This is a genomic window from Kitasatospora sp. NPDC056446 (assembly GCF_042796115.1).
Lineage (GTDB): Bacteria > Actinomycetota > Actinomycetes > Streptomycetales > Streptomycetaceae > Kitasatospora.
On record NZ_JBHTRF010000045.1, the window covers coordinates 1 to 57,106 of the forward strand.

The 57,106-nt window shown below is 74.7% G+C and carries 47 protein-coding genes, 1 pseudogene and 1 riboswitch (1 of these 49 cut by a window edge); of the genes and pseudogenes, 30 read left to right on the forward strand and 18 right to left on the reverse strand.

Going from position 1 to position 57,106, the window contains the following annotated elements; genetic code table 11:
• Nucleotides 1-140: 140 nt before the first annotated feature.
• Nucleotides 141-632, reverse strand: a complete 492-nt coding sequence (locus ACFQ6N_RS25485; protein ID WP_380653323.1) for an HPP family protein — start codon at nt 630-632, stop codon at nt 141-143.
• Nucleotides 633-733: 101 nt separating this feature from the next.
• On the opposite strand from ACFQ6N_RS25485, the gene ACFQ6N_RS25490 reads away from it, so the two are divergent.
• On the forward strand, nt 734-1,972 hold the full coding sequence (locus tag ACFQ6N_RS25490; protein ID WP_380653326.1) for an amidohydrolase: 1,239 nt from the start codon (nt 734-736) through the stop codon (nt 1,970-1,972).
• A 46-nt stretch (nt 1,973-2,018) separates the two neighbouring features.
• Here the strand turns inward: ACFQ6N_RS25490 and ACFQ6N_RS25495 are convergent, their stop codons facing one another.
• The 4 genes from ACFQ6N_RS25495 to ACFQ6N_RS25510 all read right to left on the reverse strand — a co-directional run bounded on the left by ACFQ6N_RS25495 (nt 2,019) and on the right by ACFQ6N_RS25510 (nt 6,994).
• Nucleotides 2,019-2,933: an immunity 49 family protein gene (locus ACFQ6N_RS25495; protein WP_380653329.1), complete on the reverse strand. Its 915-nt coding sequence runs from the start codon at nt 2,931-2,933 to the stop codon at nt 2,019-2,021.
• 89 nt (nt 2,934-3,022) lie between these two features.
• Complete coding sequence (locus tag ACFQ6N_RS25500) at nt 3,023-4,384, reverse strand: erythromycin esterase family protein (protein WP_380653332.1); 1,362 nt, start codon at nt 4,382-4,384, stop codon at nt 3,023-3,025.
• 193 nt (nt 4,385-4,577) lie between these two features.
• On the reverse strand, nt 4,578-6,200 hold the full coding sequence (locus ACFQ6N_RS25505) for an amidohydrolase (protein WP_380653335.1): 1,623 nt from the start codon (nt 6,198-6,200) through the stop codon (nt 4,578-4,580).
• A gap of 47 nt (nt 6,201-6,247) precedes the next feature.
• Nucleotides 6,248-6,994 (reverse strand): TetR/AcrR family transcriptional regulator, encoded by a 747-nt coding sequence (locus tag ACFQ6N_RS25510; RefSeq protein ID WP_380653337.1) that lies wholly within the window; start codon nt 6,992-6,994, stop codon nt 6,248-6,250.
• A gap of 71 nt (nt 6,995-7,065) precedes the next feature.
• Here ACFQ6N_RS25510 and ACFQ6N_RS25515 point away from each other — a divergent pair, with 71 nt between their 5' ends.
• From ACFQ6N_RS25515 to ftsH, 6 genes are all read left to right on the forward strand, one after another.
• The gene (locus tag ACFQ6N_RS25515; RefSeq protein WP_380653340.1) at nt 7,066-8,580 is read left to right on the forward strand and encodes a purine-cytosine permease family protein; all 1,515 of its coding nucleotides are present in this window, start codon (nt 7,066-7,068) and stop codon (nt 8,578-8,580) included.
• Between the two features lie 261 nt (nt 8,581-8,841).
• Entirely contained in the window at nt 8,842-10,086 is a 1,245-nt protein-coding gene (locus tag ACFQ6N_RS25520; RefSeq protein WP_380653343.1) for a glycosyltransferase, read from the forward strand.
• A gap of 281 nt (nt 10,087-10,367) precedes the next feature.
• Entirely contained in the window at nt 10,368-11,078 is a 711-nt protein-coding gene (locus ACFQ6N_RS25525; RefSeq protein WP_380653346.1) for a DUF6461 domain-containing protein, read from the forward strand.
• Nucleotides 11,079-11,507: 429 nt separating this feature from the next.
• The gene (locus ACFQ6N_RS25530) at nt 11,508-13,118 is read left to right on the forward strand and encodes an alpha/beta hydrolase (RefSeq protein WP_380653348.1); all 1,611 of its coding nucleotides are present in this window, start codon (nt 11,508-11,510) and stop codon (nt 13,116-13,118) included.
• Between the two features lie 204 nt (nt 13,119-13,322).
• Nucleotides 13,323-13,976, forward strand: a complete 654-nt coding sequence (locus ACFQ6N_RS25535) for a disulfide bond formation protein DsbA (RefSeq protein WP_380653451.1) — start codon at nt 13,323-13,325, stop codon at nt 13,974-13,976.
• Nucleotides 13,977-14,137: 161 nt separating this feature from the next.
• A complete protein-coding gene (gene ftsH, locus ACFQ6N_RS25540; RefSeq protein WP_380653351.1) occupies nt 14,138-16,315 on the forward strand; it encodes an ATP-dependent zinc metalloprotease FtsH in 2,178 nt (725 codons plus the stop codon).
• A 33-nt stretch (nt 16,316-16,348) separates the two neighbouring features.
• Here the strand turns inward: ftsH and ACFQ6N_RS25545 are convergent, their stop codons facing one another.
• Nucleotides 16,349-16,798 (reverse strand): Lrp/AsnC family transcriptional regulator, encoded by a 450-nt coding sequence (locus ACFQ6N_RS25545; protein ID WP_380653353.1) that lies wholly within the window; start codon nt 16,796-16,798, stop codon nt 16,349-16,351.
• 76 nt (nt 16,799-16,874) lie between these two features.
• Here ACFQ6N_RS25545 and ACFQ6N_RS25550 point away from each other — a divergent pair, with 76 nt between their 5' ends.
• From ACFQ6N_RS25550 to ACFQ6N_RS25560, 3 genes and pseudogenes are all read left to right on the forward strand, one after another.
• Complete coding sequence (locus tag ACFQ6N_RS25550) at nt 16,875-17,837, forward strand: SMP-30/gluconolactonase/LRE family protein (protein ID WP_380653454.1); 963 nt, start codon at nt 16,875-16,877, stop codon at nt 17,835-17,837.
• A complete protein-coding gene (gene nadE / locus ACFQ6N_RS25555) occupies nt 17,834-18,673 on the forward strand; it encodes an ammonia-dependent NAD(+) synthetase (protein WP_380653356.1) in 840 nt (279 codons plus the stop codon). Before ACFQ6N_RS25550 ends, nadE begins: the two co-directional genes overlap by 4 nt.
• Before the next feature lie 131 nt (nt 18,674-18,804).
• A pseudogene (locus ACFQ6N_RS25560) lies at nt 18,805-19,278 on the forward strand (ADP-ribosylglycohydrolase family protein); the annotation flags it as partial.
• Nucleotides 19,279-19,282: 4 nt separating this feature from the next.
• Here ACFQ6N_RS25560 and ACFQ6N_RS25565 read toward each other — a convergent pair.
• Nucleotides 19,283-19,630, reverse strand: coding sequence for a hypothetical protein (locus ACFQ6N_RS25565; RefSeq protein WP_380653359.1), 348 nt, complete (start codon nt 19,628-19,630; stop codon nt 19,283-19,285).
• Nucleotides 19,631-19,800: 170 nt separating this feature from the next.
• On the opposite strand from ACFQ6N_RS25565, the gene ACFQ6N_RS25570 reads away from it, so the two are divergent.
• The gene (locus ACFQ6N_RS25570) at nt 19,801-20,583 is read left to right on the forward strand and encodes an SDR family NAD(P)-dependent oxidoreductase (RefSeq protein WP_380653362.1); all 783 of its coding nucleotides are present in this window, start codon (nt 19,801-19,803) and stop codon (nt 20,581-20,583) included.
• A 117-nt stretch (nt 20,584-20,700) separates the two neighbouring features.
• On the opposite strand, the gene ACFQ6N_RS25575 is transcribed toward ACFQ6N_RS25570, so the two are convergent.
• The 3 genes from ACFQ6N_RS25575 to ACFQ6N_RS25585 all read right to left on the reverse strand — a co-directional run bounded on the left by ACFQ6N_RS25575 (nt 20,701) and on the right by ACFQ6N_RS25585 (nt 24,112).
• Nucleotides 20,701-21,432, reverse strand: coding sequence for a hypothetical protein (locus tag ACFQ6N_RS25575; RefSeq protein WP_380653365.1), 732 nt, complete (start codon nt 21,430-21,432; stop codon nt 20,701-20,703).
• Nucleotides 21,433-21,660: 228 nt separating this feature from the next.
• Entirely contained in the window at nt 21,661-23,397 is a 1,737-nt protein-coding gene (locus ACFQ6N_RS25580) for a DUF885 domain-containing protein (protein WP_380653368.1), read from the reverse strand.
• Between the two features lie 289 nt (nt 23,398-23,686).
• Complete coding sequence (locus ACFQ6N_RS25585) at nt 23,687-24,112, reverse strand: DUF5997 family protein (protein WP_380653370.1); 426 nt, start codon at nt 24,110-24,112, stop codon at nt 23,687-23,689.
• A 58-nt stretch (nt 24,113-24,170) separates the two neighbouring features.
• On the opposite strand from ACFQ6N_RS25585, the gene ACFQ6N_RS25590 reads away from it, so the two are divergent.
• Nucleotides 24,171-24,995, forward strand: a complete 825-nt coding sequence (locus ACFQ6N_RS25590; RefSeq protein ID WP_380653372.1) for a LysR family substrate-binding domain-containing protein — start codon at nt 24,171-24,173, stop codon at nt 24,993-24,995.
• A gap of 80 nt (nt 24,996-25,075) precedes the next feature.
• On the forward strand, nt 25,076-25,657 hold the full coding sequence (locus ACFQ6N_RS25595; RefSeq protein ID WP_380653375.1) for a DUF421 domain-containing protein: 582 nt from the start codon (nt 25,076-25,078) through the stop codon (nt 25,655-25,657).
• 52 nt (nt 25,658-25,709) lie between these two features.
• Here ACFQ6N_RS25595 and ACFQ6N_RS25600 read toward each other — a convergent pair whose 3' ends face one another.
• A complete protein-coding gene (locus ACFQ6N_RS25600; protein WP_380653377.1) occupies nt 25,710-26,438 on the reverse strand; it encodes a rhomboid-like protein in 729 nt (242 codons plus the stop codon).
• A 151-nt stretch (nt 26,439-26,589) separates the two neighbouring features.
• The gene (locus ACFQ6N_RS25605) at nt 26,590-27,939 is read right to left on the reverse strand and encodes a cytochrome P450 (RefSeq protein ID WP_380653380.1); all 1,350 of its coding nucleotides are present in this window, start codon (nt 27,937-27,939) and stop codon (nt 26,590-26,592) included.
• 317 nt (nt 27,940-28,256) lie between these two features.
• On the opposite strand from ACFQ6N_RS25605, the gene ACFQ6N_RS25610 reads away from it, so the two are divergent.
• Complete coding sequence (locus tag ACFQ6N_RS25610) at nt 28,257-29,660, forward strand: amidase (RefSeq protein ID WP_380653383.1); 1,404 nt, start codon at nt 28,257-28,259, stop codon at nt 29,658-29,660.
• A 66-nt stretch (nt 29,661-29,726) separates the two neighbouring features.
• Here ACFQ6N_RS25610 and ACFQ6N_RS25615 read toward each other — a convergent pair whose 3' ends face one another.
• Nucleotides 29,727-31,679 (reverse strand): FUSC family protein, encoded by a 1,953-nt coding sequence (locus ACFQ6N_RS25615; RefSeq protein ID WP_380653386.1) that lies wholly within the window; start codon nt 31,677-31,679, stop codon nt 29,727-29,729.
• Between the two features lie 541 nt (nt 31,680-32,220).
• Here ACFQ6N_RS25615 and ACFQ6N_RS25620 point away from each other — a divergent pair.
• From ACFQ6N_RS25620 to ACFQ6N_RS25640, 5 genes are all read left to right on the forward strand, one after another.
• Nucleotides 32,221-33,408: a phytanoyl-CoA dioxygenase family protein gene (locus ACFQ6N_RS25620; protein WP_380653388.1), complete on the forward strand. Its 1,188-nt coding sequence runs from the start codon at nt 32,221-32,223 to the stop codon at nt 33,406-33,408.
• Nucleotides 33,390-34,703 carry a DUF6271 family protein gene (locus ACFQ6N_RS25625; RefSeq protein WP_380653390.1) on the forward strand — a complete coding sequence of 438 codons (1,314 nt, stop codon included), beginning with the start codon at nt 33,390-33,392 and terminating at the stop codon, nt 34,701-34,703. The genes ACFQ6N_RS25620 and ACFQ6N_RS25625 overlap by 19 nt, the downstream gene beginning before the upstream one ends.
• Before the next feature lie 177 nt (nt 34,704-34,880).
• The gene (locus ACFQ6N_RS25630; RefSeq protein WP_380653456.1) at nt 34,881-36,182 is read left to right on the forward strand and encodes a type III PLP-dependent enzyme; all 1,302 of its coding nucleotides are present in this window, start codon (nt 34,881-34,883) and stop codon (nt 36,180-36,182) included.
• Nucleotides 36,179-36,943 (forward strand): GNAT family N-acetyltransferase, encoded by a 765-nt coding sequence (locus ACFQ6N_RS25635; RefSeq protein ID WP_380653393.1) that lies wholly within the window; start codon nt 36,179-36,181, stop codon nt 36,941-36,943. The genes ACFQ6N_RS25630 and ACFQ6N_RS25635 overlap by 4 nt, the downstream gene beginning before the upstream one ends.
• Nucleotides 36,944-36,948: 5 nt before the next feature.
• Entirely contained in the window at nt 36,949-38,157 is a 1,209-nt protein-coding gene (locus ACFQ6N_RS25640; protein WP_380653396.1) for an MFS transporter, read from the forward strand.
• 131 nt (nt 38,158-38,288) lie between these two features.
• Here the strand turns inward: ACFQ6N_RS25640 and ACFQ6N_RS25645 are convergent, their stop codons facing one another.
• Nucleotides 38,289-38,681, reverse strand: coding sequence for a MerR family transcriptional regulator (locus ACFQ6N_RS25645; RefSeq protein WP_380653399.1), 393 nt, complete (start codon nt 38,679-38,681; stop codon nt 38,289-38,291).
• A gap of 53 nt (nt 38,682-38,734) precedes the next feature.
• Nucleotides 38,735-39,754, reverse strand: a complete 1,020-nt coding sequence (locus ACFQ6N_RS25650) for an MDR family NADP-dependent oxidoreductase (protein WP_380653402.1) — start codon at nt 39,752-39,754, stop codon at nt 38,735-38,737.
• Nucleotides 39,755-39,995: 241 nt separating this feature from the next.
• Here ACFQ6N_RS25650 and ACFQ6N_RS25655 point away from each other — a divergent pair, with 241 nt between their 5' ends.
• Nucleotides 39,996-40,736 (forward strand): PIG-L deacetylase family protein, encoded by a 741-nt coding sequence (locus ACFQ6N_RS25655; RefSeq protein WP_380653404.1) that lies wholly within the window; start codon nt 39,996-39,998, stop codon nt 40,734-40,736.
• On the opposite strand, the gene ACFQ6N_RS25660 is transcribed toward ACFQ6N_RS25655, so the two are convergent.
• From ACFQ6N_RS25660 to ACFQ6N_RS25670, 3 genes are all read right to left on the reverse strand, one after another.
• Entirely contained in the window at nt 40,733-41,452 is a 720-nt protein-coding gene (locus ACFQ6N_RS25660) for a DedA family protein (protein ID WP_380653406.1), read from the reverse strand. The two genes, ACFQ6N_RS25655 and ACFQ6N_RS25660, sit on opposite strands and share 4 nt — an antisense overlap.
• 50 nt (nt 41,453-41,502) lie before the next feature.
• Nucleotides 41,503-41,697: a DUF1918 domain-containing protein gene (locus tag ACFQ6N_RS25665; RefSeq protein WP_380653409.1), complete on the reverse strand. Its 195-nt coding sequence runs from the start codon at nt 41,695-41,697 to the stop codon at nt 41,503-41,505.
• 155 nt (nt 41,698-41,852) lie between these two features.
• Complete coding sequence (locus ACFQ6N_RS25670; RefSeq protein WP_380653412.1) at nt 41,853-42,635, reverse strand: TetR/AcrR family transcriptional regulator; 783 nt, start codon at nt 42,633-42,635, stop codon at nt 41,853-41,855.
• Nucleotides 42,636-42,995: 360 nt separating this feature from the next.
• On the opposite strand from ACFQ6N_RS25670, the gene ACFQ6N_RS25675 reads away from it, so the two are divergent.
• The 10 genes from ACFQ6N_RS25675 to folP form a co-directional block, all read left to right on the forward strand.
• Nucleotides 42,996-43,811 (forward strand): phytanoyl-CoA dioxygenase family protein, encoded by an 816-nt coding sequence (locus ACFQ6N_RS25675; protein WP_380653415.1) that lies wholly within the window; start codon nt 42,996-42,998, stop codon nt 43,809-43,811.
• An 11-nt stretch (nt 43,812-43,822) separates the two neighbouring features.
• On the forward strand, nt 43,823-44,446 hold the full coding sequence (locus ACFQ6N_RS25680) for a DUF6309 family protein (RefSeq protein WP_380653418.1): 624 nt from the start codon (nt 43,823-43,825) through the stop codon (nt 44,444-44,446).
• Complete coding sequence (locus ACFQ6N_RS25685) at nt 44,443-49,113, forward strand: AMP-binding protein (protein ID WP_380653420.1); 4,671 nt, start codon at nt 44,443-44,445, stop codon at nt 49,111-49,113. Before ACFQ6N_RS25680 ends, ACFQ6N_RS25685 begins: the two co-directional genes overlap by 4 nt.
• Before the next feature lie 11 nt (nt 49,114-49,124).
• Nucleotides 49,125-50,393, forward strand: a complete 1,269-nt coding sequence (locus tag ACFQ6N_RS25690; RefSeq protein WP_380653423.1) for an aspartate aminotransferase family protein — start codon at nt 49,125-49,127, stop codon at nt 50,391-50,393.
• Between the two features lie 13 nt (nt 50,394-50,406).
• Nucleotides 50,407-51,270 carry a TauD/TfdA family dioxygenase gene (locus ACFQ6N_RS25695; RefSeq protein ID WP_380653426.1) on the forward strand — a complete coding sequence of 288 codons (864 nt, stop codon included), beginning with the start codon at nt 50,407-50,409 and terminating at the stop codon, nt 51,268-51,270.
• Complete coding sequence (locus ACFQ6N_RS25700) at nt 51,258-52,025, forward strand: SDR family oxidoreductase (protein ID WP_380653429.1); 768 nt, start codon at nt 51,258-51,260, stop codon at nt 52,023-52,025. Before ACFQ6N_RS25695 ends, ACFQ6N_RS25700 begins: the two co-directional genes overlap by 13 nt.
• A gap of 4 nt (nt 52,026-52,029) precedes the next feature.
• The gene (locus ACFQ6N_RS25705) at nt 52,030-52,782 is read left to right on the forward strand and encodes a methyltransferase domain-containing protein (RefSeq protein WP_380653432.1); all 753 of its coding nucleotides are present in this window, start codon (nt 52,030-52,032) and stop codon (nt 52,780-52,782) included.
• A gap of 120 nt (nt 52,783-52,902) precedes the next feature.
• Nucleotides 52,903-53,742, forward strand: coding sequence for a hypothetical protein (locus ACFQ6N_RS25710; protein ID WP_380653435.1), 840 nt, complete (start codon nt 52,903-52,905; stop codon nt 53,740-53,742).
• A 95-nt stretch (nt 53,743-53,837) separates the two neighbouring features.
• Nucleotides 53,838-54,062: riboswitch (cobalamin riboswitch) on the forward strand.
• A 155-nt stretch (nt 54,063-54,217) separates the two neighbouring features.
• Nucleotides 54,218-56,533, forward strand: a complete 2,316-nt coding sequence (gene metE / locus ACFQ6N_RS25715) for a 5-methyltetrahydropteroyltriglutamate--homocysteine S-methyltransferase (protein ID WP_380653438.1) — start codon at nt 54,218-54,220, stop codon at nt 56,531-56,533.
• Nucleotides 56,534-56,783: 250 nt separating this feature from the next.
• Nucleotides 56,784-57,106, forward strand: partial view of a dihydropteroate synthase gene (gene folP / locus ACFQ6N_RS25720; RefSeq protein WP_380653440.1) — the start only. The gene runs 490 nt beyond the window's last position; the window shows 323 of its 813 coding nt (coding positions 1-323); it begins with the start codon at nt 56,784-56,786; its stop codon lies beyond the right edge, outside the window.

Consider the following 57,106-nt stretch of genomic DNA (forward strand, 5'->3'; position numbering starts at 1 on the left):
GGGGCGCCCGGTGGGGGGGGCGGGTGGGGGGGCGGGGGGGGGGGTATGGGGGGCGGCCGGTTTCTTGGGATCGGAGTCCCGGCCCGTCGGCGGTCACGGGGAGGGTGGAGGTGTGGCCGCCGGCGGCGCGGGGGCCGCGGTCACCAGGAGAGCGGGTACCGGACCGGGTGGCCGCCTATCCGGCCCGGCAGCAGGCCGATGGCGACCAGGAGCCCGGCGGACAGGACGAGCAGGGGGAGGAAGGGCACCGGGTGCGGTGCCTGGAGGACCACGATGACGGTGGTGGCCACGGCGGGGGAGTGCGAGAGGTGGGTGAGCAGCATCGCGCCCATCGAGAGCCCGGCGGCGATGGCCGCGCCCCAGGCGGTGCTGCCGGTGACGGCGAGGGTGGCGTAGCCGATCAGCGCCGACATCAGCTGGCCGCCGACCAGGTTGCGCGGCTGCGAGATCGGCAGTCCGGGTGCGCCGTGCACCAGTGCCGCGCTGGCCGCCACCGGGGGGATCAGCAGCGGCTGGTGGAGCAGCACGCCGACCGCGACGAGCAGGAGGAGGGCGCCGATGGCGAAGACGGTGGTCCGGAGCGCGTGCAGCGAATGCGGTCGGGGTGAGGCGGCGGGTGGTGGCGTGGGCATGCGTGAGTGCTCCGGGTGGGGGGCGGGGGACCAAAAGATGATAAACAGACCGTTGAACGAAAGGTAGGACGTTTTCTGTGGGCGGAAAGGTAGGACCTTTTGTGAACGCACTGTCCGGCAGCACGACGTCCGTGACGGCGCCGTCCGTGACCGTCTTCCGTGACGTCCGGCCCTACGGTGCGGCCCAGGCCGTCGACCTGGTCTCCGTGGACGGACTGCTGGCCGAGCGGATGCCGGTCGGGGCGGTACCAGAGGTGGTCGAGGGCGCCGGGCGGATCGCGCTGCCGACCCTGGTCGACGCGCACATCCACCCGGACAAGACCGCCTGGGGCGAGCCCTGGCACAGCCGGCGTCCGGCCGGCTCACTGCCCGAGTACGTGCAGGGCGACGTCGACCTCTACGGGCAGCAGCGCACCCCGCTCGCCGAACGGGCCCACCGGCTGCTGGCCCACGCCGTGACACGCGGCACCCGTGCGGTGCGGGCCCATGTGGACGTGGCCCCCGCGTACGGTCTGGCCGGAGTGACCGGGCTCGCCGAGGTGCGCGAGCGGCTGGCCGGCGTACTGGACGTCCAGCTGGTGGCCTTCCCCCAGCACGGGGTCCGGCGGACGCCCGGCGCCGGCGCGCTGCTCGCCGAGGCGGCGGCGAGCGGGCTGGTCGACGCCGTCGGCGGGATCGACCCGGCGGGCTTCGACAGCGCCACGGCGGACGCCGAAGGGCCCGCTCAGCTGGACCTGCTGTTCGGGCTCGCCGAGCAGTACGGGCTGCGCCTCGACATCCACCTGCACGACAGGGGCGAGCGCGGCCTCGGCCCGCTGCGCGACATCGCCGCGCGGACCCGGGCGGCCGGACTGGCCGGGCGGGTGGTGGTCAGCCACGCCTTCTGCGTGCCCGAGCTGGTCGGCGCCCCGCTCGTGGATCTCGCCGTCGAGCTGGCCGAGTCCGGCGTCGGGCTCACCACCGTCGCGCCCTCGGCCCACCAGGTGCTGCCGTTCCGCGAGTTGCGGGCGCACGGGGTGCGGGTCGGGCTCGGCTCGGACGGGGTGCGCGACTCGTGGAGCCCGTTCGGCAACGCCGACATGCTGCACCGCGCCCACCTGCTCGGCTGGACGACGGACGCCCGCACCGATGAGCAGCTCGCCGACTGTTTCGCCCTGGCGGCCGACGGCGGAGCCGACCTGCTGGACCTGCCGCCGGTCACCCTGCGACCGGGCTCGCCCGCCGACTTCATGCTGGTGACGGGCGAGTGCCTGCCGCAGGTCGTGGTCGACCTGCCGGCGCGCGATCTGGTGGTCCGCGCGGGCCGGGTCGTCGCCCGGGACGGTCGGTTCACGGGCTGACCGCCGAGGTGTGAGCCGGCGTCGGTCGGCGTCGGCCCGGGGTGGGTCAGCCCGCGGTGACCAGCGTCGCCGGGAGGTAGCCGGAGGTTATGCCCAGCTCCCAGCCGTGCGCCTGGACGGCGAGCGCGGCGAGGGCGATCGGGACGACCGGGAGCAGGGTGCGGGGCGGGGCCGCCGCCGGCGTGCTGTCGCGGTGCAGGGTGAGACGGGCGGCGAGCGCCTCCTCGAAGGCGGCCCGGTCGTCGTCCAGCAGGACCCGCAGCACCCGCTGGTCCGGGCTCAGCCCGGGCTGCCACGCCTCGCCCGCGGTGTCCAGCGCCCGGGCGGCGGCCGCGCGTTCGTCGGCGTCCGGCTTGCGCAGCGGGGTGGGGCCGGGGGCGACCCAGGGCGAACGCTCCGTCTCCACGACGTGGAGGTAGTGGCAGAGCGCGTCCATCTCGGCGAGGGCGGTGGGCGCGGAGACCGACGTCCGGTCCGACCACGGCAGGCCGTCGCGGACCGAGGGCGCGTAATCCCTCGTGAGCAGCGGGCCGAGCATGCGCCGACGGTCCGGGAGCATGCCGCCGATCAGGCACATCGCGAAGGCCTCCACCCAGGTGGCGGCCGTCGGCGCGAAGTCCACGGTGTGGCCGAAGCGGATCTCCTCGCTGTCCAGCGTCTCGCCGATGTAGGGGAAGGGGACGTCGAAGTCGCCCCGGGGGAAGCAGCCGAGCTGGAGCACGCCGAGGGCGCACTCGGCCGCCGTGCCCAGGGCGCTGCGGGCGTCGGCGCCGGTGAGGGCGCGGTCCTCCAGGGTGAGGGCGCCGACGTGGTCGAGCAGGCCCTCACCCATCGCCCGGACGGACTCGATGGTCAGGCCGTCCTCGATGTCGTACCAGTGGCCGAGGGCCCGGCCGCGTACGTCCACCGAGGCGTCCCGGATCCCTTGGCGGACCACCGTGTGACACGTCACTTCCACCATCGCTGCTGTCTCCCCGTCGGTGGCGCGGCCGGTCGTTCCGCGATCCTGCGCTGACGGAACGGCACGCTAGCAGCGGGTACTGACAATCCTCAGAGGCGGTGGGCCGCGGTGGTCTCGTGGAGGTGGACCAGCACGTCGTAGGCCGGGCCGATCGCCAGGCGCGGCAGCGGGTTCGGGAAGATCGTGCCGGCGTCGTAGGTCGGGTGCTCCGTGTCCAGCCAGCCGCGGGCGGTCGGCGGGACGGAGCGCAGGTCGACGTAGTAGTCCCGGTACCGGACCCGGTCGAGGGTGTACTCGTTCATGTCGGCGGTGGCCGGCGGGACGGTCACCGTCTTCCACTCGGCCGCGAACGGGGTGTCCTTGGTGAGGAAGGAGCCGCGGTCGAAGGTGAAGCCGATGGCGAGGTAGCCCGGGCCCAGGGCGTCGCGCAGGTAGGAGCCCTGGGTCCTGGGGTACAGCACGGGGTCGCTGGACTTGTACCCGACGTGGCCGTTGTGGGCGGAGAGCAGCAGCTTGGCGCCGGTGTGCCGCTGCCACCACAGGACGTTGTCGGTCATCGCCCGGTCGCGGAGGGTCTGCTTCGCGGCCAGGTCGGCCGGGTCGTCGAGGTTCACGGCGGCGAAGGCGAAGGTCTGGGCGATGCTCCGGGCGTTCTGCAGCGCCCACTCGTACGCCTCGCCGCCGCTGCCGGTGGCCGCGGTGACCAGCTCCAGCGTCTGCTGCGCCAGCGCGGCCTTGCTCAGGCGCTCGGCGAGCGGGGTCCCGGTCACGTACGCGATGGCGTCGTCGAGCGGGCGCAGGGCGGCGTACGACTGCTCCAGGCGGGGCAGCGACCCGGGCGCCGCGCCCCGGACGTAGTCGGTGACCCGGTCGAACAGCGGGTCACCGACCGCGGGGAAGTCCAGGTCGTCGCCGACGAAGTGCACCGTGCGCTGCGGGTGTTCGCGGTTGTACGAGCGGATCCACTCGATCAGGTCGGCGAACTCCTGCCGCTCCCAAGGGGATCCGCTCATCGTCTCCTTGACGAGCCGTCGGGCGTCGCCGCCGGTGCGGCCCTGGACGTAGTCGTCGATGCGCAGGCCCGACGACCAACTGGTCTCCAGTGCGAAGGCGGTGAAGCCCTTCTGCTCGACGAGGTGGCGCAGCACCCGCTGCTTCATGGTGAAGAACTCGTGGGTGCCGTGGGTGGCCTCGCCGAGACCCACCACCGTGGCGTCGCCGATCATCGTGTCCAGCGCCCGGAGGTCGGAGTCCCGGCCGCCGGGCTCGGTGGAGCGCAACGGATGGGCGGCGGCGTCGAGTTCGGCGACCACGCGGGGGATCCGACGGTCGGCCTGGCCCTGTGCCGGTTGGTCCGCGACCGCCGCCGGGGCGAGCAGGGCGGTGGCCGCGAGGGCCGCGGTGGCGGCCATCAGGGATTGTCGGCCGATGCGGGTGCTGCGTACGGTCATGCCGGACTGCTCCTTGGTTCGGTGGGCTGGGGCGATGCGTTGACCGGCGAGAAAGGCCGGTAGACGAATCGTCTGCCACCGGGGGGCTCCGGCGCGCTGGGGGATACCGCCGATCCGTGGCGGGGGATATCCCCCGCACCGGCCCTGACTCCCCGTTCGGGGGCGGGGGGTCAGGGCCGTCGTCGGGCGGGCGTCAGAGGGCGTCGGCCCGGTGGGTGGGCTGCCCGTCCAGGACGGTGAGCAGGACGGGGAGGTCCGCCAGCTCGGTGGCCGGGGTGCCCAGCGGGTCGGCGGCCAGCGCGGTGAGGTCCGCGCGGTGGCCGACCGCGATCCGGCCCGCGAATTCCTCCTCCCCGGCCGCGTGGGCGGCGTTGACGGTCATCGCCCGCAGCGCTTCCAGCGCGGTGAGGGCCTGGCCGGGGTTGTGCGGGGGGCGGTCGAGGTCGCGGGTGGGGCGGCGGTGGCGGGCGCCCGCCATGACGCCCAGCGGCGGGTACGGGGCGATCGGCCAGTCCGAGCCGAGCACGACGGTGGCGCCCGCGTCCCACAGGTCGCGGCAGCGCCAGGCCCGGTCGGCCCGTTCCTCGCCGAGGCGGCGGGACCAGTTGTCGGTGTGGTCGGCCCGGGTGAAGTCGCAGCAGTGGGTCGGCTGCATGGAGGCGGTCACACCCAGCTCGGCGAAGCGCCGTACGACGGCGTCCGGGACGGTCTCGATGTGCTCGATCCGGTGCCGGACGGGGGACGGCTCCCCGGCCGAGGCCTTCTCGATCGAGTCGAGCGCGTGCCGGACGGCGGCGTCGCCGATCGCATGGGTGGCGGTCGGCACTCCGGCCCGGTGCAGCTCCCCGATGACGTGGGTGTAGTGCGCGGGGTCGGGCCAGAAGGCGTGGGTGGACTCGCCGTGGCAGTCCGGGCGCTCCAGCCAGGCGGTGCCGTTGTCGATCGTGCCGTCCATGAACAGCTTGACGCCGTCCACCCGCCAGAGCCGCCCGCCCAGGGCCTGCCGGTCGATCAGCGCGCGCAGGCCCTCCGCGTCCACCCCGGGCTGGCACCAGGGGGCGACCCGCAGGCGCAGCGGCAGGTCGCCGGCCTCGTCCAACTCGGCGTAGAGGTCCAGGCTGTCGCCGTTGGCGTCCATCGCGTGACCGCCGGTGAGGCCGGTGGCGGCCATGGCGCGCAGCGCGGTGGCCAGGCGCTCTCGGCGCTGGGCGCGGGTGGGCCGCGGGGCCGCGCGCTCGACCAGCTCGCAGGCGGCGTCCTCCAGCAGCAGGCCGGTGGGGCGGCCGGCGGCGTCGCAGACGACCTCGGCGGCCTGGTCGAAGGTGCGCGGGCCGTCCACGCCGGCCAGTTCCAGGGCGCGCGGGCTGGCGAGCATGGAGTGGGCGTCGAAGAGCTGGAGCAGCGCCGGGACGCCGTCCAGGACGGGTGCGAGCGCGGCGGACTCCACCGGGCGGTCGCCGAAGACGTTCGGGTCCAGGCCCCAGGCGTGCAGCCAGGCGCCGGAGGTGAGGCGGCGGACCTCGGCGGCGAGGGCGGCGCGGACGTCGTCCAGGTCGGCGCAGCGGGAGAGGTCCAGGCCGTGGGTCAGCTCGGCGCCGGTGACCGGGTGCAGGTGGCCGTCGACCAGGCCGGGGGTGACCACGGCGCCCTTGAGGTCGATCACCGTGGTCGCGGGGTCGGCGAGTTCGCGGATCGTGCGGTCGTCGCCGAGGGCGGCGATCCGGCCGTCCACGACGGCGAGCGCCGTCTGCGGGAGGAAGCCGCCGGAGGCGGGGTCGAGCAGGCGGGCGGAGAGGAGGACGAGGGAGGTGCGCACTTCGGCTCCAGGGGTGGTGCGGGGTGGGGGAGTCGGGGGTCGGGGGGTCAGGTCCGGTCGGCCGTGGGGGACTCGGGGTCGGTGGCGGGCTCGGGGTCCGCGGGAGGTGCGGTGGGTGCTTCGGCCGGGACGGCGGGGGCTTCGTCGGGCGCTTCCTCGGTGCCTTCGGCGGTGGCCAGGGTGCCGTCGGCCAGGCCCAGTTCGCGCTCGGCGGTGGCGGCGGCGAGCCGGGTGACGGCGGACGGGTGGTTGCCCAGGCCGGTGTTGGCGTGGGAGGCCAGGCCGTCGATCACGACCAGGATCCGAATCGCCGTCAGCACCGGGTCAGCCGTGCGGAGTTCGCCCTGCTCGACGCCGGAGGCGATGACGCCGCTGAGCCGCCCGCGCCAGTCCTTCTCCTGGTCGAGCACGCGCTCGCGCAGGACCGGTCGGTAGCGGCTGAGGTGGCGGGCGTTGAGCCAGAGCCTGCTCATGTCGTCGTAGGCCGGGCCGGTGGTGCGGGCGAAGAAGCGGGCGAGGTGCTTGAGCGGGGACCCGTCGGGCGGGTCGGCGGGCAGCAGCGTCTCCAGTTCGGCGGTGGCGGCGCTGCCGAAGGCCTCGGCGACGAGGTCCTCCACGGCGGGGAAGTAGTGGCTGATCAGCCCCGGCCGGACGTCGAGCTGCTCGGCGATCCGGCGCAGGGTGATGCACTCCAGGCCCTCGGTGAGGGCGACCTCGGCCGAGGCCCCGACGATCTCCGCCCGCCGGTCGGCGGGGGATTTGCGAACCCGTTTGCGCTGAACGCTTGACGTCATGTGCCGGATGCTATTGAGTGTGCGACCAATAAGCAAGCAGGTGGCCACGACACCCCCACGGAGGGCCCCCAATGGCGTCCACGCTCCCGGATCACCCCCACAGATCCCCAGGCCACGCAGACGGACCGGCGGACCGCACCGGCGGTTCCCCGGACCGTACGGGCGGTTCCCCGGACCACCCCGACGGGCCACCGGACCCCTCGCCGCACCCGGCCCCGCCCCGGCAGGAACGGAACGGGCGGGTCGAGGTCCACGGCATCGACCACATCCCCGAGACCGAACGGCGCGGCCGCGCCCGCGAGCTCTTCCCCGTCTGGGCGGCGGCCAGCGTCAACTACCTCAACCTGGTGGTCGGCGGCGCCCTCGTCCTCACCGGACTCAGCCTCTGGCAGGCGTTCGCCGTGGTCGTCGCCGGCAACCTCTTCTGGCTCGGCACCGGCCTGCTCGCGGTCTCCGGACCGGCGGCCGGCGCGCCCAGCGAGGTCATCACCCGCGCGATGTACGGCGTCCGCGGCAACCGCGTCAACAACGCGGTCACCGGCTGGATGATCTCCGTCTGCTACTTCGCGCTCAACCTCGCCGCAGCCGCCGTCGCCGCCTTCTCGCTCGTCGAGCGGATCGGGATCACCCCCACCACCCCGATCAAGATCGCCATCGTGATCGCGATCGTCGTGCTCACCCTCACCATCAGCGTGTACGGCCACGCCGTGATCCTCCGGCTCTACCTGCCGATGACCCTCGTGCTCGCCGCCGCCTTCGCCGTCGTCGGGTACGCGATCGTCCGCCACGCCGACTTCGGCTGGACCCAGGCCCGGCCGCTCGCCGGCGGCGAACTGTGGGCGGCCGTCCTGGCCGGACTCACCCTGATCGCCTCCGGCCCGCTCTCCTACACCACCAGCGCCGACTTCTCCCGCTACCTGCCCGCGACCAGCTCCCCCCGCGCGGTCCTCGGCTGGACGGCCCTCGGCGGCTTCCTGCCCAGCGTCGCGGTGGGCGGACTCGGCGTCCTCGGCGCCACCGCCGTCGACATGACCGACCCCCAGGCCACCCTGCAGCAGATCCTGCCCGGCTGGTTCAACCCCGTCTTCCTGCTCTCCCTCGTCGTCGGCACCATCGCCGTCAACGCCCTCACCGCCTACAGCGCCGGGCTCGCCCTCCAGGCCGTCGGCATCCGGATCCGCCGCACCCTGAGCGTGCTGGTGGACGGCGCGGTCGCCGTCTCGCTGACGCTGTACGCGCTGCTCGTCTCCAACTTCCTCGACACCGTCAGCAACGTCCTCCAGCTGACCGTCGTCCTCCTGGGCCCCAGCACCGCCATCTACGCCACCGACATCCTGCTGCGCCGCAACCGCTACGACGGCCGCGCCCTCGGTGACGAGACCCCCGGAAGCCCGTTCTGGTACCGCGCCGGCGTCAACCCGGCCGGTGCCGTCGCCCTCGCCGCCGGCGTGACCGGCGCCGCCCTCGGCGTCGACACCCTCTACACCGGCCCGCTGGCCGCGCTGGCGGGCGTGGACCTGGCCCTGCCGGTGGGCATCGTCGTGGCGGGGACCGTGTACGCGCTGCTGATGCGCCGCCGCGGGTGAGGTGCCGTGGGTGAGGTGCCGAGGGTGAGGAGCCGGGCCCCGGGGTCCCAGGGGGCGGGGCTCCGGGGGTGGGTCCTGCGGGTGGGGCCGGGCGTGTGGCCGGGCCCCGGGCGTCCGGGGAGGGAAAAAGGAAACGGCAAGGAGAACGCACTCCTTGCCACTTCCAAGCTATATCCCACCCCGGGGCTTGCGGCAAGGCCCCGGTCGTCCCGCAGAATCGATGGTCGAACGGCCATGACCTGCGGAAACGGGAGTCGTGAAATGCGTGTGTTGATGACGACGTGGGGATCGCGCGGGGATGTCGAGCCGCTCGCCGCACTGGCGGCGGCACTGCTGGGGCTGGGCGCCGACGTGCGGGTGTGCGCGCCGCCGGACGAGGAGTTCAGGACCCTGCTGGCGAGGGTCGGCGTACCCCTGGTGCCGCTCGGCCCGACGGTGCGCTCGATCGTCTCCGGCCCGAAGCCGCCGACGGCGCAGGACGCGTTCCGGCTGGCCCCCGAACTGGTGGCCGCGCGGTTCGACACGCTCACCGCCGCGGCCGAGGGCTGTGACGCGGTGGTCGCGACCGGCCTGATGCCGGCCGGTGCGCGTGACGTGGCCGAGAAGCTCGGCATCCCCTATGTGCTGGCGTGCTTCCACCTCCTCGGATTGCCGTCGCGGCGCTTCCGCCCGGGCGCGCGGCCGGGCACGCCCTCCCCGCAGGACGAGACCGACCCCCGGGTGCTGTGGAAACAGGACGCCCAGCGGGTGAACGGGTTGTACCGCGAGGCACTCAACCGCCACCGGGCCGCGATCGGCCTGCCGCCGGTGGACAGCGTCCGCGACCACGTCCTGACCGCCCGCCCGTGGCTGGCGGCGGACCCGGTGCTGTGCCCGTCGCAGGGCATGACGGACCTCGACCCGGTGCAGACCGGGGCGTGGATCCTGCCCGACGACCGCCCGCTGCCGGCCGACCTGGAGGCGTTCCTGGCGGCCGGTGAACCGCCGGTGTACGTGGGCTTCGGCAGCATGGCCGCGTACGCCCCGGAGGGCATCGCCCGGGTGGCGGTCGAAGCGGCCCGGGCAGCCGGCCGCCGGGTGGTCCTCGCCCGAGGCTGGGCAGGCCTGGCCCCGATCGACGACCGCGACGACTGCCACTCCGTCGGCGAGGTCAACCAGCAGGCGCTGTTCCGGCGGGTGGCCGCCGTCGTCCACCACGGCGGCGCGGGCACCACGACGGCGGCCGCCCTGGCCGGGGCACCCCAGGTGGTCGTCCCCCGGATCGCCGACCAGCCGTACTGGGCCGCCCGCGTGGCCGAACTGGGCATCGGAGCAGCCCACTCGGACCCCACGCCGACCGTCGGCACCCTGACCGCCGCGCTCACCACGGCCCTGGCACCCGAGACCCGTGAGCGGGCGAGGGCCGTGGCCGGGACGATCCGCGCCGACGGGGCGGAGGTGGCCGCGAAGCTGCTGTTCGAGACGGTGGCCGCCGCCGGCCGGGACAGGCACCCCGGGAGCGTGTGAACCCTGCGAGCCGTGCGAACCGCGTGAGCCGGGTGGAAGCAGCGTCGTCCGCCGAACCACGCGGAACCATGCTGAACCTGCGGCGTCGTGTGAACGGCAGCTTGCGCCAGGCGAGTTCCTCCTCTCGATCATCCTCCGTTCGGTCGGCCGGGGTGCGTGTCAGCCTGTGCGGGCGCCCGTTCCGGCAGCGTTCCGGCGACCGGGCTCCGGCCGTCGGCGCTGTCCGTTAGGGTGCCCACCGGTGCGCCCGGCCATCGCAGGCCGGCGCTAGGGAGGGCGGCATGACCGACGGCACGCGCACGGGTACGGGGAGGGGCGGCGACGGTATCCAGTGGCTGGCGACGGTCGGCCGACAGGGCACCGGCAAGCCGGGAACGAGCGGGTACGACTCCGACGGTGAGCCCGGCGGGGTGGTGTTCGCCCGGGGGATCCCGCCCGAGGAACTCGCCCGCCGGATGGGCGCCGACCCGGCTGCCGGGACCGAGCCGATCAGCGGCACCGAGATCCGGGACCTGGACATCGAGGTCTACCGCCCGAGCGACGACGGTGACGGTGTGATCCGGGTCGGCGAGTGCGGCGGCTGGTCGTTCGCGATCGAGTACGGCGACTCCACCGGCGGCGAACTGCTCACCGAGATAGCGCGCGACGGCGTCGAGGTGGTGCACTTCCGTCCGATGCCGGAGCAGCCGCCCGCACTGCTCGACTACGCCCGCGACGGCGCCGTGCTGTGCGGCTTCGGCCTCGGTGAGGAGCGCTGGCGCTGGGGCCAGGAGCCGGACCTGCTGGTACCGGACCTGGTCGCCGCGAGCGTGTTGGAGTCGGACGGCGTCACCCCCTGCGGCCCCGGCGGCGCGGACGGCGAGGCCGCCCGCCGCCGCTCCCTCGGCGCCGTCGAGCGGCGCTTCGGGCTGAGCCTGCCCCGGGCCGCCCTCGGGGGCCTGCGCCTGCCGGCGTACGCGGTGCGCGGTACACCGGGGATGGCGCCCCGGTGAGGAACGGGCGCCCCCGGCAGCGGCGTTGAGCGCAGTGGTGGACGACGTGGAGGCGAGAGACCTCTCAGCCATGGCCGGGCTCCTTCCCGGGCCCACCGGCGGGGCCCCGATGACCGTCATCCTCGCGGGAGGCGGGTCCTGCGCACATGTGCCGATCGGGAGGTTCGGCGGCCGCAGATCCCGGTGAGGCCCTGCCGATCGGCAGGGGTGGACGAGCGGCTGTGGCGGCGGCTCCCTCACCCGGTCGGCCGGTGGCAGTCCGCGCGGCGCACGCCCCCCGTCCGGAGGTTCCCGGCGGGCATCGGCGCTGCCCGGCCCCTAGGGTCTGAGGTGCGTCGACTGCGCCGCCGTCCGCGAGCCGCGCGCCGGGCGTACGCCGTCGCGCCGCGCGCCGGGGTGACCGGCCGACCCGAGAGGTGGACCACCCCCATGCACACCGTCGTCCGCGGCGCCGGAGCGCTCGGCCTGACCGCCCTGCTGCTCACCGCCGCCACCGGCTGCCAGGGCGGCGGTTCGTCCGCGGTCGAGCCCGCGCCGACGTCCCCGTCCACCGGGTCGTCCGCCGCCGGGGCCACCTCGTCCACCGGGTCGCCCGGCGCGGCCACCGGAGCGGCCGCCCAGAAGCTGGACTGGCACGCCTGCGCCGCCCCGAGCGCCGCCCAGGGCAGCGGCACCGCTCCCGCCGCCGACTGGCAGTGCGCCACCCTCAAGGCCCCGCTGGACCACGGCAAGCCGGACGGCCGGACGATCGACCTCGCGCTGATCCGCAGCCGGGCCAAGGACGAGCAGCACCGGATCGGCTCCCTGCTCTTCAACTTCGGCGGCCCCGGCGCCTCCGGCGTGGCCACCCTGCCCGCCCTCGCCTCGACCTACGCCTCCCTCAACACCCGCTACGACCTGGTGAGTTTCGACCCGCGCGGGGTCGGCGCCAGTGACGGGGTGACGTGCCTGGACGACAAGGCGACGGACGACAGCGCGACCGTCGACAGCACCCCCGGCAACCCGGCCGCGGTGAAGGCCCTGGACGACAGCAACGCCCGGTACGTCGCCGCCTGCGAGCACAACTCCGGCGCCGTCCTGCCGTACGTGGACACCGAGAGCGCCGCGCGGGACATGGACCTGATGCGGCAGGTGCTGGGCGACCGCAAGCTGTCCTACTTCGGGATCAGCTACGGCACCCAGCTCGGCGGCGTCTACGCGCACCTGTTCCCGCAGGAGGTCGGCAGGCTCGTGCTGGACTCGGTGGTCGACCCGACGAAGGACCCGCAGCAGTCCGCGCTCGGCCAGGCCCAGGGCTTCCAACTCGCCCTCGGCGACTTCATGAAGGCCTGCGCGACCCAGGTCGGCACCTCCTGCCCGACCGGCGCCGGCGGCGACGAGGGCACCGCGAAGATCGTCGCGCTGGTCCAGAAGCTGGAGCAGTCGCCGCTGCCCGCCGCGGACGGGCGGCAGCTCACCGCGACCCAGGCCGTGACCGGCATCGCGGGGGCCCTGTACAGCCAGGAGACCTGGCCCGTGCTCGCCGGCGGGCTCACCGAGGCGATGCGGCAGGGCACCGGCAACACGCTGCTCCAGCTCGCCGACGGGCTGAACGGGCGCGACGCGCAGGGGCACTACAGCAACCTGAACGCGGCGAACCGGGCGATCAGCTGCGTGGACGCCCGGCAGCGGTACTCCGACCAGGACGTCGAGGCGCAGCTGCCGCAGTTCCGCGCCGCCTCGCCGGTGTTCGGCGACTTCACCGCCTGGGGGCTGACCGGCTGCACCGGCTGGCCCGTCCCGGGCAAGGCCGACCACCCGGAGGTCGCCGCGGCGGGAGCCGCCCCGATCCTGGTGGTGGGCACCACCGGCGATCCGGCCACCCCGGTCGAGGGTGCCCGTGCGATGGCGCAGCAGCTCGGCGCGGGCGTCGGTGTCACCGTCACGCTGCGGGGCGAGGGGCACGGCGGGTACAACACCGGCAACCCCTGCCTGAAGCAGACCGTGGACGCCTACCTGCTGGACGGCACGGTGCCGGCGGACGGGACGACGTGCGGCTGAGCGCGGGCGGCGGCCCCGGGTGACCCGCCCCCAGGCGGCCCCCTGGGCGGCCTCTGGGTACCCCCCAGGGCGGCCTCCGGGTTACGGCGCGACAGGTGAAGTGGCCCAACAAAAGTCATGGTGATTGGCTCTGTTGGGCGGTCCACTTGGCCCGTTAGGCTCGTCGACGTGACGAACACCGAGGCGAACAGCGAGACCAGCACCGTGACCGAGACCGGCACCGCGACCCACCTGCCGACCGCGCACCCGACCAAGCCCACCAAGGTCGACTTCTACTTCGACCCCGTCTGCCCGTTCGCCTGGATCACCTCCCGCTGGATCCTGGAGGTCGAGCGCCACCGCGAGCTGGACCTGACCTTCCGGGTGATGAGCCTGTCCGTCCTCAACGAGGGCCGCACCGACCTGCCCGAGCGCTACCAGCGCCTGATGACCACCGGCTGGGGCCCCGTCCGGGTCTGCATCGCCGCCGCCGAGAAGCACGGCCGGCACGTGCTGCGCGACCTGTACACCGAGCTCGGCACCCGCCTGCACGACCAGGACCGGGCGGCCGACGACGCCGTCATCCGCGAGGCCCTGGTCGCGGCCGGCCTGCCGGAGGAACTGGCCGACGCGGCGAACAGCACCGAGTACGACATCGCCCTGCGCAAGAGCCACCACGAGGGCATGGACCCGGTCGGGGAGGAGGTCGGCACGCCGACCATCCACGTGGACGGCGTCGCGTTCTTCGGGCCGGTGCTGAGCGCGATACCGCGCGGCGAGGACGCCGTACGGGTCTTCGAGGGCGTCCGGCTGCTGGCCGGGTACCCGAACTTCTTCGAGCTCAAGCGGACCCGGACGGGCTCGCTCGACTTCTCCTGAGGCACGTCCGCTGAGGCAGGTCCGCCCTCCACGGCCGGCCTCTCCGGCCCCGCCGCCGGCGTCATCCGGCTCCACCGTCGGCCCTCCGGGCTCCCGTCCGGGCGCCGGGCGTCCGACCATGGAGACGGAGGCTCGGTGCCCCCGAGAGGCGGTGAGCGTGGATGATCGTACGAATCCGGCTGCGGGTTGCTCGTCACCCCACGACGCCCTCGGGCTCCGACGAGGGCCGGACACCCGGCCCGGAGCCCGGCCGGGACCGGGTCCGGGGGTCGAACTCCGGCCCGGGCCCGCGCTGGGGCCTCGGCCAGGGGCCGGGCAGGGGCTCCGGCCAGGGGCCCGGCTCCGGCCAGGGCCCCGGACGGCGGGCCGGCCCCGGGGGCCCGCCCCCGCCCCCGCCGCCCTCGTGGCGCCGCTGGCTGCTGCCCGTGGCCGTCCTGGTCACGCTGCTCCTGGTGGTGCTGTTCGCCAACCCCGGCACGCCCGGGACCCGCTACGGCTACACCGACTTCCTGAACCGGGTCGACGCCGGCCAGGTGCAGACGGTGGACGTCAGCGACACCGGCGGGGTGAGCGGCACGCTCAAGGACGGCACCCACTTCACCAGCCAGATCCCCACCGCCCTGGACACCTCCCAGCTCAGCCGGGCGCTCGGCGACCAGCACGTGACGGTGACCGGCAGCCGCGCGAGCAGTGGCAGTTCGATCTGGTCCACGCTGCTGCTGTTCCTGCCGCTGCTGCTCTTCGGCGGGCTGTTCCTCTGGTCGGGCCGGATGGCCGCCCGCTCGCTGGGCGGCGGGCTGAGCGCCATCGGCCGCTCCCGGGCCAAGATCATCGAAGCCGAGCGGCCGGCCACCCGGTTCGCCGACGTCGCGGGGTACGAGGGGGTGAAGCAGGAGGTCAGCGAGGTGGTCGACTTCCTGCGCAGCCCGGAGCGCTACGCCGCCGCCGGGGCCAAGGGGCCGCGCGGGGTGATCATGGTGGGGCCGCCGGGCACCGGCAAGACCCTGCTGGCCCGGGCCGTCGCGGGGGAGGCCGAGGTGCCGTTCCTGTCCGTGACCGGCTCCGGGTTCGTGGAGATGTTCGTCGGCGTCGGCGCCTCCCGGGTGCGCGACCTCTTCGACGAGGCCCGCAAACGCGCGCCGTCCATCGTCTTCATCGACGAGATCGACGCCGTCGGCGGCCGCCGGGCGGGCGGCACCCGCCTCGGCGGCAACGACGAACGCGAGCAGACCTTGAACCAGCTGCTCGCCGAGATGGACGGCTTCGACCAGAGCACCGGCATCGTCGTCATCGCCGCCACCAACCGGCCGGACGCCCTCGACCCGGCGCTGCTGCGCCCCGGCCGCTTCGACCGCCAGGTCACCGTGCCGCTGCCCAACCAGGCCGAACGGGCCGCCATCCTCGCCGTGCACACCCGGGGCAAGACCCTCGCCCCGGACGCCGACCTGGACCGGATCGCCCGCGGCACCCCCGGCTTCTCCGGTGCCGACCTCGCCAACCTCGTCAACGAGGCCGCCATCAACGCCGTCCGCGCCGAGCGCGCCACCCTCACCGCCGACGACCTCGACACCGCCCGTGACCGGGTGCTGCTCGGCCGCCGGGAGTCCTCCAACGCGCTGCTGCCCGACGAGCGGCACGCCGTCGCCGTGCACGAGTCCGGGCACGCGCTGATGGCCGCGCTGTGCGAGCACGCCGACCCGGTGGCCAAGGTGACCATCCTCCCGGCCGGCGTCTCCCTCGGTGCCACCGAGCAACTGCCCGAGGCCGAACGGCATCTGTACAGCGAGAGCTACCTGACCGACCTGCTGACCGTGCAACTCGGCGGGCGGGCTGCCGAGCTGGTGGTGTTCGGCGAAGGCTCCACGGGCGCCGCCAACGACCTCGCCAACGCCACCTCGGTCGCCACCAGGATGGTCCGCGAGTTCGGCCTCTCCCCGGAGATCGGCCCGGTCGGTTACTCCAGCGGCAGCCCCCACTACCTCGGCGACAGCCCCGAGGACCTGCTGCGCCGCCCGTACTCCGAGCAGACCCAGCGCGCCGTGGACGAGGCGGTCGCGGGCCTGCTGCGCCGGGCCGAGCAGCGGGCCGTCGGCCTGCTGACCGCGCACCGGCACCACCTGGACGCGCTGGCGGACCTGCTCGTCGCCCAGGAGACCGTGGACGGCCGCCTGGTCCTCGACATCCTGAAGCGCCCGGAGGCGGCCGGGCACCCGGTCTCCCTGGCCAAGCCGGGGGCCGGCGCGGACACCCGGGCGGACGGCGGGCCGGACGGCGGGTCGGACAGTACGCCGGACGGCGGGACGGACGCGGGGCCGGAGGTGCGCGGGCCCGGCCCGTGACCCGCGCCGGGCAGGGGTGCGACGGCCCCGGGGCTACGGCGCGGGCGGTCGGTCGAAGAAGGTCTCCAGGACGACGGTCGCCTGCGTCCCGCTGACGCCCTCGATCGCGTAGAGCCGCCGCAGTACGTCCTGGAGCTGCTCGGTGGTCGCCGTCCGCACCTTGACCAGGACCGAGGCGCTGCCCGCGATGACGTGCGCCTCCTCGATCTCCGGGATCGCGGCGAACGCCTGCGCGGAGTCCCCCATCCAGGCCGAGGACTCCACCATCACGAAGGAGAGCACCCCGAGCCCGAGGCTCCTCGGGTCGACCTCCACCGTGGTGCGGCGCACGACGCCGCGCTCGCGCAGTTTGCGCACCCGCTCGTGCGCGGCCGCCGTGGAGAGCCCCACGGCCCTGCCCAGTGCCGCGTACGCCTGCCCGGCGTCCTCCTGGAGCAGGGCGAGCAGGGCGCGGTCGGTGTCGTCGAGGTGATCGCTGGCCATGGTCGGACCATACCGCGTTCTGGCATACTCCAGGTCGTCGGAACCACATTCGGTCAATGGCGACACGAGGTGAATGATGTCTGGCTCTATCGAGCACGGGCTGTACGAGATCCTGGATGAGCGGTTCCGCCGCTGCGCCAACGGCGACATCCGGCTGGAGAAGCTCTACGGCGACTGCCGCTGGGCCGAGGGCCCGCTCTACCTGCCCGCCTGGCGCCAGGTGATCTGGAGCGACATCCCCAACGACCGCCTGCTGCGCTGGGACGAGGCCACCGGCGAGGTCGGCGTCTTCCGCTCCCCGGCCGGGCACCCCAACGGCAACACCCTCGACCGCGAAGGCCGGCTGATCAGCTGCGAGCAGGGCAACCGCCGGGTCACCCGCACCGAGCACGACGGCCGGATCACCGTCCTCGCCGACCGCTACCGGGGCCGGCGGCTCAACTCGCCCAACGACGCGGTCGTCCGCTCCGACGGCGCGATCTGGTTCTCCGACCCGGACTTCGGCATCACCAGCGACTACGAGGGCCACCGCGCCGAGTCCGAGATCGGCGCCCGCAACGTCTACCGGATCGACCCGGGCAGCGGAGAGGTCCGGCTCGCCGCCGAGGGCTTCGAAGGGCCCAACGGGCTCGTGTTCTCGCTCGACGAGCGTCAGCTCTACGTCAACGACAGCCGGGCCGGGCACATCCGGGTCTTCGACGTCCGGGACGACGGCGCCCTCACCGGCGACCGGGTCTTCGTCCGGGGCGTCGGCTGCCGCTTCGACAACATCCGCTTCGACCTCGACGGCCGGCTCTGGGCGGCGGCCTTCGGCGACGGCGTCCACTGCTACGCGCCCGACGGCACCCTCATCGGCCGTATCCTCGTCCCCGAACCCGTCTCGAACCTCACCTTCGGCGGCCCGAAGAACAACCGTCTCTTCATCACCGCCACCACCTCGCTGTACTCGCTGGTGACGACGATGACGGGCCCGCACCGCGTCGCCCCCGCCGAGGGGAGCGCCGCCCCGTACCGCGTCCAACCCGAGGAGTCGGAATGACCGAGCCCCTGACCGCCGACCTCCAGCGGGAGATCGCCCGCGCCCTCGGGGTCGCGCCCGTCCCCGACCCGCTGCCGGAGGCCGAGCGCCGGGTGGCGTTCCTGGCCGGGCAGGTCCGGGCCGCGGGCGCCCGCACCCTGGTGCTCGGCATCAGCGGCGGCGTGGACTCCACCACCGCCGGGCGGCTCTGCCGGCTCGCCGTGGACCGGCTGCGCGCCGAGGGGTACCAGGCGGCGTTCTGCGCGATGCGGCTGCCGTACGGGGTGCAGGCGGACGAGGACGACGCCCGGCGGGCCGTCGCCTTCATCGAGCCGGACGAACTGCTGACCGTCGACGTCAAGCCCGCGACCGACGCGGCCCTGGACGCGCTGCTGGCGGCCGGACTGGCCTTCACCGACCGCGCCCACGAGGACTTCGTCCGCGGCAACGTCAAGGCCCGGCAGCGGATGGTCGTCCAGTACGCGGCGGCGGGCGCCAACGGCGGGCTGGTCGTCGGGACCGACCACGCCGCGGAGGCGGCCGTCGGCTTCTTCACCAAGTACGGCGACGGGGCGGCCGACGTGATGCCGCTCTCCGGCCTGACGAAGCGTCAGGTGCGGTCCATCGCCGAAGCGTTGGGCGCACCGGCCGAACTGGTCAAGAAGACCCCGACCGCCGACCTGGAAGACCTCGCCCCCGGCCGCCCCGACGAGGACGCCCTCGGCGTGACCTACGACGCGCTGGACGACTTCCTGGAGGGCCGGCCCGTCGACGACGAGGTCTTCGCCACCGTCCTCGGCCACTACCGCCGCACCGCGCACAAGCGCGCCCTGCCGGCCACCCCGGACCCGGCCTGACCGACCGGCACCAGCGCGCCGCGAGCACGGCGCGAGCAGGGCGGGAACGGCGGGCCGGACGGGCCGGAAACAGGGGAGAGGGGAACGGGCATGGCGGGAGCAGGCGCGACGGACCGGAGCGGCCGCGCGGCCGGCGCATCGCCGCGCTCACGCACGGCGACCGGGCCGCCTGGGAGGGGACGGCCATCTTCCATGAACTGGTCCGCCTCGCCCTCGACGGCGCCGACCCGGTCCGGGCGATCCCCGAGGTCCTGGCCCACGTCGACCCGGACAGCCGCGAGCGCTACGCCACCGTCCTCGCCCCCGACTGGCACCCCGACCGCGCCACCGAGGCCAACGGTGCCGTCTGGCCCTGCCTGGGCTCGGCGGTCTGGGCGCTGCGCACCACCGACGGGTTCGACGCCGCGATCCGGGCCGCGATCGACCTCGGCGGGGACACCGACACCGTGGCCGCCGTCACCGGCGGGCTGGCGGGGGCCGTCCACGGCCTGGCGGCCGTCCCGGAGCGCTGGATCGAGCCCCTGCACCTGACGCTCCCCGGGTTCGGTGACCGGGTGCTGCGCCAGGGCGAACTGCTCGCCCTGGCGGCGGCGTTGGCCGGCTGAGGCGTCAGAACACGAACGTCGGGTGCCAGGTCAGCAGCAGCACGATCAGCGACAGCGGGATCAGGGAATGGACGGTCAGCGCGCCGAACATCGCGCAGCGCCAGCGGCGTTGAGGCGTCGACTGCTTGCCCGCGACGGCCAGGCCGAGCAGCGCCGCGAACCCGACGATGCCGAACAGTGCCGCCGTCTGCTCCACCGCCCCGTGGTACTCCGAGGTCGTCTGCTCCCCGGCCCACCGCCAGATCCGGGACAGCAGCCAGGCGTCGATCGCCGCCGTCAGCGCGGCGTACACCGCACCGGTCCGCAGATCCGCCGACTCCGTGCCCCGGCCCTTGCTCCCCGTTCGCGCCACTGCGTCCGTCCCCCCGATGCCGACCCGCTCGCGTGCCTCGCTACGGTACCGGGGAAGGGTTCGGAACCGAAGGGGCGGGAGCGCCCGGAGTCGAACCGTGTGCACCGAGGGACCGGTGGTCGACAGGCGGTCGGCCGAGACGCGAGGGGAAAGACGTGACGGGGGCGGACATGACGGCGGACCAGCCGGCGGGGGAGCGGCTCGCGGTGGTGTCGGGCGGCGGCACCGGCATCGGCAGGGCGATCGCGGCCCGGCTGGCCGCGGACGGGCACCGGGTGGTGATCCTCGGGCGCCGGGCGGCCGTGCTGGAGCAGGCGCGGGAGGAGGTCGAACGGACGGTCGGACCCGGCCGGATCGTCCCGGTGGCGGCCGACCTGACCGACCCGGAGGCCGTCCGGGCGGCCGCCGACCGGATCGCCGGGCTCGGGCCGGTGGACGCCCTGGTGAACAACGCGGGCGCCATCGTCACCCCGCCCGCCGACGACAGCCTGACCGCGCTGGCCGCGTCCTGGCGGCGCGACCTGGACACCAACCTGCTCACCGCCGTCCTGCTGACCACCGCCCTCCAGGGCGCGCTGCGCCGCCCCGGCGGCCGGGTGGTCGTGATCAGCTCGGCGGCGGCCCAGCGCGGTGGCGCGGGCCCGCACTCGGCCGGCTCGTACGCCGCCGCCAAGGCCGCCCTGCACGGCTGGGCCTTCGGCCTGGCCCGGCAGTTGGGGTCGGACGGGATCACGGTCAACGTGCTCGCGCCCGGCTACGTGGCGGCGACCGAGATCTTCGGCGCGGACCGGGACGAGGAGTTCCACGCCCGCAAGGTCGCGGACACCCTGGTGGGCCGGGCCGGCACCCCGGCCGACGTGGCGGAGGCGGTCGCGTACATCGCCTCCCCGGCCGCCGGTTACCTGACCGGGCAGGTGATCGGCCTCAACGGCGGTGCGGTGCTGGGACGCTGACGCCCCGGCCGGAGGGCGGTGAACCGACCGAGTGCGGCGGCCGGGGAGCCGGAGGAGTCGGCGAGGAGCCGGGCAGGAGCCTGCGCCGCCGCCGGAGGGCCCGTCAGGCCACCGGACTCAGTCCCCGTCGGCGTCGGCCTCGGCGGTGGGTGCGCCGCCGGACTTGATGCCGAGCTTGACCTCGGCCGTCGTCCAGTCGGTGGCGATCGCCTGCTGGACGGCGGCCAGGGTGACCTGGCCCTTGCAGATCGCGGTGTGCAGGTGGGTCTCGACCGAGTCCTTGGGGTTGTTCGGCCCCTTGCCCGGGACGTGGCCGGGGGACGGCGGCTGCACCCACAGGTTGCGCGCGTCGTTGGGGTCGCCGCCGAGCTGGAGGCTGATCAGGTGGTCGTACTCGGCGTCGCCCATCGGGCCGGTGTAGCCGTAGGACTTGGCGTTCTCGGCCTTCTCCTTGCCGGTGAGGTTCGCCGGCGGGCGGATGGTCGAGGTGTAGCCGCCCGGCTTGCAGATGGTGTCCTTGACGGTGTCCTGGGTCACCGCCGGGCTGATCGCCCCCGGGGTGCAGTTCGGGTCGGGCAGCGGCTGCTTGTCCGCGGTGTAGCGGTAGTGGCAGCTGCCCGGCGCGGGCTGCGGCTGGACGTCGTAGGAGCTCTTCGGACCGGGTCCGGTGACGATCGCGGCCGGGGCGGGCTGGGCGGCGTCGCCGGCGGCGGCCGGGGCGGAGCCGTGGCCGGCGGGCGTCTTGGCGGCGTGGCCGCCGCCGGACGAGCAGCCTGCGGCCGCGGCGAGCAGGACGGCCGCGGCCACGGCCAGGGCGCGGCGGGCGGGAGCCGGCACGGGTTCCTCCATCGGGGTGTGCGTGAGCGGCGGTCACCGGTGTGCCGGGACCGCGCCAGCGGACACTACCGTGTCGACAGGGCCGAAGGAGTGACGCCACGTCCGGGCGGGGGAAGCCTTTGCCGGGCGTGCGGAACCGTTTCCGCACAGCTGCCCCGCCCTGCCCCGCCCCGCCCCGCCGCCTCGTCCTGCCCTGCCCGGCGCCGTGCTACGCCGCGCCGGGCAGGACGGGGCCGGCGGCTACTGCGCCGCGATCCAGTCCGAGACCAGATCCTCCAGCGCCCCCAGCGGCAGGCTGCCGTGCCCGATCAGCTGGTGGTGGAACTCTCGGACGTCAAACCGGGCGCCGAGCGCGGCCTGTGCCCGCTCCCGGTGCCGCACCAGCTCCCGACGGCCGATCAGGTAGGCGGTGGCCTGGCCCGGCCAGGCGATGTAACGGTCGATCTCGTTGCGGACGTTGGCCTCGGTGGTGGCGGTGTTGTCCCGCATGAAGGCCATCGCCCGCTCCCGGGACCAGCCGTAGTGGTGCATCCCGGTGTCCACCACCAGCCGCACCGCCCGCAGCGCGTCCATCGAGAGCATCCCGAAGCGGGAGAGCTCCGAGCTGTACAGCCCCATCTCGTCCGCGAGCCGCTCGGTGTACAGGCCCCAGCCCTCGACGTGGGCGGTCAGCTGGGCGCTGGGCTTCTGCCGGAACTGGGGCAGGTGGTGCAGCGTCTGTGCGACGGCGATCTGGAAGTGGTGGCCGGGCACGCTCTCGTGGAAGGCGATCGCCTCGTACTCGTAGCTGAACCTGGTCTCCGGGTGCAGCGTGTTGATCCAGTGCGTACCGGGCAGCCCGCCCGGGCCCGGCGGCTGGTAGTAGGCCAGCGGCGCGGTCTCCGCCTCGATCGGGTCGATCTCCTTGGTCACGCAGTCGGCGATCGGGTACGTGTGGAACCAGTCCGCCGAGGCGCGGCGGGCCCGCTCCAGCGCGCCGTCCACCAGGGTGATCATCTCGGCCGCGCTGCCGAAGCGCAGCGAGCGGTCCTCGCGCAGGGCGGTCAGCACGGCCGCCGGGTCGTTGATACCGAGCACCTTGCCGCCGAGCTCGGCGAACTCCTCGCGCAGTGCCGCGACGGCGTCCAGGCCGATCCGGTGGACCTCCTCGGGGGAGAGCCCGGGCCGGGTGAAGCGGGCGACGGCGTCGGCGTAGCCCTCGGTGCCGCCCGGGACGTGGCAGACGCCGGCCCGGTCGTCCGGGCGGGCACCGGGTGCCAGCTGCTGGACCAGTCCGGCCCGGTAGCGGGCGATCGCCGGGCGGACGGCGTCGCGCACGATCGTCCAGGCGCGCTGGTACTCCGGGCGGCCCCGCAGCGGGCGGAGCAGCTGGTCCTCGTCCGGTCCGGCCGTGAGGTGGGCGTCCAGCTGGGCGGCGGCGGCGTCGACCCCGCTGCGCAGCGGGTGGCGGCCCTCGGCGGCGGCGTCCACGGCGCGCCGCAGGGCGGCGTCGAAGTAGCCGGGCAGGCCCGCGAGCCGCTCCAGGTAGGAATCGGCGCCCTCGTGGTCGACGGGGGCCATCGTGATCGAGATGAAGGCCTCGTTGTGCGGGGCGACGATCGTCGCCGAGACGCTGAAGTCGGCCAGGCCGTGGGTGGCCTGGCCGATGCCGTTGTCGATCAGCCGGGCGAGGACCTGGTGGGTGACGCGGTCCTCGCCGGCCAGCCGGCCCGGTCCGTCCGGTGTGCCCGGTCCGTCCGGTCCGCCCGGTGCGTCGGGTCCGTCGGGTCCGTCCAGGGGGATCGCGGCCAGTCGCGCGCCGAGGTCCCGCAGGACCTCGCGGTGGTGCAGGGCGGCGTCGCGGGACGGGTCGGGCAGCAGGTGGGCGTAGCCCTCGACGCCGCCGAGGGTGGCGTCGAACGGGTTGTGGCGGTTCTCGGCGTCGAAGTACTCGTCGGCGAGTGCGGCGAGTCCGGCGTGTTGTGGCTGCTCGATCACGGGTCCCCCTGGTCCGGTGCGGTCACTGCGGATCGGGGCTCCCCGGGGTGCCCCGATCCCGCCGATTATTCGGAGTGATCCGCGACGAGGTCAATACACCTCGGGGGACGAGGAGTTCCGCATTCCGCCTGACCCCGTGGGACCTCGCCGGACCCCGCCCGGCCCCGCCGGGAGCCGGGTGGCCCGCACAACGACGGTGCCGACGCCCGGGGAGACGGACGTCGGCACCATCGGTGTGCGGGGGAGCCGACGGCCGGCGCCCGAGCGGGCGCGGGTCGGTGCCCGGGGGTCAGCGGGCCTGGCCGGCCTTGGCCTCCTTGGCGGCCAGGGCGGCCTCCTTCTCGTGCTTCGCCTTGATCCGCGCGGTCTCCTTGCGGAGGTCCACCTGGTTGGCGCGCTCGTGCTGCAGCCACAGCGGGTTCTCGGCCTTGATCGCCTCGATCTGCTCCGTGCTGAGCGCCTCGGTCACGCCGCCGCGGGCCAGGCCGGAGATCGAGATGCCGAGCTTGGCGGCGACCACCGGGCGGGGGTGCGGGCCGTTCTGGCGCAGCTCCTGGAGCCACTGCGGCGGCTCGGACTGCAGCGCGTTGAGCTCCTCGCGGGAGACCACGCCCTCCTGGAAGTCGGCCGGCGCCGCGTCGAGGTAGATCCCCAGCTTCTTGGCTGCCGTGGCCGGCTTCATGGTCTGGCTGGTCTTCTGCTTGAGCGATGTCATGGTGACAAGGGTAAGGGAGCGCGCGGGCGCTTCCGGTCACGGTCGGTAGCCTTGCCCTGTGACAGAGATGCAGGTGAACCCGTCCTTCCGGCTCGCGTACGTCCCGGGCGTGACCCCCGGCAAATGGGTCCGGGTGTGGGACGAGCGGCTCCCGGACGTTCAGCTCGACCTCCTCGCGGTCCCGGTGGGTGACGGCGAGCGGACCCTGCGTGAGGGCGGCGCGGACGCCGGGCTGGTCCGGCTGCCGGTGGACAAGGACGTGCTCAGCGCGATCCCGCTGTACACCGAGGCCACCGTCGTGGTCTTCCCCAAGGACCACTGGCTCGCGGCCGCGGAGGAGGTCGCGCTCGACGACCTCGCCGAGGAGGTGGTCTTCCACCCCCTCGACGACACCCTGGGCCTCACGGCCGACACCCTGCCCGGGCGCCCGGCCGTCGCGCGCCCGGACACCACGGCGGACGCGGTCGAGCTGGTCGCGGCCAACGTCGGCGTGCTCCTGGTGCCGCAGTCCCTCGCCCGGCTGCACCACCGCCGGGACCTCACCTACCGGCCGGTGCCGGAGGCGCCGCAGTCGCAGGTGGCGCTGTCCTGGCCGCAGGAGCGGACCACGGACCTGGTGGAGGAGTTCATCGGGATCGTCCGGGGCCGTACGGTCAACAGCTCGCGCGGACGCGGGCAGGCCGAGCCGGCCGCCCAGCCGAAGAAGGCGGCGGCCCCGCGCAAGCCGCAGCAGCAGAAGGCGGGCGGGCAGAAGGCCGGGGCGCAGAAGGCCGGGGCGCAGAAGGCGGGCGGTGCCAAGGCCGGCGGGCAGAAGCCGAGGCCGTCGGCGGGCGGCCGGGGCGCGGCGGCGGCCCGGCGCGGCAAGCCGAAGCGGCGCTCGTAGCCCCGGGGGCCCGGGTGGCGTAGCGTCGGCCCCGTTTCGTCGGGCCGTGGTGGCCGGGCGGTGGCGGGAGGAGCGGGGCCGTGTGGCATGACCTGGTGGTCGTCCAGATTCCGATCGTGGAGAAGGTCCTCCGGACGGTCGCGGTCTATGTGTTGATCCTGCTGCTGTTCCGGCTGGGCGGGAAGCGCGGGCTGGCCGGGCTGAACACCTTCGACATGGTGGTCGTCTTCCTGCTCTCCAACGTGGTGCAGAACGCCATCATCGGCAATGACAACAGCCTGCTCGGCGGCGCGATCGGGGCGGTCACCCTGGTCGTGGTGAACTCCGCCGTCACCCGCTGGCTCGCCCGCGACCCGAGGGCCGCCCGGATCCTGGAGGGCACGCCCACCACCGTGGTCCGGGACGGCGCGCTGGTGCCCGGCGCGCTGCACAGTCTGGCGCTGCGCCCGTCCGAGCTGGAGCACGCCATCCGGGTCCAGAACGGCGACAACGTGTCCGACGTCTCGCGGGCCAGGCTGGAGCCGGACGGGCAGCTGCTGGTCACCCTGAAGGCGAGCGAGCAGGGTGCCACCCGGGGTGACGTGGAGGACCTGCGGCGGCGGCTGGAGACGATCGAGCGGCTGCTCTCCGAGATCGCCGACGGGCGCCGGCCGGCGAGCTGACGCGTCGCCGGGTCGGCCGCGCTGACGTATCGCCGGTTCCGCCGCGCGGCGGTCACGGGCCGGCGTCGGCCGCGGCGAGGGTCTCGGTGCGGCGGCGGCGCGTGGCGGTGACGGCGGTGGCGCAGGCCAGGGCGAAGCCGAGGGTGGCGGAGACCAGGTGGCCGACGGTGGTGAAGTCCGGTAGCGGGCCGGGCCATTCGCTGTCGCCCGAGAGCGGCCAGGCGACGACGAACGCGGCCCAGGGGAGGCGGGCCCAGAGCGGCAGGGCGAGGGTGGCGAACGCGAGGGAGGCCTGGGCGCCGTAGCTGATGCCGTAGTCCGAGTCCTGTCGCACGCTCTCCGGGTACCAGCCGTACCGCAGGGCGACCAGGATGACGGCGGCGGTGACCAGGGTGGCGCCGATGTGCCCGCCCAGGAAGACGGCGGCGGCGCGCCGGGTGCCGAAGCGGCGCTCCGTCCAGGCCAGGCAGCAGCAGACGCCGAGGCCGAGGGTGATCAGGGTGCCGCCGAAGCCGGCGGAGGCGATGTCGGTGAGCGTGCCGTCGTAGAGCAGCGCGCTGCCGAGCAGTGCGGTGACCGGGTGGTCGTGCAGGTTGTCGAGGTTGGTGCTGATGTAGGCGCGGAGGGTGTCCGCCCGGTCGGGCGAGAGCCAGTCCTCCACCCAGACGTGCCCGAGCAGGAGCAGGCCGACGTAGCAGAGCGTCAGCGGCGAGCGGCGCGGGTACGTCCGGAGGGTGCGGAGCAGCCCGGCCAGGAGCCTCCGCGGTGATCGAGCGTTCATGTTCTGATGCTGCCCCAGTCGAGCCGATGGTCCGACCGGCACGACCCGGCCGGCCCCCGTCGCGACAGTACCGCCCCGGTGTGTCCGGCCCGGCGCCGGGCCGAGGGGGAGCAGGGGCCGGGGCGGCACCGGGCCGGGGGCCGGCCGTCGTTCACCTCGCCCGGTGGGCCAGGGTCGCCGTGAAGGGGCGCGGGGACAGGGAGGAGCTGCGGGTGGGGCGGATGCGCCGGCCGGGGGTGGGGGTGACGGTCCAGCGGGCGGCGATGGTGGCGATGGCGAGGACCGCCTCGGTGGTGCCGAAGGTGTCGCCGATGCAGCGGCGGGCGCCGAGGCCGAAGGGGGTGTAGGTGCCGGGGGCGGGGCGGGCGGTGGTGAGCCAGCGGTCGGGGTCGAAGCGGTCGGGGCAGGGGAAGAGGTCGGCCCGGCGGTGCAGCAGGTACGGGCTGAAGAGGATGGTGGCGCCCGCGGGGACGCGGTGGCCGCCGAGCCGGGTGTCGGCGGTGACGGTGCGGCTGAGGATCCAGACCGGCGGGTAGAGCCGCAGGGTCTCGCTGACGATCCGGGCGGTCAGCTGGAGGGCGGGCAGGTCCTCGTGGCGGGCGGGGCGGCCGTCGAGGACGGTGTCGAGTTCGGTGTGCAGGCGGTCGCGGACGGCCGGGTTGGCGGCGAGCAGGGTCCAGGCCCAGGAGAGCGTGGCGGCGGTGGTCTCCATGCCGGCGAGCAGGAAGGTGACCACCTGGTCGTGGATCTCGGCGTCGGTGAGGCCCCGGCCGTCCTCGTCCTCGGCGCCGAGCAGCACGGACAGCAGGTCGTCGTGGTCCGTCCGGGCGGCGCGGTAGTCGGCGATCAGCCGGCCGGTGATCTCCTTGAGGTCCTGCCGGGCGCGCAGGAAGCGGCGGTTGCCCGGGGTGGGGATCCGGTCGGCGCCGGGCAGCGGCATCATGACGCGGCGGCCGACGCCGCGGGTGATGACGTCCATGCACTCGTGCACGGGCAGTGAGCCGGCCCGCTCGTGGGCGGCGAACAGGCAGCGGGCGGTGACGGCGGTGGTGAGGCGGTACATCGCGGCGGGGACGTCGACCACGTCGCCGTCGCGCCAGGAGCCGGTGGTCCCGGCGATCTCCTCGGCCATCATCGCGGCGTAGCCGGGCAGCCGGTCGCGGTGGAACGCGGGCTGCAGCATGCGGCGTTGGCGCCGGTGGGCGGAGGCGGGGCAGGTGGCGAGGCCGTCGCCGAAGATCTCGCGGGCCTTGTCGAGGACGAGCCCGCCCTTGTCGTACGTGCGGTCCTCGGTGAGCAGTCGGCGGACCAGCTCGGGGTGGCAGGCGACGTAGGCGTCGAGCGGGCCGAGCCGCAGCCGGACGAGGTCGCCGTGGGCGGGCAGGCCGGCGACGAAGGCGAGCGGGCGGCGGACGAAGGCCGGGGCGTGGCCGAGCAGCGGGAGTCCGCCGGGGGCGGTGGCCGCGGTGAACCGGGTGGTCGGGAACATGTGGGTCGACACGGGCGTCACCTTGGATCGGGTGGGGCGGACCGGAACGGTTCGTGCCCGGGATCTTTCCCGGCGGCCGTCGGTGAAACGGTGGTGGACCGGCGGGCGGGGTGAACGCGGGGGCGCGTGCCGAACGCCCTTGCGCCCTCGAAGATGTGAGGAATCGTTCACCGTTCGAGGGTGGTGCATGACCCGAAAGTGCGTTCGGGGTCATAGACTTGATTGCCTTGCGAGACTACCGGTCAGTAGAACTGGGCAGTACTACCAGCCTCGGCGAAGCGGCGTGACGACCGGACGGCAGAAGGTCCGGCAGGAAGTGGGGAGTTCGGATGACCGACGAGCGGGTTCACGCGTTCACCGACGACGCCCTCGGCCCGTACGACGCGGTGGCCCTGGCCACCCTGGTGCGGGCCGGTGCGGTCAACCCCCGGGAACTGGTCGGCGCGGCCGTCTCCCGGGCCGCGCGGGTGGACGGCCGGCTGCTTCCCGTCGCCCACACCTCGTACGACAAACCGCAGATCAGCCAGGAGGGCATCGGCGCCGCGCTGTGGGGCGTGCCGACCTACCTCAAGGACAACGTCGACCTGCGCGGCCTGCCGACCACGATGGGCAGCGAGGCCTTCAGCCCCCAACCGGCCCGCCGCAACGCGCGTTTCACCGACCAGTTCCTCTCCACCGGGCTGGCCGTCCTCGGCAAGACCCGACTGCCCGAGTTCGGCCTCAACGCCTCCACCGAGTTCGCCACCGCCCAGCCGGTGCGCAACCCCTGGAAGCCCTCGCACTCGGCCGGCGCCTCCTCGGGTGGCGCGGCGGCCCTGGTGGCCTCCGGCGTGGTCCCGATCGCGCACGCCAACGACGGCGGCGGCTCGATCCGCATCCCGGCGGCCTGTTGCGGCCTGGTCGGACTCAAGCCCACCCGGGGCCGGCTGGTCGCCAACGCGCAGGGCGCCAAACTGCCGATCGACCTGGTCACCGACGGCGTGCTGACCCGCTCGGTGCGCGACACCGCCGCCTTCTTCGCCGCCGCCGAACGGCACCGCCGCAACCCGAAGCTCCCACGGCTCGGCCTGGTCGAGGGCCCGGGGGAGCAGCGGCTGCGGATCGGCCTCGTGGTGGACTCGCCGGTCGCCAAGACCGACGAGCCGACCCGCCGGGTGGTCGAGGAGACCGCCGCCCGCCTGGAGGCCATGGGCCACTGGGTCGAGCCGACCGCCCTGCCGTTCGGCGAGGAGTTCGCCCGCGACTTCGTCACCTACTGGGGCTACATCGCCTGGGCGATCGCCTTCACCGGCCGGGTGCTGATCGACCCCAGCTTCCGGGCCGACCGGCTCGACGGCCTGACCACCGGGCTGCGCCGCCGGTTCCAGGCGGAGTTCCCGCAGACCCCCGGCGTGCTGCGGAGGCTGCGCCGCGCCGAGGGCGTGTACCGGCGGATCTTCCGCAACCACGATGTGATCCTCTCCCCGGTGCTCGCCCACGCCGCCCCGCCGATCGGATACCTCAGCCCGAACGTGGACTTCGACGAGCTGATGGACCGGCTGATGCGCTACGCGGCCTTCACCCCCGTCAACAACGTGACCGGCGGGCCGGGCATCGCGCTGCCGGCCGGCTCGGCCCCCGGCGGCCTGCCGGTCGGGGTGCACCTGTCGGCGGCGCACGGGCAGGAACGGCTGCTGCTGGAACTGGCCTTCGCCCTGGAGGCGGACCGGCCCTGGCGGCGGATCGACGACTGACCGCCCGCGCGCCGGTGCCCGCGCCCCGGCCGGTGCGCAGGGCGTAGGTGCTCCGGGCGTTGGTGCTCAGGGCGTGGGTGCGGCCACCGACCGTGCCGCGCGCACCTCGTGGTGCAGCCGGGACAGCGCGCAGTCCGGTGCGAGCGCGTCCGGGTCCGCCTCCGGCAGCGTCCGGCCGGTGCGCAGCGCCTCCGCGAGGTCGGCCAGCTCCCCGGCCACCGCGCCGACTTCGGCCGCCGTCGGGACGGGCGCGCCGTGCTCGACCCGCACCCGGGTGGCGGTGGTGGCGTCCACGATCCGCTCGACCGCGATCACCAGCGGCCACCAGGCCTGCGCCCGGGTGCCGAGCGGCGGCGGCTCGGTGAGCGCCCGCTGGAACTCGCTGCGCACGGCCGACAGGTCCCGGTAGAGCCGCCGCCGGTACCGGGCCCGGGCCGGCTCGTCCCGGCCGGGGCCGGTGGTGAACGCCAGCGACACGTACGAGGCGGTGTCCTGGACGGCGTCGGCGAGCCGGTCGCCGATCCTGGTGTGCCAGGACTCCGGCCACAGCAGGTAGCCCACCAGCAGCGAGATGCCGCAGCCGATCAGCGAGTCGTAGAGCCGGGGCAGCACCAGGTGGAAGCCCTGGTGGTTGAGCAGGTCGGAGAGCAGCAGGATCACCGGGGTGATCGCCGCGGTCTGGAAGGCGTACCCCTTGGCGGACAGCGCGGGGATCAGCGTCGCCAGCGCCGCCATCACCGGCACGTCCCACCAGCCGTGCGGCACCTCGGCGAGCACCGGAGCGGCGACCAGCAGCCCGGCCGCCGTGCCGAGCGCGCGCAGCACGGCACGGGAGAACACCGAGCCGAAGTCCGGCTTCATCACGAAGGTCACGGTCAGCGCCACCCAGTACGAGCGGGGCACCGCGATCACCGAGACCAGCACCTGCGCCAGGCCGACGCACAGGGCGAGCCGCAGCCCGTACCGCCAGGACGCGCCGGACAGCAGCAGCGCCCGCGCCGCCCGCCGCGCCCGGACCTCCAGGCCGGCCGGGCGGCCCAGCCGGTCGTCGGCGGCGTACGGGTCCGGCGCGGCCTCGTGCACCACGGTGGCGGCGTGCCCGAGGGCCTCGGCCAGCGCGCGGGTGGAGGGGCCGGCGGGCGGGGGCAGCTCGGGGGCCGGGGCCGGATCGGTGCGGCCCTGCTCGACGGCGTCGGCCAGGGCGCGGACGGCGGCCGGGTAGGCGGCGGGCAGCGGACCGGACCCGGGCGGGCGCAGTTGCGCGGCGGCGGCCCCCTCGACCACCGGGATCAGCGCGTTGAGCTGGGCGAGCAGCCGCACCAGGGTCGGCGAACGGCCGTGCCGCCGGGCCCGCCGGGCGAGCAGTAGGTCGTAGGCGTGGTTGAGCGACTGGGTCAGTTCGCGGCGCCGGGCGTCGTACCCGGGCGTGCCGGTGACCTCCAGCAGGTCGGCGGCGGTCCGGTAGGTTCCGGCGACGACCGCGCGTTCGGGCACCCCGACGCGCAACGGCCAGGCGAGCAGGGCCAGGACGAGCACCAGCAGGCCGCCGAGCAGCAGGAGTCCGGGCGGCAGCCACCAGGGGGAGGGCAGCGGCAGGCCGGCCCCGACCACCGCGTTGAGCAGCAGGAGCAGCCCGGAGACGGAGGCGACCGCGCCGATCGAGGAGATCATGCCGGAGACCAGCGCGATGAGGGTCAGCACGGCGACGGCCGTCCAGCCGGTGCCGTACGCCAGGGTGCCGAGCAGCACTCCGAGCGCGCCGAACAACTGCGGGACGGCGATGTTGAACACCCGCATCCGGTAGGCGTCGGCGGTGTCCCCGATGACGGCGGACAGCGCGCCCATCGACACCAGCGCGCCGTAGGCGGGCCGCCCGGTGGCGGTGCCGACCGCGAGCGGGGCGGCGAGCGCGACCGAGGCGCGGGCAACGGCCGCCCAGGGGATCGGCGCGGACCGGGGCCGCAGGCTCTCGGTCAGCCAACTGGGCGGGGCGAGTCGGGCGGCTCCTGGGTGCGGCACGCTCCCAACCTACGGCGCACGGGCGTCGGCGGCCCGGGTAACACGCGGCGCGAGGGCGGGTCCGGTACGTGGTCTCGTACGTGGTCTCGCACGGGACCCGTGGCGGGCCCGGGTTAACGGTTCGTGGGGCTGGTGAGGTTCAGCTCCGGCGCTTATGTCAAATTCCGAAACATACCCCGGCTTATGTCCGTCTCCGAAACATAAAGCGAACCGAGAGAGGCGTCGTGAACAGCGGAGATTTCCCAATCGGTAACCAACCGGAAAGGGTTGACACCCTTAGTTGGTCTAGTCCAATGTGTGGAGGGCGTGGTTCGGCCGGGCCTGAGGCGAGGTGAGAGGCCTTGCGGAGCAGGCGAGTTGGCCTCCTGGCGTGGCGCGGAGGCGCGGTCGGGGGCCGGGCCGAGAAGGAGCGTATGCGGACCGCGTCCGGTCCGAGGGGGGAATTCCCGACCCGGCCGGCAGTCGGTCGAGCTGCCCGCCGTGCCCGTACCGCCCGCCGAATCAAGCGCTGCGTCGACTACGAACCATGGAGTGACTGCCCATGCCGAGCCCTGACGGACAGGCCGAGGAGTATCTGTTCCGAGCCGCCTCGGAGCGCCCCTACTTCAGCGCGGACACCGAGAGCTACCTGGCCCGCACCGCGCTGCGCGAGATCCGCAAGAAGCACCCGCTGCGCGTGCTCTCCGAGCAGGACTACGCGTTCTGGCAGACCTACGGGTACGTCGTGGTCGAGCAGGCCATCCCGGCCGGGGCCGCGCGGCGGCTGCTCGACTTCGCCTGGGAGTTCCAGGGCCTCTCGCCCGACCGTCCCGAGGAGTGGTACCGCGAGCGCGAGTACCGCGACGAACTCGACCGGCACCTGCACATCTACGGCTTCGTCGAGGCGTACCACCACCAACTCATCTGGGACAGCCGCCAGTCGCAGCGCGTCTACGACGCCTTCGTGGACGTGTGGGACTGCGAGGAGCTCTGGGTCACCCTCGACCGGCTCAACCTCAACCCGCCGAACGTCCGCAACCGCGACCGCGCGCTGATCGAGGCCACCGACCGCGGCTTCGACATCGAACTGCACTGGGACGTCGACACCACCCGGGGCGTGCTGCCGCAGCGCGTCCAGGGCATCATCGCGCTCGACGACACCGCCCCCGACCACGGCGGATTCCAGTGCGACCCGGAGCTGTTCCGCCGCTTCAACGAGTGGCAGGCCGCCCAGCCGGCCGACCGCGACCCGATCCGCCCGGACGTCGACCGCGACGAGTTCCCGGTCGTCCGACCCGCGTTGAAGGCCGGCGACCTGCTGATCTGGAACGGCCTGCTCGCCCACGGCGTCGAGCGCAACACCTCCGAGAACGGCGTGCGCGCGGTGCAGTACCTGTCGATGATGCCCGCGCTGGAGGAGGCCGACCGGCTGCGCCGCTCCCGCGTCGAATCCTGGCGCACGCTTCGCACGCCCGACTGGAACCGCACCCTGGTCGGCGACGCCACCCGGCCCGAGGCACTGCGCTACGGAACCGCCGAACTCAACGAGCTGGGCGAGAAGTTGCTCGGCCTGCGGTCCTGGACCGGCCGGGACTTCGGAGCCCAGGACGTCGACGAGCGGGACGCCGACGGGCAGGACGCCCGTGGGCAGGACACCGACGGGCAGGACGCCCGTGGGCAGGACGCCGACGGGCGGGACAGGGACGACCGGCACGCCACGGGGGAGCGGGAATGCGCGACATCTGCCTGACCCTGCCCACCAACCGCGAGTGCGCCGACACCATCACCACTGTCGGCGCCGAAGCCGCCTACGCCGTACAGCGGTTCGGCGTCCGGGTGCACCTGCTGGTGCTGGACTCCGCCGACCCCGCGACCCGCGCCCGGCACGCCGCGGCCGCCGCCGCCCTGCCCGCCGTCGACGGCCTGGTCGTCCACCACCTCGACGAGGACGCCCAACGCGCCTTCCTGTACGAGGTGATCGACCGCTCCGGCGTCCCGGGCCCCGACAAGCTGCTCGACCTGATGCTGCCCGACGCCGTCTCCTACGGCGCCTGCACCAACCGGGCGTTCCTGATCGCCGCCGCACTCGGCTGCGCCTCGGTGCACCGCCGCGACTCCGACAGCCGCTACCAGTGGCACGACGGCGCACCGGTGTTCCCCATCGAGCACGAACTGGCCACGCTCGGACGCAAAGCCGCCGACGCGGTCGACGCCGTCACCGAGAACACCCTCGACCCGGCGCACGCGGACAAGCCCGTGGCCCTGGCCGGAGGCTCCTTCGTCGGCGAACTCTCCGTCGACATCGGCGAGATCCTGGCACTCGACCCCGAGGTCTACCACGACGTGGTCGCGCTCTGGGCCCCGACCGGCGCGACCGAGCACGAGAAGCTCGAACTCGTCGCCACGTCCTTCACCGGCGCCGGCGGCGCCCCGTTCACCGCCGACCGCGCGGTGCTCGACCTGCCCGACATCTGGCACATCGACATGTGCAACATCGGCCTCGACCACCGGGTGTACGAGCGCGTCCCGCTGCCGCCCGCCACCGACACCATCGGCAGCGACTACTTCCTGCACCACCTGGTGCACGACGCCACCCTGCCCGGCGTCACCCACAACCGCCACATCGTCAACTACTACACGCCGGAACGGCGCACCGGACCGGGCTTCACCGCCTACCAGCTGCGCTACGCCAAGTTCCTGCTCTCCATGCTCTACCTCCACCCGGTCTACGCCGAGACGGAGGCCGCAGGCGGCGCCCTGCTGGACGAGCAGCACCACCTGCGCCCCGAGGTGATCGCCGACTCCGCCCGCCGCAGCGCCGTGACGGACCGCGCGGAGAACCACCGCAGGCTGGCCGAACTGGACCGCTGCTACCGGCGACTGGGCGGGAAGTACGCCGAGTTCGCCGACCACCTGGCGCCCCGGCGGGCGCGCCTGCTCGACGAAGCGCAGGCGGACATCGAGGACTTCGCCCTGCTGATCGACGCGTGGGGCCCGCTGGTGCGGGCGAGCAAGGCCACTCCCGTCGACCGGCTGCCGCGATAGCCGGAAGACCGGGAGCACACCGTGATACGCCAGAACACCAGCCACATCCCGAACCAGGCGACGGGCCGCACGGCCGGCCGGACGACGGGCCGCACGACGGGTCGGACCGCGAACCAGGCCGCCGGTCAGGCCGCGAGCCGCACGACCGGCCCGACGCCCACCCACCGCGCCCCGACCATGACCGCGATCCACACCGAGGCACCCCGACCCGACGCGCACGACCACTCCGCGCTGCGCGCCGCGCTCGCCGCCGCCACCGACGACCGGATCATCTACGACCTCGACGGCATCGGCCGGCAGTACGCCGCCCTGCGCGCCGAACTGCCCGGCGTCGCCGTACGGTTCGCGATGAAGGCCTGCCCGGTGGACGGAGTGCTCGCACACCTCGCCGCACTCGGCTCCGGCTTCGACGCGGCCGGCCCGCAGGAGATCGCCCAGGCGCTGCGTACCGGCGTCGCCCCCGAGTCGATCCACTACGGCAACACCATCAAGTCCGACCACAACATCGCCGAGGCCTACCGGCAGGGCGTGCGCGACTTCGCCACCGACAGCCTGGAGGACGTCACCGCGATCGCCGAACACGCCCCCGGATCACGGGTGTTCTGCCGGATCGCGACCACCGGCGACGGCGCCCTGTGGGGCCTGAGCCACAAGTTCGGCTGCTCGCCCGAGGACGCCCTGCGGGTGCTCGGCGAAGCCCGCACCGCCGGGCTGGTGCCGTCCGGCCTGTCGGTGCACGTCGGCTCGCAGCAGATGACCGCCGAAGCCTGGAGCGCCGCGATGGACTCGCTGGCCGCCGTGCTGGAGGCGCTCAACTGGCGCGGCATCACCCCCGAACGGATCAACCTCGGCGGCGGCCTGCCCGCGCTCGGCGTCCTCGACCGGCACGGCCGGCCGCTCGACCCGCCGCTGGACAAGATGTTCGCGGTGATCCGCGAGGGCATGGACCGGCTGCGCGCCGTGAACTCCGGCCCGTTGGAGTTCCTGGTCGAGCCCGGCCGCCACCTGGTCGCCGACCACGGCGCCATCCGCGCGCACGTCGCCCGGCTCACCTCCCGCCACCGCCTCGACGGCACCCGGGAGGACTGGCTCTACCTCAGCGCCGGCAAGTTCAACGGCCTGTACGAGATGGACCAGTTGCAGTACCGGCTGGAGTTCCCCACCCACCCCGGCGGCCAGTTCGTCAACGCCGTGGTGGCCGGCCCGACCTGCGACAGCGACGACGCGTACGCGCAGGAGGACGGCCTGGTGCGCGTTCCGGCCGCGATCGGCTCCGGCGACCCGGTCTGGATCCACTCCTGCGGCGCGTACGCCACCGCCTACGCGACCCGCGGGTTCAACGGCTTCGCGCCGCTGCCCGACACCTGCATCGGCGGGAACGGCGGAGACGGCGGGAGCGGCAGAGACGGTGGGAGCAGCGGCGACGGCGGGACCGGTGGGAACGGCGGCGGGCCGGGTCCCGACGGAGGCACCGCATGACCGGGCACGGTACGACTGCCGACCGTACGACTGCCGCCGACACGACCGCCGACCGTACGAGCGTCGCCGCCCGTGCGGCGGGCGCCCGGATCCGGCTGTTCAGGGAGGAGGACTGGGACGGCGTGGTCGCGCTGGAGGAGCGCGCGTACGCCGCCGGCGGCCTGTCCGAGGGCCGAGCCGCACTCCGGTCCCGGCAGCGCGCCTCCCCGGACACCTGCTTCGTGCTGGAGCACCGGGGCCGCGTCGGCGGCTACCTGCTCGCCCTCCCGTACCCGCTCGACCGCTGCCCGGACCTCGCTCGCGAGGAGGAGCGGGGCGTCGCGGACGGGGGTGCCGGGAACGAGGGCGCGCGCTGCGCCAACATGCACGCCCACGACGTGGTGATCGCCGAGGACCTGCGCGGCCGGGGCCTGTCCCACCTGATGCTGCGCCACCTGGAGGAGACCGCCCGGGCGACCGGCTACCGGACCATCTCCCTGGTCGCGGTGCGCGGTACGCACGTGCTGTGGACCACGCTGGGCTACCGGGCCCGGCCCGAGGTCGGGCTGCCGGAGAGCTACGGCTCCCGTGCGCTCTACATGGCGATGGCCCTGGACCCCGTCCCGTCCCGGCCGCTGCCCTCCTCCGCCGACCCGATGACCGCCGATCCGATCGCAGATGCGACCGCCGACCCGACCGCCGACCCGACCGCCGACCCGATGACCGCCGACCCGGTCACGGACCTGACCACCGGGCCACGGCCCAGAGTTGAAGTGGGCTGATACAGATGTCCCCCGTTCGCGACGACTTCCGCCGGTCCCAACTGGCCATCGGCGCACTGTTCTTCGTCCTCGGATTCCAGTACGCGACCTGGGTCTCCCGGGTGCCCGCGCTCAAGGCCCGGCTCGACCTGGGCGAGGCCCAGATCGGCCTGCTCCTGATGACCTGCGGGATCGGCGCGGCGGTGTCCTTCCCGCTGGTGGCCGTGCTGATGCGGCGGTTCGGCTCGCGTCTGCTGTCGGTGCTGTCGGCGCTCGCCCTCGGGGTGGTCCTTCTCGCGCTGTCGGTGGTGCCGAACTACCCGGTCACGCTGCTGGTGCTGTTCTTCGACGGCGTCGCGGTCGGCTGTCTGAACGTCGCGATGAACGCGCAGGGCGCCGCGCTGGAAGCCCGTTTCGAGCGGACCACGATGTCCCGGCTGCACGCGACCTTCAGCGCAGGGTCCCTGCTCGCCGCCCTGCTGGCCTCGGGCGTCAACGCCTTCACCGGCACCCTGGCGGTGCACTTCGGGCTGGCCGCCGTCCTCCTCGCGGCTCTGGTCGCCGTCGCCCGGCCGGGGTTGCTGGACGACGGCCCGCGGGAGCCCGCCGCCGAGACGGAGAAGAAGGAGCGCCGCGGCTTCGCGCTGCCGGCCGCCGCCACGCTCTGGATGGGTCTGGCGATGGTGTTCGGCACCGTCACCGAGGGCGCGATGAACGACTGGTCGGCGCTCTACCTCAAGGACGTCGTGGACGCGGGTGCCGGGCTCGCGCCGCTGGGCATCGCCGTCGTCTCGGTGATGATGGTGCTGGCCCGGATCTTCGCGGACGGCTGGCGCACCCGCTTCGGCGACGGCCTGATCGTCCGGGTCGGCAGCCTGCTGGCGGGCCTCGGCCTCGCCCTCGCCCTGCTGGTCGGCGGCGTGGTGCCCACCCTGCTCGGCTTCGCCTGCGTCGGGCTCGGTGTCGCGGCGGTGACCCCGTGCGTCTACGTCGCCGCCGCCCGCCAGGGCGCCGACGCGCTCTCGCTGGTGGCCGCCATGGGCACCACCGGCCTGCTCGCCGGCCCCGCCGTGATCGGCTTCATCGCCGGTGCCACCAGCCTGGTCTGGGGCATGGCGGCGGTCGCCGCCTCCGCCGCCGTCGTCTCGCTCTGTGCCACCCGCATCTCCTGGCCGGCCGCCACCCGGGACGCCCCCGCCGCCCCGGAACCCGTCCTCACCCCCGACGCCACCTGACCCACCCCTGCGGCCCCTCTGGCCCCTCCGGCCCCACCGCACCCCTGACCCTCGCCCGGTACCCGCGTCTCCCCGTCGCGCGGTGCCGGGCGAGTTCTTTCACGCGTCCCCCCAGTGGCTCTGACGATGCGTCAGACATAGTCGGGGATGTCGGCGCCGCCGGTGGCGATGTGGTGGGCGAGGCCGGCGCGCAGCGCGGTGAGGCGGGCGATCTCGGCGTCGAGGTCGGCGAGGCGGGCCAGCACGACGGGGGCGAAGGTGTCGGGCCCGGGAGAGGGCGAGCAGCGCTGCGGCGGGTCCTCGCCGAGCAGGTCCAGGCGGTGGACGCGGCTCGCCAGGTCGTTCACCGTCAGCCCCAGGGCGAGGAGCCGGCGGATCACCCGGACCCGGGCGACGTCCGGCGGGCCGTACTCGCGCTGGCCGGAGGCGGAGCGGGCGGGCGGTCGGAGCAGGCCGCGCTGCTCGTAGAAGCGCAGTGCCCTGGGGGTGGTGCCCGCCGCCGCTGCCGCGTCGCCGATCCGCATGCCCGCTCCTTCGCTGTAAGGCTCCGCTTCGCCGTCAGGTCTCCGCTTCGCGGTCAGAGCTCCACGATGGTCGTCCCGAAGGTGTCCCCGGTGAACAGTCCGGTCAACGCCCGGGCGGCGCGATCGATGCCCGCCACCGACGTCCTGGGCACGGTGAGTTCGCCGGTGCGCAGCCAGCCGGCGAGGCGTCCGTGCCACTCGGCCGCCACGTCGGGGTGGTCGAGCTGGGTGTAGCCGCGCAGGGTCAGGCCGAGGGTGACGACCCGGAAGGTGTCGATGACGGCCGGGGCGTCGCCGCCGCGGCCCCCCGGAGCGAGCTGCCCGTCCAGCGCGCCGACCAGGGCGAACCGGGCGCCGCGGCGGGCCGCGGCCACGGCGGCGGTCAGCTGGTCGCCGCCGACCAGGTCCAGGACGACGTCGAGCCCGTCCGGCGCGGCCTCGGCCAGCTGCTCGGCGAGCGGTCGCTCGCCCGGTACGAGCGCCGCGTCGTAGCCGAGTTCGGCGGTCAGCCGCTTCGCCTTGGCGGGCGAGCGGGTGGTGCCGATCACCCGGCCGGCGCCGAGCAGCCGGGCGAGCTGCCCGGCCACCGTGCCGACCGCGCCCGCCGCACCGGTCACCAGCACCACGTCGCCCGGGCGGAGCCCGGCGCTGCGGGTGAGCCCGCCGTAGGCGGCCGAGGCGGAGGAGACCAGGGCGAGCGGGTCCGGGATGTCCGGGTCGACCGGGGTGAACTGCGCCGCGTCCGCCAGCGCGTGCTCCCGCCAGCCGTGCAGGTGGGTCACCAGGTCGCCCGGCCGCAGCGGCCCGTCCGCCGGTGCGGCCAGCACCTCGCCGAGGGCGGGCCCGAACAGCGCGTCCCCGGGGGCGATGGGCGGCAACGGCAGGCCGGATCCCGCGCCGCCGATCAGGGTGCGCAGACCGGGGAAGACCAGGAAGGCCCGGTTGCGGACGAGTACCTGCCCGGGGCCGGGCGCGGGCAGCGGTTCCCGGGTGACGGTGAAGTCCTCGGGGGCGGGCAGCCCGTCCGGTGCGGTGGTGAGCCGGACGACGAGGGTGGTGGTGGGCAGGGCCATGGCGGCGCTCCTGGGCATCGGGAACGGGGGTGGCGGGCGGTGCCGCCCGCGGGATGCCCGGACGCTAACCCCTGACGCGTGCGTCAGGGGCAAGCCGGTCGGCAGCGGGTCGTGGCCGTCCGGCGCCGTCCGACGCAGGGTAGGTTCCCAGTCGGCTGCCCGATCTTGGTCCGGCGGCCGGGAACATCCGTACGCCCGTACGCCCGTTCGGCGGTGAGCCGCACCGAGAGGGAACAGCAGCATGACCGAGCAGGCCCCCGCGCCCTTCGAGCCCGTGGACGAGGACTGGCAGACCGCGCTGGCGATCGTCGCGCACCCCGACGACATGGAGTACGGCGGCGCCGCGGCCGTCGCCCGCTGGACCTCCCAGGGCAAGAAGGTCGTCTATGTGATGGTCACCAGCGGCGAGGCCGGCATCGACTCGCTGGACCCCGCCGAGTGCGGGCCGCTGCGCGAGGCCGAGCAGCTCGCCTCCGCGCGGGTGGTCGGCGTCGACACCGTCGAGTTCCTCGGCCACCCGGACGGCGTGGTGGAGTACGGGCTGCCGCTGCGCCGGGACATCGCCCGGGCGGTGCGCCGGCACCGCCCGGACATCGTGGTCACCAGCAACTTCCGGGAGACGTACGGCGGGGTGTTCCTCAACCAGGCCGACCACGTCGCCGTCGGCCGGGCCACCCTGGACGGGGTCCGGGACGCCGGGAACCGCTGGGTGTTCCGGGAGCTGCTGGCGGAGGGCCACGAGCCCTGGAACGGCGTCCGGCAGATCTGGGCGGTGGCCTCGCCCGAGGCGAGGCACGCGGTGGACACCACCGACCACTTCGACCGCGGCGTCGCCTCGCTGGAGGAGCACAGGGCGTACCTGGCCGGCCTCGGCGGGGCGATGGCGGACGCGCGGGAGTTCCTGGAGGGCTTCGGGCGGGGCGCGGGCAGCCGGCTGGGGACGCGCTTCGCGGTGCCGTTCGAGGTGTTCCCGCTGAGCTAGGCGGGCGGTCCGTCGGTGCCCGGCTCGTCGCTGTCGGAGCCGGGCCCGCCGTCGGACCGGGTGTCGGCTCCGGGGCCGGCGCCCGTGCGGCGCCGGCGCTGGTAGCGCAGCACCTGCCGGAGCAGGAAGGCCGCGACCAGCAGCCCGAGCCCGATCGCGAACCAGAGCTGGTAGCGGACCGCGGTCCGGTAGACGGCGCCGATGTCGGACCCGGCCAGGTAGCCGAAGGTGCCCCAGACGCCCGTCCACAGCACGGCGCCGAGCAGGTTGAACGGCAGGAACCGGCGCCAGGTCATCTCGGTCGTCCCGGCGATGATGCCGTTGGCCTGGCGCAGCCCGTCCACGAAGCGGGCGACGGTGACGACCTTGCCGCCGTGCCGGGTGAAGAAGCCGTCGGCGCGTTCCATCCGGGCCGGGGTGAGCAGCACGTAGCGGCCCCAGCGGTGGACGAAGGCGCGCCCGCCGGTGCGGCCGATCAGGAAGCCGAGGGTGTTGCCGAGGGTGGCGGCGGCCAGCGCGATCAGCAGGACGGCGGCGAACCCGAGGTGTCCGGCGCCGGCGTAGACCGAGGCGAGCACCAGGACGGTCTGCCCCGGTACCGGGATGCCGCAGTTGTCGAGCAGGACGAGCAGTGCCACCGCGAGGTACCCGTAGTGGTCCAGCAGTGGGGCGAGCCCGGCGAGCGCCCCGGGCAGCGGGGGCGTGGGGGTGGACACCGCTCCTCACCACCTCGCGCGGGTCGCGCCCGGGGTGGTGGGGGTGTCGGTCAGCGGTCCGCCGGCCGGGGTTCGATGTTGCAGTCGGGGCCGGGGTAGATCAGACCCTCGTGGCCGTCCTCGAAGCGGACCACGTACGGCGGCTCGCCGCCGGCGCCGCGCACTTCGACGATCTCGCCCTTCTGATCCACCATGCCCACCGACCTGCTGTGGATGTGGAGCCGGTCACCTACCGCTGCGTGCATGGTCTGCTCCTCGGGTCGTGGTGGCGGCCTCCGCGGCCGTTCCGCTATCCACTGTGCTGCGGGGGCGGCGGGCTCGCAACGCCTCGGGCGGCCGGGGCGCGCGGGAGGTACCGGGGGAGGCCCGGGGTAGGCGCGGGCCGGTCGAGGGTCCGGTGTCAGCGGGCGGGGAGCTGTTGCGCGAGGTAGCCGCGCACCAACCGCTTGCACTCGGCGATCAGCGTGGGATCGCCGTCGGGGTCGCTGCGGAAGGCCAGTTTGAGGACGGCGTCGGCCGCTTCCAGGGCCACCCGCAGGGTCAGCGTGGTGGCCACCGGGTCGCCGGCGTGGAACAGTTCCCCGCCGAGCGCCTGGAGGCGCAGCGCGACGGCGGTGTTGTTGTCCACCCCGGCGTCCAGGAGGTGGAGGTCGTCCCGGACCCCGGTGGGGACGGCCGGGCCGGCCAGGCCGAAGTCGACCTGGCCGAAGCCGGGCACGGCGCGCTTCATCGCCACGAACTCCTCGACCGCGAGGTCGGTGAACCCGGCCGGGTCGACCGGGGCGGCGTCGGCCAGTCGGGCGTCGAGGCGCTGGAGGTACCGGTCGAGGTTGCGGCCGGCGAGCGCGGCCAGCAGGTCCTCCTTGCCGGCGAAGAACTGGTAGAGGGTGCCGATCGGCACCTGGGCGCGCTGGGCGACCTCCTTGGTGGTGAGGGCGGTCGCCCCGACCTGGTCGAGCAGTCCGGCGCAGGCGTCCAGGATCCGGCCGTACCGTTCCTGGCTGCGCTGCTGGACCGGGCGCCGGCGGACCGGCGGGGTGGTCCGGCCGGTCGCGGCATGGCGGACGGCCCCGGCGTCCGAGACCTTCGCGACGGGCCCGGCGGGCGCTTCGCGCAGTTCGCACGCCTCGACGAACCTCCCCCAGCCTTCGGCCGGGGGGACCCCGATGCTCCGCTCGCTCATGGGCTCACTCTGCCGCATCCGCTGTTCCGGCGGCGAATCAGCGTGACGGAAACGGCCCGGAGTTCCCCGTGGGACGGGAATCGACTGGTGGCCGGAGCTGAACGGCACGGTGGCGGGAAGGTGTCCACGAGTTGGCATTGGTCTTGTCGTGGACGCGAAGACCGGTTCATACTCCTGGGGCGGACTACCTTGCGTGATCACCGCGTGTCTCTTCGTGGTGATCATGTTTCAGCTGTGGTGACCGTGGCGGCTGTGACGGACGTTCCACCGCCACCGGAAGTCTGGATGATCCCGTGTGCCTCCTCGCTCGTGTCACGTCCCGTTGTTCGTCCCGCCGAACGGAAGGAGGGGGGCAGTTAGGTGACGCTGTCATTCGGAGGGCGTGAAGCCCTCGACACCGTGAACCAGCGGCAGTTCCTGGAGTCCGGGTACCTGGTCCTGCCCGGTCTGCTGCCGGAAGCACTGCGTGAACGGCTGGTCCCCGAGGCGGACCGGTGGGTCGACGAGGGCCTGCGGGCCCGGTCGATCGAGGCCTGCGTCGACCCCGTCCGGCACGGGCCGCCCCCGGTGCTGGAGCTGGAGCTGCCGGCGCACGGCGAACTCCTCACCCACCCGCCGCTGATGCGGGTGCTGACCCGCCTGCTCGGCCCGTCCTTCGTCTTCCACCACCTGCACAGCGACCGCCAGGCGCCGGGGATCCCGGGCAAGGCCTGGCACCACGACTGCGAGCCCAACGACCGGTCCGACCCGTCGCTGCTGATGGTCCACGCGCTGCACTACCTGGGCGGCCTGGACGAGACGGTCGGCAGCCTGGCCGTGCTGCCCGGGTCGCACCGCAACCCCGTCGACAAGTCCGCCTACGCCCACCACGGCACCGGTGAACTGCCCGGTGAGGCGGTCATCGACCGGTTGCCGCCCGGCTCGACCGTGCTGCTCAACTCGGCGCTGTTCCACACCCGCAGACCGGCGCCGGACGGGCCGGGCCGGCCCCGGTACTTCATCGACGCCTCCTACTGCCAGGTGGGGGCGCGCTGGCGCCCGGTGAAGCCGCACTGGCGGCAGATGCTGGCCCGTGCCCGCGAACTGGACCTGGCCGACGGCCAATGGCCGGAGCTGTTCGCGGAACGGCACTTCACCGAGTACACCGGAACAGCGGGAACTGCAGGAACAGCCTGAGGAGCACTGCCGTGGAGATCGTCACCGCCGTCGCCTACGCCGAGGTCCACGACGCCTACCTGCGGGACCACCCGATCGATCGGGCCCACGAGGCGAACAGCAACATGTACGGCGAGCAGAACCTGGAACGCGCCGACGGGATCCCCGGCGGCTGGTGGCGGGTCCGGCTGTCCCGGGCGGACGTCCTGGGCATCATGCTGCCCTGGCACCTCAGCGAGGGCGGCGAGCTCGAACTGGTGCCGCGCTCAGGGCTGACGGTGGGCGAGGCGGCCGACCGGATCCGCGCCGCGGGAGCCGCCTGGACGGCCGCCAACCCGGTCTGCGCGGCGAAGCTGCGGCTGCTGCGGTCGGCACCGTTCACGCCCGTCTACCTCAGCACCGCCCCGGTCGACCACTCCGACTACGGGGACCTGTCGGTCCGGGCCGGCCTGATCCACATCGACGGCCTGCACCGCATGCTGGCCTGGGAGTTGGCCGGCAGACTGCCCGGACGGGCGGCGCTGGACGGGTACCTGGCGGGTGATCCGGAGGCGGCGGCCACTCCCGCCCGGCGGGCCGGGTCCGCCGGGTCGGCCAGGCGTGGCGGGCCCGCCCGGGTGGGTGGGGCGCGCCGTACGGGGGGAGGGTCGGCGTGACCTCGGCGACGCAGCACGTCCGGTCCACGCCGTCCGCCTGTTCCGCCCGCACCCTGCCGGACCTCCTCGCCCGCCTCGCCCGGACGTACCCGGACCGGCCCGCGCTGAGCGACGGCGTGCGCGGCGTCGACTACCGCACGCTGGGCGCGGCGGCGGACCGGATCGCCGCCCGGCTGGCCGCCTCCGGCACCGGTCGGGGGGACCGGGTCGCCCTGGTCGGGCCCCGGGACGCCCGGATGCTGGTGCTGCTGCACGGTGTGCTCCGCTCGGGCGCGGCGGCGGTGCTGGCCGACCCGGACTGGACGGCGGCCGACCTCGCCCGGCGGCTGGCGGCCGTCCGGGTCGCGCGGGTGCTCGCGACCGAGGGCGGGCTCGGCGGGGAGGTGGTGGAGACCGTGCCGCCGCAGCCACGGGCGCGGCCGGGCCTGCGGGGCGCGGCGGAGCCGCCCGTGCCGCCGGAGTTACCGGAGTCACCCGAGTTACCGGAGTCATCCGAGTTACCGGAGCTTTCCGTGGCGCCGGAGCCGCCCGCGGCGCCGGGGCCCTCGGGCCGGTCGGGGCCTCGGGTGGAGGTGCGGGGCGAGGACCTCGCCTACCTCTCCTTCACCTCCGGGTCGAGCGGCGAGCCCAAGGCGGTCGCCGTCACCCACGCCAACGCCGTGCACTACGCGCGGGCGCTGGCCGGACGGCTCGACCTCACCGAGGCCGACGCGCCGTGCACCGCGCACGTCACCACACTGGCCGCCGACCTCGGCCACACCGCCTGGCTGCTCGCCCTCGCCACCGGCGGCGCGGTGCACGTCGTCCCGGACCGCGAGGTACGCGACCCGGAGGCCTTCTGGGCCTCGCTCCGCCAGGCCGGGGTGAACACGCTGAAGACCACCCCCTCGCACCTGACCGCGCTGCTGGAAGGCCGCCCGGCCGGAACCCCGCCGCTGCGCACCCTGCTGCTCGGCGGCGAGCCGCTGCCCCGTCCGCTGGCCGTCGCCCTGCTCGACGGCGGCGTCACCGCCCGGCTGGCCAACCACTACGGGCCCACCGAGACCACCGTCGGCGCCACCTGCCTGCTCGCCGCCGACACCCGCCGACTGCCCGCCGAGGAGCCGACCGTACCGATCGGCACCGCGATCGGCGAGGTCCTGCTCACCGTGGTGGACGGCGCCGGGCGGGCGGTGCCGGACGGCACGGTGGGGGAACTGCTCATCGGCGGACGCGGCGTCACCGCCGGGTACTTCGGCCGCCCGGACGAGACGGCCCGGGGCTTCGTCCGGCGGGACGGGCAGCCGATGTACCGGACCGGCGACCTGTGCCGCCGCCGGGCGGACGGCGACCTGGTGTTCCTGGGCCGGGTGGACCGCCAGGTGAAGGTGCGCGGCTACCGGGTGGACCTCGCCGAGGTCGAGCGGGCCATGGACGGGTACCCGGGCGTCGCCCGCTCGGCGGTGCTGCTGCGGGAGACCGCCGTCGGCAGCCAACTGCTGGGCGCGGTACGGCTGTCGGGCGCTCCCGGCGCTCCCGGGCGCCCGGGCGGGCCCGGCGGCCCGGACGGTGCCGAGGTCGTGGCGGGTCTCGACGCGTACCTGCGGGACCGGCTGCCGGGCTACTCCGTACCGCAACCGGTCCTGGTGCTGCCGGACTTCCCGGTCGGCCCGAACGGCAAGCTCGACCGGCGGCGACTGGGCGAGCTGGTGGCCGAGTCGGTCGGGGCCCGCGCGGAGTCCTCGGACGCGGGCGCCGCCGTCGGCCTGGCCGGGGAGATCGCCCGGTTCTGGGCGGGCGCGCTCGGGCTGCCGGCGGTCGGGCCCCGGGCCGACGTGCTGGGCCTCGGCGGGGACTCCATCCTCGCCATGCGCACCATCGCCTTCCTGCGGCGCTCGGGCCGACGGGTCGCCTACGAGGACTTCTACCGGCACCCGACGGCGGAGGGCCTGGCGGCCGTCGCCGCCACCGTCGCCGTCGCGGGCCCGGCCGGTCCGTCGCTCCCGGCGCCGCGCGACGGCTCGGACACCGGCTCCGGCAGTGGCTCGGGCAGTGGCTCGGGCAACGGCTCCGGCAACGGCTCGGACACCGGCCGACTCGCCCCGGCCCAGCGCTGGTTGTACCGGCAGCGGTCCCTCGGCGACCTGCGGCACTGGAACCAGTCCGTCCTGCTGCGCTGCCGGACGGCCGTGGACCCGGCGGCGCTCTCGGCGGCCGTCGCGGCCGTCCTGGAACGCCACCAGGCGCTGCGCCGACCGGTCTCCCCGGGCGGCAGCGGCGCACCCCTGCCGGTGGCGGGCCTCGACCCGGTCTCGTTCTCCCGGATCCCGCGCGCGGCCGGGCCGATCGCCGACACGGTGGCCGGGGTCTGCACCGAACTCCACCGCAGCCTCGACCCGTTGGCCGGCCGGCTGCTGCGCGTCCACCTGTTCTCCGGCCCGGCCGGGACCGACGACCGGCTCGCCCTGATCGCGCACCACCTGGTGGTCGACGGGCTGTCCTGGCGGATCCTGCTGGACGACCTGGCGCACGCGTACCGGGCGGTGCTCGACCGGAAGCCGGCCGACCTGCCGCCGACGGCGGACTTCTACGCCTGGGCGGCGGCCGGACCGGCGGCGCCCGCCGCTCCCGGGGCGCCCGGGCCCGCCCCCGGGGCCGTCGCGGGGCCCGTCGTCGAACCCGTCAGGGGTGCGGGGCCCGTCGTGGGTGCGGAACCCGTCACTGTCGAGGAGCCCGTCGCGCTCAGCTGGGCGCTCGACGCGGAGGCCACCGCCCGGCTGGTCGCCCGGCACGGCGGCGGGGCCGGTCTGGAGGCCCTCCTGCTCGCCGCCTTCGCCGGGGCCGTCACCGACTGGGACGGCACCCCCGGGCTCGCGGTGGAAGTCGAGACCCACGGCCGGGACACCGGCGGCGACCCGGGCGAATTCCTGGACACCGTCGGCTGGTTCACCGCCGTCAAGCACGTCGCACTGACGGCCGGAGCGGGCCCGGAGGCGGTGGCGCGGCGCCTGCGCGAGGCACCCGTCCGGCCGATGGACGGGCCGGGTGAGCGGCCCGGCGCCGGGTTCAACTTCCTCGGTACCTTCCGGCTGCCGGAGGACTCCGGGCTGGACTGGACGGTCGCCGAGGAGCAGGCCGGGGTGGCCCGCTGCGCCGGTGGCGACCCGCTGTACCGCCTGCGGCTCACCGCGCGCATCGTGGAGCAGCGGCTGGTCGCCGACCTGGTGTACGGGTGGCCCGGGCTGCCGCACCACGCCGCCGACCGGATCACCGCCGCGTTCGCCGAGGTGGTGGCGTCGGAGGCAGGGGTGTCAGAGGTGGCGGTGGCCGGGACGGGAGCGGCCACGACGGCCGTACGGCCCGTCCGCGTCCCGCTGTCCACCTCCGGTCAACTGCTGCACCCCGGTGCCCCGCCGACCGGCCGGCCGCCGGAGCGCGCACCCGCCCGGGCCGGAGGGCACGCACCGGCCCCGGAGCCTGCCCGCGAGCCCGCCCGGCTGTCCGTCCGGGAGCCCGCCCGGGTGCTGCTCACCGGCGCCACCGGCTACCTCGGACGGCACCTGCTGGACGCCTTCGTCCGGCGCGGCGCCGACGTCACCTGCCTGGTGCGGGCCTCGGACGACGCCGGGGCGCTCGGCCGGCTGGGGACCGGTCCGGCCTTCGGGGCCGAAGCGGTCCACGCCGTCGCCGGGGACATCGGCCGGGACGGTCTCGGGCTCTCCCCGGCCGGGCTGGAACGGGCCCGGGGCGCGGGGATCGTCGTGCACGCGGCGGCGGACGTCCGGCTGGTGGCCTCGCCCGACGAACTGGAGCTCACCAACCACACGGCGGTGCGCGGGCTGCTCGGCTGGGTCGGGGAGCACGCCCCGACCGCCCGCGTCCACCACGTCTCGACGCTCGCCGTCTCGGGCGGCGTGGACGGCCCGACGCGCCGCTTCAGCGAGGCGGACCTGGGGATCGGCCAGTACTTCCGCACCCCGTACGAGCGGACCAAGTTCCGGGCGGAGCAGGCCGTCCGGGCCTGGGCCGCCACCGGGCACGCCGCCTACCTGCACCGCAGCGGCCACATCGCGGCGCACAGCCGGACCGGCGCGTTCCAGGCGAACGCCGGCGACAACCGGATCTACCAGCTGGTCCGCGGCTACCTGCTGGCCGGGGCGGCACCGAGCCGGCCGGACACCGCCTTCGCGTTCTCGCACGTGGACACGGTGGCGGCCGGGATCGCCGCGATCGCCCTCGACCCGTACGCCGCGCCCGGCGCGTACCACGTCGAATCGCCGTACCAGGTCCCGCACGATGAGCTGGTGGGCTGGCTCGCCGGGCTCGGCCATCCGGTGCGGCTGACCGACGACGAGGGCTTCGCGGCCGCCATCGCCGCCGCCGAGCGGCGGCACCCGACGGCCGCCCGGGTGGCCGCCGCCTGGGCGCAGCAGGAGGAGCGCAACGTCCGGGTGGACAGCGCGTACACCACGGCCGTGCTCGACCGGCTGGGCGTGCGCTTCGCCGCCCCGACCCCGCAGTGGTGGTCGGCCGCGCTCTCCTGGGCCGCCGAGGCCGGCTACCTGCCGCCCGCCGGCCCGCCCCCGAGCAGCTCCGCCGACCAGAACCCCCGTACCCCCGAAGGCCAGACCCCCCGTACCGCCCAAGGCCAGAACCCCCGTACCCCCCAAGGCAGGACCCACTCGTGAAGGCAGGTTCCGTGTCCCAGCTCTCCCCGGCGCTCAAGCAGGCCACCCCGGTCGTCGCCGTGCGCGGCGAAGGCCTCCACCTCTACGACGCCGACGGGCGCCGGTACCTCGACTTCACCTCCGGGGTGGGGGTGACCAGCACCGGCCACTGTCATCCACGGGTGGTCGAGGCCGTCCGCGAACAGGCGGGCCGGCTGATCCACGGCCAGTACACCACCGTGCTGCACGACCCGTTGCTCACCCTGACCGAACGGCTCGGCGAGGTGCTCCCGCCCGGCCTGGACTCGCTGTTCTACGCGACCGCCGGCACCGAGGCGGTCGAGGCGGCGCTGCGGCTCGCCCGGCACGCCACCGGGCGGCAGAACGTGATCGTCTTCGAGGGCTCCTTCCACGGCCGCACGATGGGCGCGGCCTCGCTCACCACGGCCGGCACCCGGTTCCGGGCGGGCATCGGGCCGCTGATGCCGGGGGTCGCGGTGGCGCCCTTCCCGGCCGCCTTCCGGCTGCGCCGCTCGCTCGGGCTGTCCGAGGAGGAGGCGGTGGCGTACGCGCTGCGCGGCCTGGACGAGGTGCTCGCCACCGCGTCCGCGCCCGCCGAGACGGCGGCGATGTTCGTCGAGCCGGTGCTCGGTGAGGGCGGCTACGTCCCGGCGCCGCCCGGCTTCCTCGCCGGGTTGCGCGAGCGCGCCGACCGGCACGGCATCCTGCTGGTGGTGGACGAGGTGCAGACCGGCTTCGGCCGCACCGGCCGGTTCTGGGCCCACGAGTACGAACAGGGGGTGCGGCCGGACGTCCTGATCACCGCCAAGGGCCTGGCCAGCGGCTTCCCGCTGTCCGCGATCGCCGCGCCCGCCGAGCTGATGGGCCGTGCCTGGCCCGGTTCGCAGGGCGGCACGTACGGGGGGAATCCGGTGGCCTGCGCCGCCGCCCTCGCCACCCTGGACGTGCTGCGCGACGAGCGGCTGGTGGAGAACGCGGCCGAGCAGGGCGCCCGGCTGCTGGTCGGTCTGCGGACGGTCGCCGCCGAGGCGCCCGGGATCGGCGACGTCCGAGGGCTCGGGCTGATGGCCGCGAGCGAGTTCTGCCACCCGGACGGCTCGCCGGACCCGGAGGCGGCCCGGCGTGTCCAGCAGGCGGCGGCCGAGCACGGTCTGCTGCTGTTGCTCTGCGGGGTCCACCTCAACGTGGTCCGGATGATCCCCGCGCTGGTGGTCACGGCCGGACAGATCGACGAGGCGCTGGAACTCTGGACGAAGGCCGTCGCGGCCGGAAGCCGGTAGGGAGGAGAGACCCATGGACGCGGTGACGGAAATCGGCTGGAGCAGCCTGGAGTTGGAGGCCCGACGGGAGCTCTGGTCGCTCCCGCTGGGGGAGGTGGAGCGGCGGCTGCTGTGGGCCGACGCGCGGGCCGGGCGATGGGGGGCGGCCGAGCCGGTGCGGGCCCGGGTGCGGGACTTCGTGCGGGATGCCGTCGCCTCGGTCGGCATCACGCATGTGAGCGGCCTGGTGGACGTGGAGCACCCGGAGGACCAGATCACCGAGGTGCTCTCCTTCCTGCTGGGGGACTACGGCCGGATCGTCCCGCAGAACGGGCGCGGCGACCTCACCTCGGTGCTGTGCGACCAGGACGGCGACGGCAACACCGAACTCGGGTTCCACTGCGACACCTGCGACCTGCTGATCCTGCTCTGCCTCCGGCCGGCCTTCGACGGCGGCGGGCTGACCAAGCTGGCGAGCGCCCGGCACGTCCACGACCTGATCGGCCGGGAGCGGCCGGACGCGCTGGCGACGCTCTGCGAGGAGTGGACCTTCGAGCGCAGCGGCCGGGCGGGCCCGCAGGTGGTGGTCACCCCGATCCTCTACCACCAGAAGGAGGGCACGGTCGGCTGCTACTACCAGACCCGCACCGTCCGCTCCTCCCCGGACCGGGGCGGCCCCGAACTGACGGACCGTCAGTGGGAGGCGCTGGGCGTGCTGGACGAGGTGCTGTACCGGCCGGAGATCGCCTTCGGCCTGCCGATGGAGGCCGGCGACCTGCTGATCATCCGCAACAGCCGGGTGCTGCACGGGCGTTCGCCGTTCATCGACGAGCCCGGACCGTACTCCCGGCGGATGCTGCGGATCTGGCTGAACGAGGGTGAGACATGGGCGCGTTGACCGCACCGCACGGACGGGTGGCGATCGTCACCGGCGGGGGCAGCGGCCTCGGCCGGGCCTCGGCACTGGCCCTGCTGGACGCAGGCTGGACCGTCGTCGTCGCCGGACGGCGCAAGGACGCCCTGGAGGAGACCGCCGTCCTCGCCGGGGAGGCGGCCTCCCGGGTGCTGGCCGTCCCGACCGACATCCGGAGCCCGGCGGACGTCGCCCGGCTCTTCGACACCGTCCGCGACGAACACGGCCGACTGGACCTGCTGTTCAACAACGCGGGCGCCGCCGCCCCGCGCCGGCCGATCACCGAGACCCCGTTCGAGGACTGGAACCGGGTGCTCGACACCATCGTCACCGGCGGCTTCCTCTGCGCCCGCGAGGCCTTCCGAGTGATGAGCACCCAGACCCCGCAGGGCGGGCGGATCATCAACAACGGCGCGCCCTCGGCGTACGTGCCGCGCCCCAACTCCATCGCGTACACGGCCGCCAAGCACGCCGTGCTCGGCCTGACCAAGGTGCTCGCCCTGGACGGCCGCCCGTACGGCATCTCCTGCGGACAGATCGACGTCGGCAACGTCGCCCCGGTCGACGGCGGCCCGCAGCCGGCCGCGATGCAGGCCGACGGGACGAGGGCGGTCGAGGCGACCATCCCGGTGGAGCGCTTCACCGAGGCGCTGGTGCTGATGGCCTCCCAGCCGGCCGACACCGTCATCCAGTCCCTGGTGGTGCTGCCCACCACCATGCCGTTCGTCGGCCGGGGGTGACGCGGTGCTGGTCAGCGCACGCTCCTTCGCGGAGTACCGGGCGATGTTCACGCTCACCGACGGCGACTTGGAGCAGCGCATCCTGGACTGCCCGGCCGGCGCGGCGAGCTTCGTCGCCGAAGCGGGCCCGCTCGGCATCGACGCCGTCGCCGTGGACCGCCAGTACGCGGACCACCGCGAGGACTTGGGCCTGCTGGTGGAGCGGGAGACGGAGTTCAAGCGCGAGCTGCTGCGGAAGGAGACGGCGGGGTACCCGTGGACCTGGTACGACGACGCGGACGACATGATCCGCCAGTGGACCGCCAACGCCCGCCTCTTCCGCGCCGACATCGCCGCCCGCCCGGACCGCTACGTCGCCGGATCGTTGCCCGAACTGCCCTTCGCCGACAATGAGTTCGACCTGGTGCTCAGCTCGCACCTGATCTTCTCGTACGGCAGCCGCTTGGACGAGCACTTTCACCGGGCGGCCCTGCTGGAGCTCGCCCGGGTGGCGCGCCGGGAAGTCCGGCTGTTCCCGCTGATGGTGTACGACACCCGGGTCAGGTACCCGGGGCTGGAGCGGCTGCGCCGGGACCTGGCCGGACTCGGCATCCCGAGCCGGGTGGAGCGGGTGGCGTACGAGTTCCAGCCGGGCGACAACGAGATGCTGGTGCTCTCCTGCGCGGGGTACCGGCCGCTGGTGCGGACCGCCCGGGGAGCCACGGAGGCCGTCGACCCGGTGCGGTGGCGCCACCGGGAGGAGGGGGCCGGGTCGTAGGCGGGAGCCGACCGGCCGGCCGGGCCCGGCGCGGAGTGGATCGGGTATGCCCATGGGGGGTATGGAGATCGGGCGATATGTCCATGGACAACTCGTCTCCGCCGCGCCACAGTTGTCCGCATGAACACGCACCAGCACCACCAGCACCATGAGTCACACGAGAACCACGGGAACCATGGGCACGCCGAGCACCACGGGCACGCCGGGCACGACGGGCACGACGGGAACGCGGACCACGGCCACCACGCCGGGCACGGCGCCCCGCAGGGGCTGACGGCCTCCGACCAGGGCTTCACCCTGGTGCCGGAGACCGTCGGCCCCGACGGCGAGTTCACCTTCCGCATCACCGGCGCCGACGGCGAGCCCGTCACCGCGTACGAGCCCCAGCACGAGGCGCTGCTGCACCTGATCGTGGTGCGCCGCGACCTCTCCGGCTACCGCCACGTCCACCCCGAGCTGGACGCCGACGGCACCTGGCGGGTGGCCACCCCCTTCGACGGGCCCGCCGCCTACCACGTGTACGCCGACTTCAAGGCCGTCGGCGCGGCCCCGCTGACCCTCGGCGTGGACGTCGCCCTCCCCGGCGGGTCCGCCGACCGCCCGCTGCCCGAGCCCGCCGCGACCGCCGACGTCGACGGCTACACCGTCACCCTGGCCGGGCAGTTGGCCGCCGGGCGGGGCGCGCCGCTGACCTTCCTGGTCGCCCGCGACGGCTCCCCGGTCACCGACCTCCAGCCCTACCTCGCGGCCTACGGCCACCTGGTCGCCCTGCGCGCCGCCGACCTCGCCTACCTGCACGTCCACCCGAACGGGGAGCCCGGCGACGGCGCCACCGCGCCCGGCCCGGACGTCACCTTCCACGCCGTCGCCCCCACCGCGGGCCCGTACCGGCTCTACCTCGACTTCAAGCACGGCGACACGGTCCACACGGCCGAGTTCACTGCCGTCGCCGTGGACTGAGCGTCAGCCGGCCGCCGGTCCGCCGGGCCCGCGGGGTGGTGTCCATCCTTCGGACAGGATCCCGGAACCCGCTGTCCGGAACGCCGTACGCACTCTAAGCTGGCCGCGCAGCTGGTTCGCCCTGTCCGCCAGGCAGGCGCGTCGCAAGAGGGAACCCGGTGGGAATCCGGGACTGCCCCGCAGCGGTGAGTGGGAACGACCGCCGTCATACGCACTGGGCCCGGGAGGGTCTGGGAAGCGACGGCCAGTAGGTGCCTGTCCTGGAGCCAGGGCGGGTGTGCCCGCGAGTCCGAAGACCTGCCACTGCCCGTGCGCGACCGTTCGCGCGCGGCCATCCGGTGATCCCGAGGGCGGGTCGGCGACCATACCTGGCGGAGTCGTGCCCGTGTGCGGGCACCCGTCCGGTTCGTCATCCCTTCGCGTCCTCCTCCCGTCGCCGGGTATGTGAGGAAACAGGCTCGCGAAGGAGAGTCCCTTGACCACGAAGTCCGCAGCGGCGGCAACCCTCGCCACCGTGCACGGCTACCCCCGCCAGGGCCGCAACCGGGAACTGAAGAAGGCGATCGAGGGCTACTGGAAGGGCGCCGTCACGGCGGAGGCCCTGCTGACTGCCGCCGCCGAACTGCGCCGGGAGAACTGGCAGCAGCTCGCCGACGCCGGGATCGAGGAGGTCCCCACCGGCGACTCCTCGCTCTACGACCACGTGCTGGACACGACGGTCGCCGTCGGCGCGATCCCGGCCCGCCACCGCGCGGCCGTCGAGGCCGACCCGCTGGACGGGTACTTCGCCATGGCGCGCGGCACGCAGGACGTCGCGCCGCTGGAGATGACGAAGTGGTTCGACACCAACTACCACTACCTGGTGCCCGAGTTGGGGCCGGATACCGAGTTCGCGGCGAACCCGGCCAAGGCGGTCGGGGAGCTGCGGGAGGCGCTCGCGCTCGGCCATGACGCCCGGCCGGTGCTGGTCGGGCCGGTCACCTACCTGCTGCTCGCCAAGCCGGCCCCGGGGGTGGCGGCCGACTTCCAGCCGATCACGCTGCTGGACCGGCTGCTGCCCGTCTACGCCCGGCTGCTCGCAGAGTTGAAGGCGGCCGGCGCCGGGTGGGTGCAGCTGGACGAGCCCGCGCTCGTCCAGGACCGCACCCCGGCCGAACTGAACGCCGCCGCCCGCGCCTACCGCGACCTGGGGGCCCTGGCCGACCGGCCGAAGCTGCTGGTCGCGAGCTACTTCGACCGGCTCGGCGAGGCCCTGCCCGTGCTGGCCAAGGCCCCGGTCGAGGGCCTGGCCCTGGACTTCACCGGCCCGGCCGCCGCCAACCTGGACGACCTCGCCGCCGTCGGCGGCCTGCCCGGCAAGCGCCTGGTGGCCGGCGTCATCGACGGCCGCAACATCTGGATCAACGACCTGGAGAAGTCGCTCGCCACCCTGGCGACCCTGCTCGGCCTCGCCGGAACCGTCGACGTCGCGCCCTCCTGCTCGCTGCTGCACGTCCCCCTGGACGCCACCGCCGAACGGGAGTTGGACCCGCAGATCGCCCGCTGGCTCGCCTTCGCCCGGCAGAAGGCCGCCGAGGCCGCGCTGCTCGCCCGCGGCCTGCGCGAAGGCACCGGCGCCATCACCGCCGAACGCGCCGCCAACCGCGCCGACCTGGCCTCCCGCGCCAACTCGCCCATCACCCGCGACCCGGCCGTGCGCGCCCGCACCGCCGCCGTCACCGCCGACGACGCCCGCCGCGCCGATCCCTACCCCGTACGCGCCGAGGCCCAGAGCGTCCGGCTCGGCCTGCCGCTGCTGCCGACCACCACGATCGGTTCCTTCCCGCAGACCACCGAACTTCGACTGGCCCGAGCCGATCTGACGGCGGGTCGGATCGACGGCGCCGCCTACCGCGAGCGGATGGCGGCCGAGGTCCGCGAGGTCGTCGCCTACCAGGAGAAGGCCGGCCTGGACGTCCTCGTCCACGGCGAACCCGAACGCAACGACATGGTCCAGTACTTCGCCGAGCAGCTCACCGGCTACCTCGCCACCCGGCACGGCTGGGTGCAGTCCTACGGCACCCGCTACGTACGCCCGCCGGTCCTCGCCGGGGACATCTCCCGCCCGCACCCGATGACCGTCGACTGGTTCGAGTACGCGCAGGGCCTCACCCGCCGCCCGGTCAAGGGCATGCTCACCGGCCCGGTCACCATGCTCGCCTGGTCCTTCGTCCGCGACGACCAGCCGCTCGCCGACACCGCCCGCCAGGTCGCCCTGGCCCTGCGCGACGAGGTCACCGACCTGGACGCCGCCGGCGCCGCCGTCGTCCAGGTCGACGAACCGGCCCTGCGCGAGACCCTCCCGCTGCGCGCCGCCGACCGCCCGGCCTACCTGGACTGGGCCACCGAGGCCTTCCGCCTGGCCACCTCCGGGGTCCGCTCCGACACCCAGATCCACACCCACATGTGCTACGCCGAGTTCGGCGCGATCATGACCGCGATCGACGAACTCGACGCGGACGTCATCTCCCTGGAGGCCACCCGCTCCCACATGGAGGTCGCCGGCGAACTCGCCCGGGCCGGCTACCCGCGCGAGGTCGGCCCCGGCGTCTGGGACATCCACTCCCCGCGCGTCCCGGACACCGACGAGGTGGTCGCCCTGCTGCGGGCCGGGCTCGCCGCGATCCCGGCCGAGCGGCTGTGGGTCAACCCCGACTGCGGCCTGAAGACCCGGGGCTGGCCGGAGACCCGGGCCTCACTGGACAGCCTGGTGGACGCCGCCCGCCGCCTGCGCGAGGAACTCGCCGGCTGACCCGCCGGGCGCGGGAGCCCAGGGGCGGGCGCGGCGCCGGTGCCGCGCCCGCCCCTGTGGCGGTGCCGAACTCCCGTACCGCCGGACGGCGGTGGAATCCTCCGAAGAGCCGAATGGGGACATGGAAAGACAGCCGCACGCACTGCTTGGCCCTGCCGCCCTGCTTGGCCCTGCCGCACCTCTTGGCCCTGCCGCCCTGCCGGGCCCTCCCTCCGTACCGGGCCTGCCCGACTGGGGCCGCTGCGCGGTGATGGGAATCCTCAACGTCACGCCCGACTCCTTCTCGGACGGCGGCGACTGGCTGGACCCGGGCCGGGCGGTCGAGCACGGACTCGCGCTGGTCGCCCGGGGCGCCGACATCGTGGACGTGGGCGGGGAGTCGACCCGCCCCGGCGCCCGCCGGGTGCCGGTCGAGGAGGAACTCGCCCGGGTCCTCCCGGTGGTGCGGGGCCTCGCCCGGCGGGGCGTCCTGGTGAGCGTCGACAGCATGCGCGCCGAGGTGGCGGAGGCGGCGGTCGACGAGGGCGCGCGGATCGTCAACGACGTCAGCGGCGGCCGGGCCGACGACCGGAT

What these genes read in the sequence shown, in the direction of transcription:
- ACFQ6N_RS25625 (WP_380653390.1), top strand. Translation starts at nt 33,390, where the DNA reads ATGCGCGACATCTGCCTGACCCTGCCCACCAACCGCGAGTGCGCCGAC.
- ACFQ6N_RS25545 (WP_380653353.1), bottom strand. Translation starts at nt 16,798, where the DNA reads ATGGCCAGCGATCACCTCGACGACACCGACCGCGCCCTGCTCGCCCTG.
- ACFQ6N_RS25655 (WP_380653404.1), top strand. Translation starts at nt 39,996, where the DNA reads ATGACCGAGCAGGCCCCCGCGCCCTTCGAGCCCGTGGACGAGGACTGG.
- ACFQ6N_RS25550 (WP_380653454.1), top strand. Translation starts at nt 16,875, where the DNA reads ATGTCTGGCTCTATCGAGCACGGGCTGTACGAGATCCTGGATGAGCGG.
- ACFQ6N_RS25700 (WP_380653429.1), top strand. Translation starts at nt 51,258, where the DNA reads ATGGGCGCGTTGACCGCACCGCACGGACGGGTGGCGATCGTCACCGGC.
- ACFQ6N_RS25525 (WP_380653346.1), top strand. Translation starts at nt 10,368, where the DNA reads ATGACCGACGGCACGCGCACGGGTACGGGGAGGGGCGGCGACGGTATC.
- ACFQ6N_RS25575 (WP_380653365.1), bottom strand. Translation starts at nt 21,432, where the DNA reads ATGGAGGAACCCGTGCCGGCTCCCGCCCGCCGCGCCCTGGCCGTGGCC.
- ACFQ6N_RS25630 (WP_380653456.1), top strand. Translation starts at nt 34,881, where the DNA reads ATGACCGCGATCCACACCGAGGCACCCCGACCCGACGCGCACGACCAC.
- nadE (WP_380653356.1), top strand. Translation starts at nt 17,834, where the DNA reads ATGACCGAGCCCCTGACCGCCGACCTCCAGCGGGAGATCGCCCGCGCC.
- ACFQ6N_RS25640 (WP_380653396.1), top strand. Translation starts at nt 36,949, where the DNA reads ATGTCCCCCGTTCGCGACGACTTCCGCCGGTCCCAACTGGCCATCGGC.
- ACFQ6N_RS25710 (WP_380653435.1), top strand. Translation starts at nt 52,903, where the DNA reads ATGAACACGCACCAGCACCACCAGCACCATGAGTCACACGAGAACCAC.
- ACFQ6N_RS25585 (WP_380653370.1), bottom strand. Translation starts at nt 24,112, where the DNA reads ATGACATCGCTCAAGCAGAAGACCAGCCAGACCATGAAGCCGGCCACG.
- ACFQ6N_RS25695 (WP_380653426.1), top strand. Translation starts at nt 50,407, where the DNA reads ATGGACGCGGTGACGGAAATCGGCTGGAGCAGCCTGGAGTTGGAGGCC.
- ACFQ6N_RS25530 (WP_380653348.1), top strand. Translation starts at nt 11,508, where the DNA reads ATGCACACCGTCGTCCGCGGCGCCGGAGCGCTCGGCCTGACCGCCCTG.
- ACFQ6N_RS25635 (WP_380653393.1), top strand. Translation starts at nt 36,179, where the DNA reads ATGACCGGGCACGGTACGACTGCCGACCGTACGACTGCCGCCGACACG.
- ACFQ6N_RS25600 (WP_380653377.1), bottom strand. Translation starts at nt 26,438, where the DNA reads ATGAACGCTCGATCACCGCGGAGGCTCCTGGCCGGGCTGCTCCGCACC.
- ACFQ6N_RS25670 (WP_380653412.1), bottom strand. Translation starts at nt 42,635, where the DNA reads ATGAGCGAGCGGAGCATCGGGGTCCCCCCGGCCGAAGGCTGGGGGAGG.
- ACFQ6N_RS25485 (WP_380653323.1), bottom strand. Translation starts at nt 632, where the DNA reads ATGCCCACGCCACCACCCGCCGCCTCACCCCGACCGCATTCGCTGCAC.
- ACFQ6N_RS25610 (WP_380653383.1), top strand. Translation starts at nt 28,257, where the DNA reads ATGACCGACGAGCGGGTTCACGCGTTCACCGACGACGCCCTCGGCCCG.
- ACFQ6N_RS25495 (WP_380653329.1), bottom strand. Translation starts at nt 2,933, where the DNA reads ATGGTGGAAGTGACGTGTCACACGGTGGTCCGCCAAGGGATCCGGGAC.
- ACFQ6N_RS25645 (WP_380653399.1), bottom strand. Translation starts at nt 38,681, where the DNA reads ATGCGGATCGGCGACGCGGCAGCGGCGGCGGGCACCACCCCCAGGGCA.
- ACFQ6N_RS25500 (WP_380653332.1), bottom strand. Translation starts at nt 4,384, where the DNA reads ATGACCGTACGCAGCACCCGCATCGGCCGACAATCCCTGATGGCCGCC.
- ACFQ6N_RS25570 (WP_380653362.1), top strand. Translation starts at nt 19,801, where the DNA reads ATGACGGCGGACCAGCCGGCGGGGGAGCGGCTCGCGGTGGTGTCGGGC.
- ACFQ6N_RS25620 (WP_380653388.1), top strand. Translation starts at nt 32,221, where the DNA reads ATGCCGAGCCCTGACGGACAGGCCGAGGAGTATCTGTTCCGAGCCGCC.
- ACFQ6N_RS25650 (WP_380653402.1), bottom strand. Translation starts at nt 39,754, where the DNA reads ATGGCCCTGCCCACCACCACCCTCGTCGTCCGGCTCACCACCGCACCG.
- ACFQ6N_RS25510 (WP_380653337.1), bottom strand. Translation starts at nt 6,994, where the DNA reads ATGACGTCAAGCGTTCAGCGCAAACGGGTTCGCAAATCCCCCGCCGAC.
- ACFQ6N_RS25515 (WP_380653340.1), top strand. Translation starts at nt 7,066, where the DNA reads ATGGCGTCCACGCTCCCGGATCACCCCCACAGATCCCCAGGCCACGCA.
- ftsH (WP_380653351.1), top strand. Translation starts at nt 14,138, where the DNA reads ATGATCGTACGAATCCGGCTGCGGGTTGCTCGTCACCCCACGACGCCC.
- ACFQ6N_RS25520 (WP_380653343.1), top strand. Translation starts at nt 8,842, where the DNA reads ATGCGTGTGTTGATGACGACGTGGGGATCGCGCGGGGATGTCGAGCCG.
- ACFQ6N_RS25665 (WP_380653409.1), bottom strand. Translation starts at nt 41,697, where the DNA reads ATGCACGCAGCGGTAGGTGACCGGCTCCACATCCACAGCAGGTCGGTG.